49 protein-coding genes and 1 pseudogene (1 of these 50 running past the window's edge) are annotated in these 57671 nt (G+C 60.5%); 12 read left to right on the top strand and 38 right to left on the bottom strand.

Annotated elements, in window-relative coordinates; translation table 11 throughout:
• Together AC0L30_RS28240 and AC0L30_RS28235 are read left to right on the top strand one after the other, a co-directional pair.
• On the top strand, window positions 1–173 hold the final stretch of the coding sequence (locus AC0L30_RS28240; protein WP_473254002.1) for a M24 family metallopeptidase. The gene continues 442 nt to the left of window position 1, outside the view; 173 of the gene's 615 nt are visible here — the last part of the coding sequence; its start codon lies beyond the left edge, outside the window; the stop codon is at window positions 171–173.
• A gap of 605 nt (window positions 174–778) precedes the next feature.
• Window positions 779–1504: a caspase family protein gene (locus AC0L30_RS28235; protein ID WP_473405712.1), complete on the top strand. Its 726-nt coding sequence runs from the start codon at window positions 779–781 to the stop codon at window positions 1502–1504.
• 827 nt (window positions 1505–2331) lie between these two features.
• On the opposite strand, the gene AC0L30_RS28230 is transcribed toward AC0L30_RS28235, so the two are convergent.
• The 3 genes from AC0L30_RS28230 to AC0L30_RS28220 all read right to left on the bottom strand — a co-directional run bounded on the left by AC0L30_RS28230 (window position 2332) and on the right by AC0L30_RS28220 (window position 4045).
• Entirely contained in the window at window positions 2332–2925 is a 594-nt protein-coding gene (locus tag AC0L30_RS28230; RefSeq protein ID WP_473405711.1) for a hypothetical protein, read from the bottom strand.
• Window positions 2926–3273: 348 nt separating this feature from the next.
• Window positions 3274–3672, bottom strand: a complete 399-nt coding sequence (locus tag AC0L30_RS28225) for an AMP-binding enzyme (RefSeq protein WP_473405717.1) — start codon at window positions 3670–3672, stop codon at window positions 3274–3276.
• Complete coding sequence (locus tag AC0L30_RS28220; protein WP_473405710.1) at window positions 3554–4045, bottom strand: AMP-binding protein; 492 nt, start codon at window positions 4043–4045, stop codon at window positions 3554–3556. The genes AC0L30_RS28225 and AC0L30_RS28220 overlap by 119 nt, the downstream gene beginning before the upstream one ends.
• A gap of 72 nt (window positions 4046–4117) precedes the next feature.
• Between AC0L30_RS28220 and AC0L30_RS28215 the strand changes: the two are divergent.
• Window positions 4118–4462, top strand: a pseudogene (locus AC0L30_RS28215) (alpha/beta-hydrolase family protein); the annotation flags it as partial.
• Window positions 4463–5238: 776 nt separating this feature from the next.
• A complete protein-coding gene (locus tag AC0L30_RS28210) occupies window positions 5239–11118 on the top strand; it encodes an AAA family ATPase (protein ID WP_473405709.1) in 5880 nt (1959 codons plus the stop codon).
• 738 nt (window positions 11119–11856) lie between these two features.
• On the opposite strand, the gene AC0L30_RS28205 is transcribed toward AC0L30_RS28210, so the two are convergent.
• Together AC0L30_RS28205 and AC0L30_RS28200 are read right to left on the bottom strand one after the other, a co-directional pair.
• Complete coding sequence (locus AC0L30_RS28205; RefSeq protein WP_007592612.1) at window positions 11857–12633, bottom strand: cyclase family protein; 777 nt, start codon at window positions 12631–12633, stop codon at window positions 11857–11859.
• Between the two features lie 46 nt (window positions 12634–12679).
• Window positions 12680–13669, bottom strand: coding sequence for a fumarylacetoacetate hydrolase family protein (locus AC0L30_RS28200; RefSeq protein ID WP_473405708.1), 990 nt, complete (start codon window positions 13667–13669; stop codon window positions 12680–12682).
• 88 nt (window positions 13670–13757) lie between these two features.
• Between AC0L30_RS28200 and AC0L30_RS28195 the strand changes: the two genes are divergently transcribed.
• The 5 genes from AC0L30_RS28195 to AC0L30_RS28175 are packed head-to-tail and all read left to right on the top strand — an operon-like array spanning window position 13758 to window position 17749.
• On the top strand, window positions 13758–14705 hold the full coding sequence (locus AC0L30_RS28195) for an ABC transporter substrate-binding protein (RefSeq protein ID WP_007592616.1): 948 nt from the start codon (window positions 13758–13760) through the stop codon (window positions 14703–14705).
• 11 nt (window positions 14706–14716) lie between these two features.
• Window positions 14717–15421, top strand: a complete 705-nt coding sequence (locus AC0L30_RS28190; RefSeq protein ID WP_473405707.1) for a GntR family transcriptional regulator — start codon at window positions 14717–14719, stop codon at window positions 15419–15421.
• Entirely contained in the window at window positions 15418–16224 is an 807-nt protein-coding gene (locus AC0L30_RS28185) for an ABC transporter ATP-binding protein (protein ID WP_007592620.1), read from the top strand. Before AC0L30_RS28190 ends, AC0L30_RS28185 begins: the two co-directional genes overlap by 4 nt.
• Window positions 16221–16985 carry an ABC transporter permease gene (locus AC0L30_RS28180; RefSeq protein WP_007592622.1) on the top strand — a complete coding sequence of 255 codons (765 nt, stop codon included), beginning with the start codon at window positions 16221–16223 and terminating at the stop codon, window positions 16983–16985. The genes AC0L30_RS28185 and AC0L30_RS28180 overlap by 4 nt, the downstream gene beginning before the upstream one ends.
• Window positions 16982–17749 carry an ABC transporter permease gene (locus tag AC0L30_RS28175; RefSeq protein WP_473405706.1) on the top strand — a complete coding sequence of 256 codons (768 nt, stop codon included), beginning with the start codon at window positions 16982–16984 and terminating at the stop codon, window positions 17747–17749. Before AC0L30_RS28180 ends, AC0L30_RS28175 begins: the two co-directional genes overlap by 4 nt.
• Window positions 17750–17932: 183 nt before the next feature.
• On the opposite strand, the gene dhaK is transcribed toward AC0L30_RS28175, so the two are convergent.
• From dhaK to AC0L30_RS28115, 12 genes are all read right to left on the bottom strand, one after another.
• Window positions 17933–18922: a dihydroxyacetone kinase subunit DhaK gene (gene dhaK, locus AC0L30_RS28170; RefSeq protein ID WP_007592624.1), complete on the bottom strand. Its 990-nt coding sequence runs from the start codon at window positions 18920–18922 to the stop codon at window positions 17933–17935.
• 39 nt (window positions 18923–18961) lie between these two features.
• Window positions 18962–19393 carry a hypothetical protein gene (locus tag AC0L30_RS28165; protein WP_007592625.1) on the bottom strand — a complete coding sequence of 144 codons (432 nt, stop codon included), beginning with the start codon at window positions 19391–19393 and terminating at the stop codon, window positions 18962–18964.
• A complete protein-coding gene (ptsP, locus tag AC0L30_RS28160) occupies window positions 19390–20988 on the bottom strand; it encodes a phosphoenolpyruvate--protein phosphotransferase (protein WP_473405705.1) in 1599 nt (532 codons plus the stop codon). The genes AC0L30_RS28165 and ptsP overlap by 4 nt, the downstream gene beginning before the upstream one ends.
• Before the next feature lie 5 nt (window positions 20989–20993).
• Entirely contained in the window at window positions 20994–21308 is a 315-nt protein-coding gene (locus AC0L30_RS28155) for an HPr family phosphocarrier protein (RefSeq protein ID WP_007592629.1), read from the bottom strand.
• Entirely contained in the window at window positions 21301–21702 is a 402-nt protein-coding gene (gene dhaM / locus AC0L30_RS28150) for a dihydroxyacetone kinase phosphoryl donor subunit DhaM (RefSeq protein ID WP_007592631.1), read from the bottom strand. The genes AC0L30_RS28155 and dhaM overlap by 8 nt, the downstream gene beginning before the upstream one ends.
• Entirely contained in the window at window positions 21699–22313 is a 615-nt protein-coding gene (gene dhaL / locus AC0L30_RS28145) for a dihydroxyacetone kinase subunit DhaL (RefSeq protein ID WP_007592634.1), read from the bottom strand. The genes dhaM and dhaL overlap by 4 nt, the downstream gene beginning before the upstream one ends.
• Window positions 22310–23317, bottom strand: coding sequence for an ABC transporter ATP-binding protein (locus AC0L30_RS28140; RefSeq protein ID WP_354127817.1), 1008 nt, complete (start codon window positions 23315–23317; stop codon window positions 22310–22312). The genes dhaL and AC0L30_RS28140 overlap by 4 nt, the downstream gene beginning before the upstream one ends.
• Window positions 23310–24407, bottom strand: coding sequence for an ABC transporter ATP-binding protein (locus AC0L30_RS28135; protein ID WP_354127816.1), 1098 nt, complete (start codon window positions 24405–24407; stop codon window positions 23310–23312). Before AC0L30_RS28135 ends, AC0L30_RS28140 begins: the two co-directional genes overlap by 8 nt.
• 6 nt (window positions 24408–24413) lie before the next feature.
• Window positions 24414–24626 carry a hypothetical protein gene (locus tag AC0L30_RS28130; protein WP_354127815.1) on the bottom strand — a complete coding sequence of 71 codons (213 nt, stop codon included), beginning with the start codon at window positions 24624–24626 and terminating at the stop codon, window positions 24414–24416.
• Complete coding sequence (locus AC0L30_RS28125) at window positions 24623–25576, bottom strand: carbohydrate ABC transporter permease (protein ID WP_473405704.1); 954 nt, start codon at window positions 25574–25576, stop codon at window positions 24623–24625. Before AC0L30_RS28125 ends, AC0L30_RS28130 begins: the two co-directional genes overlap by 4 nt.
• Window positions 25573–26532 (bottom strand): carbohydrate ABC transporter permease, encoded by a 960-nt coding sequence (locus AC0L30_RS28120; protein WP_354127813.1) that lies wholly within the window; start codon window positions 26530–26532, stop codon window positions 25573–25575. The genes AC0L30_RS28125 and AC0L30_RS28120 overlap by 4 nt, the downstream gene beginning before the upstream one ends.
• Window positions 26533–26634: 102 nt before the next feature.
• Window positions 26635–27981: an ABC transporter substrate-binding protein gene (locus AC0L30_RS28115; RefSeq protein ID WP_354127812.1), complete on the bottom strand. Its 1347-nt coding sequence runs from the start codon at window positions 27979–27981 to the stop codon at window positions 26635–26637.
• 472 nt (window positions 27982–28453) lie between these two features.
• Here AC0L30_RS28115 and AC0L30_RS28110 point away from each other — a divergent pair, with 472 nt between their 5' ends.
• Complete coding sequence (locus AC0L30_RS28110) at window positions 28454–28660, top strand: hypothetical protein (RefSeq protein ID WP_473405703.1); 207 nt, start codon at window positions 28454–28456, stop codon at window positions 28658–28660.
• Between the two features lie 432 nt (window positions 28661–29092).
• Here AC0L30_RS28110 and acmB read toward each other — a convergent pair whose 3' ends face one another.
• Window positions 29093–30286 (bottom strand): methyl acetate hydrolase AcmB, encoded by a 1194-nt coding sequence (acmB, locus tag AC0L30_RS28105; RefSeq protein WP_473405702.1) that lies wholly within the window; start codon window positions 30284–30286, stop codon window positions 29093–29095.
• Window positions 30287–30341: 55 nt separating this feature from the next.
• Window positions 30342–31982, bottom strand: a complete 1641-nt coding sequence (locus AC0L30_RS28100) for a flavin-containing monooxygenase (protein WP_354161017.1) — start codon at window positions 31980–31982, stop codon at window positions 30342–30344.
• 358 nt (window positions 31983–32340) lie between these two features.
• On the opposite strand from AC0L30_RS28100, the gene AC0L30_RS28095 reads away from it, so the two are divergent.
• Complete coding sequence (locus AC0L30_RS28095; protein ID WP_473405701.1) at window positions 32341–33225, top strand: helix-turn-helix domain-containing protein; 885 nt, start codon at window positions 32341–32343, stop codon at window positions 33223–33225.
• Between the two features lie 873 nt (window positions 33226–34098).
• On the top strand, window positions 34099–34869 hold the full coding sequence (locus tag AC0L30_RS28090) for a hypothetical protein (protein WP_473405700.1): 771 nt from the start codon (window positions 34099–34101) through the stop codon (window positions 34867–34869).
• Between the two features lie 37 nt (window positions 34870–34906).
• On the opposite strand, the gene AC0L30_RS28085 is transcribed toward AC0L30_RS28090, so the two are convergent.
• The 19 genes from AC0L30_RS28085 to AC0L30_RS27995 all read right to left on the bottom strand — a co-directional run bounded on the left by AC0L30_RS28085 (window position 34907) and on the right by AC0L30_RS27995 (window position 57600).
• Window positions 34907–35443, bottom strand: coding sequence for a tetratricopeptide repeat protein (locus AC0L30_RS28085; protein ID WP_473405699.1), 537 nt, complete (start codon window positions 35441–35443; stop codon window positions 34907–34909).
• 78 nt (window positions 35444–35521) lie between these two features.
• Window positions 35522–35920 (bottom strand): hypothetical protein, encoded by a 399-nt coding sequence (locus AC0L30_RS28080; RefSeq protein WP_473405698.1) that lies wholly within the window; start codon window positions 35918–35920, stop codon window positions 35522–35524.
• A 9-nt stretch (window positions 35921–35929) separates the two neighbouring features.
• Window positions 35930–37567, bottom strand: coding sequence for a type II and III secretion system protein family protein (locus tag AC0L30_RS28075; RefSeq protein ID WP_473405697.1), 1638 nt, complete (start codon window positions 37565–37567; stop codon window positions 35930–35932).
• Between the two features lie 404 nt (window positions 37568–37971).
• Entirely contained in the window at window positions 37972–38385 is a 414-nt protein-coding gene (locus tag AC0L30_RS28070; protein ID WP_473405696.1) for a TadE family protein, read from the bottom strand.
• The gene (locus AC0L30_RS28065; RefSeq protein WP_473405695.1) at window positions 38385–39764 is read right to left on the bottom strand and encodes a pilus assembly protein TadG-related protein; all 1380 of its coding nucleotides are present in this window, start codon (window positions 39762–39764) and stop codon (window positions 38385–38387) included. The genes AC0L30_RS28070 and AC0L30_RS28065 overlap by 1 nt, the downstream gene beginning before the upstream one ends.
• A gap of 9 nt (window positions 39765–39773) precedes the next feature.
• Window positions 39774–40163 carry a hypothetical protein gene (locus tag AC0L30_RS28060; protein WP_473405694.1) on the bottom strand — a complete coding sequence of 130 codons (390 nt, stop codon included), beginning with the start codon at window positions 40161–40163 and terminating at the stop codon, window positions 39774–39776.
• Between the two features lie 150 nt (window positions 40164–40313).
• Window positions 40314–40958, bottom strand: coding sequence for a methyltransferase family protein (locus tag AC0L30_RS28055; RefSeq protein WP_473405693.1), 645 nt, complete (start codon window positions 40956–40958; stop codon window positions 40314–40316).
• Window positions 40959–40960: 2 nt separating this feature from the next.
• Window positions 40961–41872 carry a type II secretion system F family protein gene (locus AC0L30_RS28050; RefSeq protein ID WP_473405692.1) on the bottom strand — a complete coding sequence of 304 codons (912 nt, stop codon included), beginning with the start codon at window positions 41870–41872 and terminating at the stop codon, window positions 40961–40963.
• Window positions 41869–42798: a type II secretion system F family protein gene (locus tag AC0L30_RS28045; protein WP_473405691.1), complete on the bottom strand. Its 930-nt coding sequence runs from the start codon at window positions 42796–42798 to the stop codon at window positions 41869–41871. Before AC0L30_RS28045 ends, AC0L30_RS28050 begins: the two co-directional genes overlap by 4 nt.
• Window positions 42798–44045 carry a CpaF family protein gene (locus tag AC0L30_RS28040; protein ID WP_473405716.1) on the bottom strand — a complete coding sequence of 416 codons (1248 nt, stop codon included), beginning with the start codon at window positions 44043–44045 and terminating at the stop codon, window positions 42798–42800. The genes AC0L30_RS28045 and AC0L30_RS28040 overlap by 1 nt, the downstream gene beginning before the upstream one ends.
• Window positions 44046–44194: 149 nt before the next feature.
• A complete protein-coding gene (locus AC0L30_RS28035) occupies window positions 44195–45394 on the bottom strand; it encodes a CpaE/TadZ family protein (protein ID WP_473405690.1) in 1200 nt (399 codons plus the stop codon).
• Between the two features lie 12 nt (window positions 45395–45406).
• Window positions 45407–46312, bottom strand: a complete 906-nt coding sequence (gene cpaB / locus AC0L30_RS28030; protein WP_473405689.1) for a Flp pilus assembly protein CpaB — start codon at window positions 46310–46312, stop codon at window positions 45407–45409.
• 1 nt (window position 46313) lies between these two features.
• A complete protein-coding gene (locus AC0L30_RS28025) occupies window positions 46314–46820 on the bottom strand; it encodes an A24 family peptidase (RefSeq protein ID WP_473405688.1) in 507 nt (168 codons plus the stop codon).
• Window positions 46821–46884: 64 nt separating this feature from the next.
• Window positions 46885–47085 (bottom strand): hypothetical protein, encoded by a 201-nt coding sequence (locus tag AC0L30_RS28020; RefSeq protein ID WP_473405687.1) that lies wholly within the window; start codon window positions 47083–47085, stop codon window positions 46885–46887.
• Window positions 47086–47195: 110 nt separating this feature from the next.
• The gene (locus AC0L30_RS28015) at window positions 47196–47405 is read right to left on the bottom strand and encodes a hypothetical protein (protein WP_473405686.1); all 210 of its coding nucleotides are present in this window, start codon (window positions 47403–47405) and stop codon (window positions 47196–47198) included.
• 324 nt (window positions 47406–47729) lie between these two features.
• Window positions 47730–48122: a hypothetical protein gene (locus AC0L30_RS28010; RefSeq protein WP_473405685.1), complete on the bottom strand. Its 393-nt coding sequence runs from the start codon at window positions 48120–48122 to the stop codon at window positions 47730–47732.
• Between the two features lie 411 nt (window positions 48123–48533).
• Window positions 48534–49904 carry an HlyD family type I secretion periplasmic adaptor subunit gene (locus AC0L30_RS28005; protein WP_473405684.1) on the bottom strand — a complete coding sequence of 457 codons (1371 nt, stop codon included), beginning with the start codon at window positions 49902–49904 and terminating at the stop codon, window positions 48534–48536.
• 9 nt (window positions 49905–49913) lie between these two features.
• Window positions 49914–51626, bottom strand: coding sequence for a type I secretion system permease/ATPase (locus tag AC0L30_RS28000; RefSeq protein ID WP_473405683.1), 1713 nt, complete (start codon window positions 51624–51626; stop codon window positions 49914–49916).
• Between the two features lie 94 nt (window positions 51627–51720).
• On the bottom strand, window positions 51721–57600 hold the full coding sequence (locus tag AC0L30_RS27995) for a VCBS domain-containing protein (RefSeq protein ID WP_473405682.1): 5880 nt from the start codon (window positions 57598–57600) through the stop codon (window positions 51721–51723).
• Window positions 57601–57671: the final 71 nt, after the last annotated feature.

Below are 57671 nucleotides of genomic sequence, written 5' to 3'. Positions count from 1 at the left end.
CGAGCGACTTCTCACGCGTCTTCCTGCCTACCGCGGACTGGACGCTGGAGGAAGGCATGGTGTTCCACATGTACGTATCCGCCGACGGCCTCGCGCTGAGCGAAACCGTACTGGTGACGGCGACCGGACATGAATGCCTGACGCGCGCACCGCGGCAGATTTTTCGGGTTTAAGTTGCGGGCCTGCAGCGTCGCAACAGCCGCTAACTCAGCTGTCGGAATGACGAATTGTCACTCGCCTGTAAGTCCTTGACTTAACAATGGTGGGCGCACCAGGGCTCGAACCTGGGACCCGCTGATTAAGAGTCAGTTGCTCCGATCCCAGGACGCCGCGTCGTTGATCAAGTAGGCAGCGGGCGTCCCGCCCGCTTCAGAAAGCTTGGCTCCCGTGGGCTGTCGCTAGATTTTTCTTGACCTTCCGGTGCACACGTCGTGCACACGCGGTCCACCAACTACTTGAAAAACCTGAGCTCTCGGTCCAATCCATCATGGGCGCCACAGAAAAGCGATAGTGTTGCGATTTCAATGATTTACCTTGTGCTTTCAATAGGATGAAGCATGAACGTGTGCACTCCAAACTAGCCGAATTTGCACACGTTTGTACCTGTTTTGACCTCTCAGTGCACACGTAGCGCACACGAATTGGGGAGTGCACACGGCCGTGGCCAGCTTCACGCAATTGTCTTCCGGGAACTGGCGCGTCCAGGTCCGCCGCAAGAACCGCTACGTGTCAGAGACTTTCCGCCGGCGCAAGGACGGCGAGGACTTGGGCGCTCGATATGGAGCGCAACATCGACCGCAGTGGATCACCAAAACCGAAGGCTGCTGTGCAGGCTCGAACGTTCGGCGACATCGTCGACCTTCACGTCGAGGATACCCTTGCAGCCATCCGCGACCTGCTCACTTCAACACTTGATGCAGCAGGACCTGAAGACACGGTCATTCTGAGTTTCGTAGGCCATGGTACCCATGACCATCGCCTAGTCACTCATGACACGCAATTTTCTGACCTACCCGCCACGACTCTCCCAATGGATGAGCTAGCCCGTCGATTCAAGGTCTCACGCGCAAAGGCCGTCATTTGTTTCCTCGATTGTTGCTTTAGTGGTGGCGCCCCGGCGCGCGTTTTCGAAGGTAGCCCAATTCCTCGCGACGCTGGGTCAGCCTTTGTGGAGATTACCGGTAATGGGCGCGTTCTATTCGCTGCGTGCGGTGTGACCGAAGAGGCGCTTGAGGATCCGATTTCTCAACATGGGCTTTTTACCCAAGCAATCATCCCGCTCCTTCAGGAGGGCGATATCGCAAACAGTGTTGTAAAGCTGGTTCATGACACTACCGTACGAGTGCGCGCGGATGCTGCGCGATTTGGATACGTGCAAACCCCAGTTATGTTTGGTCACGTTGAAGGGGAAATAGCGGTTCCGGTATTGCGGCCTGGCACCGAATACAATGCATTATTCCCGGACGCTTCGTCTGTTCAGGTAGGGATACTGTTGAAGAAGTAGCCGTTGAGGAAGCTCACATGCCTCGCGCGAATGATGGCAGCACGGCTCACCTACAACCCAAAACTGCGACTAATCCGCCGCACAAGCCTGCGCGCAGCGTCAGTATTTCGACCATAGGAAGAGCGCCTGATCGAGCTGCGAAAGAATGGTCAGCCCAAATAGCGCGATAGCAAAACCTCTAAACATGGTGGTGGACCGGGTTGCCCCGGCTCCGAGGGATTGGGGGAGCTGGGGCACGACTGCATTGCCCACTTTGGGGCCGTGTGCCGGGAACATTCGGTAATCGGCGAAGCGTTCCAACGCCGCACCGTCGCTAGCGGCCTCTGCCAGAGCCTCGGACGAAGTCAAGGGGAGGCTAAAGTTCGCGTGCCACAACTTCAAAGAGATGAACGGACTGGGGAAACTGGAAAACGCGTATGCCGCGATGGCGCTCGCGAACGGGACGGAGCGGTTTCGACAGTGATCAGTACGCTCCGCTCCGCTTCGAGCACGCGGGCCCGAAGACACTCCAGTTCGGACAATTGAGACGTAAGCTGTTCTAGACGCTCATGCAGCCGCACAATGGCGTCAGCCGCTGGACCGGGATATTCACGCATGTCGTGTAACCCCCAACCAAGCCTTCTAACAAGCTTGGATCATGGCCCGCCGGTGGACCAATCGGGAAAATGATGCAACGGAGACTGAAATCCGCCGACGTTGTTCCAGCATCCACATATGTGAATCGTATGTTGCTGTTGGAAGTTAATTCGGCGGAGTGCATCAGGTGCCGCGCGAAGGCGCAGCCGAACCGTCCGGTGGTGAGCGCCATTCCGCGGCGATGCAGGGCTTTACGTGGTCGACCTGTCCCGGCTCAGCGACCCGGCTCTTCTCGCTAGTGGTCCGAACAAGAGACGCGGCGCTGGCTGGGATTTCGTCCATTCCCGCGTCGCCTTCTCCGCGCCCGAACGAACTCGAAGACGAAGAGCCGCTAGTGTATGAAGAGCTCCTAGGCGAAGTGCGTCTCGAGGAAGACCGTCCTGTGCGAGTTGATCCCCATAAACGACCGGCTTCTTCGCTGGTGGTGAATCGCTCAGCTCGTAAAGGGGAACGACCTTGCCGCAGGATTCGCAATGTCCTGTGGCGTACTCGGCCTCGTCCGACTCTGCTTCATCGGCATCGCCTAGCTGTTCTTCCAAATCTTCGAATGTTTGAAAAGCTGGGTCTGGTTCGTACTCGATAAATCTCGCGCCGCCCCTCTTAGGCGTGTGGTAGCCGTATCCTCTGGCGCGAGGCACCTCTTCGAGCATGTCAGCGTAGGGTTTGTTCCACCAGAACATCATCGGCTCCTCCTTTGAGGAACGTCCGACTTTGAACACCGCAGCTTCGCTCAGGTAGACGCCCTTGTCTTGATTAGCTCCGCTAAGCTTTTCCGCCTCACGCATTGCTTCATCGAATCATCGAAGGTGCCAGCGTCCGTGTATTCCGCGTCTCCCGATAAGGGTGCGAGCGTTAAAATGAAGTAGCCCCGATTGGATGACCCGGCAGACATCAGTTCCTCAATTTCATTTTCTTGAGCGAATTACGTCCTTATGCCAAGATTCTGAGGTGACTGCAAAGACTGCCCGCGCCGGTGGCGGAACGCTTCAAGGCGCTGTATCCAGAACCGGACAGATAAGAAAGACTTTCCGACAGTGGCACAGGAAAAAGTTGCGGAAGCGCTTAAATCAATCTTCCACGGCATTACATAGCTGAAGCAGAATTTCTCAAACAGGCAATTTACGATAGATGGCCTAAACTATGCGCGCTTCCTCGAAATTGGCGTGGCGGGCCAACCCGACGACTACATTCTTTGGACAGGCGCGGACCTTCCCAACGCCTTTGCAGATCCCGCTTCGCAGCAGTTGGACGAACGCAACGACTTCCTCGTTGCCATCGACAGATCGTCCCACCACGGCCGATTGCACGACCTGATCGTGCGCATTCAGAACCGCCTCGACCTCGGCGGGGTAGACGTTGAACCCGGAGCGAATGATGAGTTCTTTGGTGCGGCCGGCGATGTAGAGATGGCCCTCACCGTTCACCCGGGCGAGATCCCCTGTGTTGAACCGGCCCTGGCTGTCGATCGCCGCCGCCGTCAGCTCCGGAGCACGATAGTAGCCTAGCATCACGTTGGGGCCGCGAACGTGCAGCTCGCCCACTTCGCCGATCGCAACCGTCCTGCCTTGCCGTCCACGATCCGGTGCTCGATACCGGGAAGAAAGGGGCCAACCGACTCGTCTGGAACAGGTCTGAGCGGACACCGGAGAGACCCGGTGAACATTCGGTAATGCCATAATTGTTCAGGAGCGGAATACCAAGCTCGTCCTCGATCTGGATGCCCTTGACCGCCTTGTATTCGAGCAAGCGCTGATACGTGGCCGGCAAGCCGAACAGGCTGGTAATCCCTTCCTCGGCGATGGCATGAGCGAGCGCAGCCGGATCGGCCTTGGCGATGACGTGCAAGGTGCTGCCGTGCATCAGCGTCGAAATCAGCAGAATGGAACAGCCGACGATGTGGGACATCGGCAGCACGCCGTAGATGCGGTCGGATGGACGATTTTGGCGAAGCAGTCCGGAAACTCGCCCGGCCACCAGCAGGTTGCAAGTGACCCGATCGTATTCTTCGATTATCGGTACGCCTACCGGCGCCCGGCCTAGATGAATGCACCGCGCGGTCCGGACGTTTCGCCTGAACTTCGATGGTATCCGGTCGTGACCATGCTGCAGATCGCCGTTGACATGGCGGTCGCAACCGGCACGCCCTTCGGTTATGGCCATGTCTACGCGCCAGAACACTATCCCGATGCATGGGTTGCGGTGGCCAATCTCCGAAATTGGCCGGCCGAGGCACTTGGGAGACTTAAGAGTCATCTCGGAAGGGCTGCGAACGTCTCTGCCGGCGCCTGCGGCGACAATCCCTACTTCGACAGGGAAAGATAATGGCCGCTCGCGTTGCGCTCAATGCCTCGGCACCGAGAATTAATCACTCGGCCATCTGCACCGCTTTTCACTTCGACAAGATCAAGTTGACCTCAGCTTTGTCAACGATATCGGCGAGTGCGAGGAATTCTTCGCTGATCGTTCAAGCTGTGGTGCAGGCGGGTTGGGTTTGCTGCTCCATCACACCTTCGATCTGCATCGCCCGCCAGCCATTCTGCAGTGGCGCACACATCCGCTTCTCTTTCGCCTGCCTCCGCCGCCTTTAGAGAGATTTTGTTTGATGTCCCGGTGCACACGACGCCAACTAACAAATGCTCTGAATTCTGAATGATGGTGGACATTAACAACGGATTGCTACCATAGAGTGGGATGAAGGCGACCGGAATCAAAGGCGGTGCGCGTCCGCTTTATGAGCCAATCAGCTCGTGGGCCGCACCGCATAGCAATCCGGTGCCCAGACCACACCTGAGCCGCAGAAGCCGTTCGCATTCGAGCCGGTCCGGACGGCCAGCAGAAGTTGTGGCGACGCATCGGGCAGCATATTTCGAGTTCGATACGCAGCTGAATTCGCCCGCCGGCTCGCGCGCGAACACGGTTGGTGTCCGGCTAGCGGCGCTTCGGCTTTCTCGCCGTCATCTGCCTGGCGCCGCAGCTTACGCTGGGCAGAAGCCCGCTTTTATGGCAGTGTCGATGTAGCCACAGAGCGCAACACAGTACCTCCTCGCCCGATATTGGTCACGCGGAGGCTTCGGGGTTGAACCCAGCGTTTTGGGTTGATGCGCATGGATAGCCGGTTCCAAGTGCTATGGGAGGACGATGACCGCATCTTTTGCCGGCCATTGCGTCCGGCTTCCGATGGCGCCTGCAGAACTGTATTGGCTGTACTTCCCAAGGCGAAACACGCTTCGTCCGGCCTCCTCGATCGTCTTGATCACGAGTTTGCGCTGAAAGACCAATTAGATGAGACTTGGGCAATGCGGCCGCTCGGGCTGGAGTGCGATGGTGACCGTCCAGTGCTGCTGCTCGAGGATCCTGGTGGCCAGCCGCTCGAACAGTTGCTTGGTGCGCCCATGGACATCGGACGCTTTCTGCAGCTCGCGATCGGCATCGCCGCAGCCCTGAACAAGGTGCACCAACGCGGCCTCGTCCACAAGGACGTGAAGCCGGCGCATATTATGGTGAACTGCGAGGACGGACGGGTCCGGTTCACCGGGTTCGGTATCGCCTCGCGCCTCGCCCGCGAGCGACGCGCCCCTGGGCCGCCGGAATTCATCGTGGGCACGCTGCCCTATATGGCTCCCGAACAGACCGGATGGATGAACCGGTCGATCGATTTCCGGAGTGACCTCTATTCACTTGGCGTTACGCTCTATCAGATGCTGACCGGCTCGTTGCCGTTCTCAGCGGCACATTCCATGGAGTGGGTGCATTGCCACATTGCGCGAAAGCCAGTGGCGCCCGGCGAGCGGGTAAGCACTGTACCGGCTGCAATCTCGACCATAGTCCTCAAGCTGCTCGCCAAATCCGCCGAGCAACGCTACCAGAGCGCTTCAGGCCTCGAACATGATCTACGCCGCTGCCTGATTGAATGGGAAACCGGAGGCCGCGTCGAAGAGTTCGCGCTCGCACAATACGACACGCCCGACCGACTGCGGATCCCTGAGAAGCTCTACGGACGGGACCGCGAGATTGAAGCCATGCTGGCCGCCTTTGACCGGATGATCAAGAGCGGCGCGCCGGAATTGATGCTGGTTACCGGCTATTCCGGCGTTGGTAAATCCTCGGTAGTCAATGAGCTCCATCGTCGCCTTGTTCCGTCCCACGGGCTGTTCGCATCAGGCAAGTTCGACCAGTACAAACGCGATATTCCCTATTCAACGGTAGTGGAGGCTTTTCAGAGTCTCGTGCGGTTCCTTCTGAGCAACAACGAAGCCGAGCTGACGCACTGGCGCCAAGCGCTTCGTGGTGCGCTGGGCGCCAATGGACGACTTGTTACCGATCTGATCCCTGAATTGCGGTTGATCATCGGAGAGCAGCCACCCGTCCCTGAGCTCCCTCCGCAGCAAGCACAGAACCGCTTCCGTCTCGTGCTCCGGCGCTTCATAGGGGTATTCGCACAGTCCGAGCATCCATTGGCGTTGTTCCTCGACGATCTCCAGTGGGTCGATGCCGCCACGCTCGATCTGATCGAGGACCTTTTAACCCGCTCCGAACTGCAATACCTGATGCTGATCGGCGCCTTTCGCGACAACGAGGTCACCGTCGCTCATCCATTGTGGTACAGGCTTGAGGCCATAAAGAGTGCTGGCGCTAACGTGCAGCAGATCATTCTAGCGCCGCTTGCCAGCTCACACATTTCGCGTTTGATTTCCGATGCTCTTCGCTGCGATTCGACGCGTGCCGCGCCACTCGCGAAGTTGATTCACGATAAGACGGCTGGCAACCCATTCTTTGTGATTCAATTCCTTCAGGCGCTTGCCGAAGAGGGATTGGTCCGCTTCGATCACGACGCACGGTGCTGGTGCTGGGATCTCGCTCGCATTCACGTCAAGGGCCACACCGACAATGTCGTGGATCTGATGATCGCAAAGCTGACCCGCCTGCCTGCCGAGACGCAGATCACGCTGCAGCGGCTGGCCTGTCTCGGCAACATCGCCGACACGAGGACAATTTCGATCGTCCTCGGTCGCTCCGAGCAGCGGGTACACGCGGATCTGTGGGAGGCCATTCGCCAGGAATTGGTCGAGCACCAGCCAGGAGTGTATCGGTTTGTCCACGATCGAGTGCACGAAGCCGCCTACTCGCTGATTGCGGATGATCAACGCGCGGCGCTGCATTTGCGAATCGGTCGGGAGCTGCTGGCGCAGACCCCCCGGGAGAAGTGGGAGAGGGCTATTTTCGAGATCGTCAACCAGCTCAACCGTGGCGAGCCCTTGATCACCTCGCGAGACGAACGCGAGCAACTCGCAGAGCTTAATCTGACAGCCAGCCTGCGCGCGTGGGGGGCGGCGGCCTACGCGGCATCGCTCAACTATGCCGCTGCCGGTGCCGCGTTGTTACCAGACGACTGCTGGGAGCAACGCCAGCAGCTTGCCTTTGCGTTCGAGTTGCATCGCGCCGAATGCGAGTTCGTGACTGGCTCGGTCCTGGAGGCAGAACAGCGCTTGCAGGAGCTGACGACGCGAACCGCGACCGCCGCCGACCTTGCTGTCGTCGCGCGGCGCCGGGTGGATCTGTACACGGCGCTCAGTGAGCCGGACCGCGCGGTTAGCGCCGGTCTCAGCTATCTGGAACAACTCGGGATTCGATGGGTAGTCCACCCAAGCGATGATGACGTCCGACGCGAATACGAGCACGTCCGATCTCGGCTCGGGAATCGGTCGGTCGAGGAGCTATTGGATCTGCCGTTGATGAGTGATGCACTCGCACTAGCGACCATAGATCTTTTGACGGCGCTCATGCCGCCGGCGTTTTTCACTGATGCGAACCTTCGCTCGCTGGTGGCCCTAAAAGCGGTGGAGATCAGCCTCGAGTGGGGGAACAACGATGCTTCATGCGTTCCTTACGTCATGTTCGGCGCCATTGCCGGCGCGCGCTTCGGCGACTATCAGGCGGGCCTTCGATTCAGCCGTATCGGCACTGAGCTGGTCGAGCGGCGCGGATTTTCGCGCGTGCACGCCAGGACCTACCTGAACTATGGCAACCTTGTCCTTTCATGGACCAAGCACCTCCAGCATGCCCGAGACGCCTTTCAGCGCGCATTTGAGGCCGCGAGCAGCAGTGGCGACGTCACGTTCGCGGCCTTCAGTTGCGCCAGCTTGAATACGAATTTCCTTGCGGCGGGCGATGCGCTTGCAGAAGCGCAGCGCGAAGCCGAGCACGGGTTGCAGTTGAGCAAGAAGGCGAAGTTTGCGTTGGTGGCCGACATCATAATGCCGCAGCTTGGGCTAATCCGTATGCTGCGCGGCCTGACGCGGCGTTTCGGCGCTCTGCACGACGACCCGTCCGACGAGCTTCGGTTCGAACGGAGTTTGGCCGCCGATCCGGCATTCGCGCTGCCCGAGAGCTGGTATTGGATCCGCAAGCTGCAAGCGTGCTTCTTTTCCGGCGACTATTCGCCGGCCGTCGACGCCGCATCGAAGGCGCGGAGACTGCCGTGGTCACCACCGCAGCTACTCGAGACGGTGGAATACGAGTTCTATGCAGCGCTATCGCACGCTGCATGCTGGAATTCGGCACACCCCGAACAACGTCAAGGGCACCTTGAGGCCTTGACTGGGCACCACACGCAGCTCGATTTGTGGGCACAGAATTGCCCGGAGAATTTCGCGGACCGCGCTATTCTAACGGGCGCCGAGATCGCCCGTCTCCAAGGCAGAGAACTGGACGCGGAGCGTCTCTATGAACAAGCCATCCGCTCCGCTCGCGACAACGGCTTCGTCCACCACGAGGCGATCGCTTATGAATTGGCCGCGCGGTTTTACGGCGCGCGTGGTTTCGAAGAATTTGCTGGCATCTATTTGCGGAGAGCGCGCGACTGCTATGTTCGTTGGGGGGCAGACGGTAAAGTGCGGCAACTTGAGGATATGCACCCGCACCTCAGGGAGGCGAGATCAGAGCCAGGCCCGATGAGCACGATTGGAGCGCCGATCGAGCATCTCGACCTCGCCACTGTCATCAAGGTGTCGGAAGCGGTGTCAGGTGAGATGGTGCTGGAGACGCTTATCGAGACGCTCATGCGCACTGCCATCGAACAAGCAGGGGCTGAACGCGGTCTGCTGATCCTGTCGCACGACACCGAGCCGCGCATTGAAGCGGAAGCCACGACAACCGGCGATAAAGTTACTGTTGAACTGCGCAATACAGCGGTGACCGCGGATCTCCTTCCCGTATCCGTTCTCCATTACGTACTGCGAACCAGAGAGTGCGCGGTTCTCGGGGATGCCACGGTCCAGCCTCCCTTTGCCACGGACCCCTACGTTAATCAGCGCAACGCTCGTTCCATTCTCTGCATGCCCCTGATCAACCGTGCGAAAGTTATCGGCGTGCTTTACCTCGAGAATACACTGACGCCCTACGTTGTTGCACCGGCGCGAATTGCGGTGCTGAAGCTGCTCGCCTCACAGGCAGCAATCGCGCTGGAAAATGCGGCTTTGTACCGCGATCTCGGAGAACGGGAAGCGAAAATCCGACGCCTTGTCGATGCCAACATCATCGGAATCATCATCTGGGAGCTTGAAGGTTCGATTCTGGAGGCCAACGATGCGTTTCTCAGCATCGTGGGATACGACCGTGAGGATCTCGTCTCGGGCCGCCTGCGCTGGACTGACCTGACGCCGCCTGAATGGCTCGACCGCCACGAGCGATGGTGGATCCCGGAACTAAAAAAGATGGGTAGCGTGCAGCCGTTCGAGAAAGAGTATTTCCGCAAGGACGGAAGCCGCGTGTCGGTGTTGATCGGCATGGCTGCGTTCGACGAACAACGAGACCAGGGCGTCTCCTTTGTCGTTGACCTGACGGAGCGCAAACGATCGGAAGTGGCTCTGCAGGAGAGCGAGGAGCGTTTCCGGACTCTCGTACAGTTCTCTTTCGACGTGTACTGGGAATCCGATGCGCGGCATCGTTTCATTCGCCAGGAATTCGCCGAAGGCATGGTCGACGCACCCGCGTCGGGCTCTGAACTTGGTAAGACGCGCTGGGAAGTGCCCTACTTGGAGCCCGACGAGGAGGCTTGGCGCAAGCATCGGGAGACGCTCGATGCCCACCTTCCGTTCCGCGATTTCGAGCTCGCGCGCCCTACGCCCGATGGCGGCAAGCGCTACGTGTCCGTCTCCGGGCTGCCGGTGCTCGACAAGTCCGGGCACTTCATCGGTTATCACGGCGTTGGACGGCACATCACCGAACAGAAGCGGGCCGCAGAGGCGCTGCGCGAGATACAGAAGGAGCTTGCGCACGCTAACCGCCTCGCCACCATGGGCGAACTCACGGCCTCGATCGCGCATGAAGTGAGCCAGCCGATTGCCGCGGCATCCATGAATGCCGGTGCGGCCGCGCGATTCCTGGAGAGAAATCCGCCGGATCTTGAGAGGGTCAGGGAATCACTGGACTGGCTTATGAACGATACCGCTCGGGCCAGCGACATCATCCAACGAATTCGCGATCTCGTCAAAAAAGCACCGCCCCGGAAGGATCGCTTGGACATCAATGAGGCGATCAGGGACGTTATTGAGCTTACCCGCGGCGAAGCGATGAAGAACGGCATCTCGGTGCAGACGGAATTTGCAGACAGCTTGCCGCTTGTCGAGGGCGACCGCGTCCAATTGCAACAAGTGGTTCTCAACCTGATTGTCAACGCTGTCCAGGCAATCGGCACGGTCGCGAATGGAGCCAACAAAGTGCTGATCACCACCGCGCAGGCTGCACCGAACGGTGTTCTCGTCGAGGTAAAGGACTCGGGACCGGGGATGAGCTCTGAAACCTTCGAGCACGCCTTCGCGCCCTTCTACACGACGAAGCCCAGCGGTTTGGGGGTGGGACTGTCGATCTGTCGTTCGATTATCGAAGCGCATGCCGGACGCTTGTGGGTGACGCGCAACCAGCCCCACGGCGCAATTTTTCACTTCACCGTACCGGCCCACCCTGCCGACGCTTCTTGATTGTGGCCGGATTGCCGGTTCCAACTTCGAGCACGCACCTCGCGCTTTGCGATCGAGAAGATCAAGTCGATCACAGCCCTGCCGATCCCGGCTGCCGCGGCGGGGATTAAATCACCAAGCTGTCGCAGAACGGTCGAGGGATCACGAGGCGACTGGGCAAAACAGGTTGTCCGTTTTGCCCGCCCTAGTATCCTATTCTACGACGAGCGCGTAGTCGGCCTGTACCGTTGAATCTGCACACCGTATCGCATTGCGCGAAGATGCAGAAATAAAGAAAAAGCATAAGTCGCACTGCTATCCGGGGCACGATCGCAAAAAACGTCGCACGAGATCCGCCTTTTTCTCGTCGACCCCATCCGTCTTGGCGCACCAGGGCTCGAACCTGGGACCCGCCGATTAAGAGGCGTATGATTTGCTTGGAAGATCAATGCCCATTCCGACAACTTCACCGCCAGACCTACATTGGACCTACCGTGGGTTTTCTCTTCGTCGGAATGACGGGTCTCAGTTTAACCAGAGCGCGGCGGAACACGGATCTTGACTCGTCGGGGGCTCAAGTCGGGAAACCGCTATCGCTTTTCCCCAACATGACTCAAATCTGCGATATTTCCTGCGATCGTCCGCCCAAACTTAGAAGCATGTCGAACGGTAAGTTCAATGGTGCAAGCGCAACCGGAGACCGACTATTGCTGATGATGGCCATTTGAACCGCGATTGGCGCGCACGGGGCCTGAGAGGCTAGCTCTCCAAAATTGCGACCGCTCGCGTCCATCCTGCAGAGGCTCGCTCAATTTTCACGGGGAAGCATGACACCTTGAAGCCGGTCGACGGCAGCAATTCGAGATTGTGCAGCTTCTCGAGATGGCAATAGCCGATATGGCGGCCGGCCTTGTGACCTTCCCAGATCAGCCTGGCGTCCCTGGTTTCGGCGTATTTCTTCGCGGTATGAACGAACGGCGCGTCCCAGCTCCAGCCGTCGATACCGGTCAGGCGCACACCGCGCTCGAGCAGGTACATGGTTGCTTCATAGCCCATCCCGCAGCCCGACGTGACGTAGTCCTGCCGGCCATATTTGGCACCGGCGCTGGTGTTGACCACGACGATCTCCAACGGCTTCAGCTCATGGCCGATGCGCTTGAGCTCGGCCTCGACGTCTTTGGCCGTTGCGACATAGCCGTCGGGCAGGTGCCGGAAGTCGAGCTTCACGCCGGGCTGGAAGCACCATTCCAGCGGCACTTCGTCGATGGTCCAGGAACGCTCGCCGCGATTCATGGTCGGGTGAAAATGCCAGGGTGCGTCGAGATGCGTGCCGTTGTGGGTCGAGAGACTGACCTGTTCCACCGCCCAACCCTGCCCGTCGGGCAGATCCTCGGCCTTCAACCCGTCGAAGAACTGCAGCATGCGCGGCAGGCCCTGCTGGTGGTCGATATACTGGATCGTCGGATGATTGCCGGGCGGGTCGGCCGGCACGTCGTTCTGGAGGGGGACGGAAATGTCGATCAGCTTGGTCGTCATGGCGCTTCCTCGTTGATTGTTCTCGTTGGGGCCGTCAGGCGTCCCTTCAGACTTCTTGCCGCTCGACGCGGTTCTTCAAAATACCGATCTTCTCGACCGCGAGCTCGATCGTATCGCCATGCCCGAGAAACCAGCCGAGCTCGAGGCCGCAGCCATTGCCGACCGTGCCGGAGCCGATGAATTCGCCGGGCATCAGCGTCTCGTCCTGCGTGACATGGGCGATGATCTCCTCGAAGGAAAACAACATGCCCTCGCTCACGCCTTTCGAGCGGGTTTCGCCGTTGACGCGCGCTTCCATCTTCAAATGATAGGGATCACCGATCTCGTCCGGTGTCACGATCCAAGGACCCATCACGTTGCCGCCGTCGAAGCTCTTGCCCTTGGCCGGGCCGAGCCGTCCCTCCATCTCGATGCGCTGTGCGTCACGCGCGGAGAAATCGTTGAAGATCGTGTAGCCGAAGATGTGATCCTTCGCGTTCGCGGCGGAGACGTTCGCACCCTTGTTCTTGGTGATGATTCCGAATTCGAGCTCGTAGTCCATGACCTTGCTGTAGCGCGGCCATTTCACGGTGGTGTTGGTGCCGCGGACGCTGAAGCGGTTGGTGATGTAGAAGATCGGCTGCTTGCGATAGACCTCGGGCAGCTCGCCGAGCGGCTCGGCGTCGATGCGGGCCAGTTCGGCCATGTCGCCCCTGGCGCGGGCGGCGAGCTTCCGCTGCCCGCGTGGCGCTTGCAGGATGTGCAGGGGAAACGACATGCCGTCGCGCATCTGCCGCGGCTCCGGCAGCGGCGCGAGGATGTCGACGGCACTGACTGCCGCCGACAGCGTCGCGTCCGGGCCGTGCTTGTCGAGCAGGGCCCTGGCCCGATCGAGCGCGCGGGGCCCGGCGTCGATCAGCGCCAGCATCGAGCCGAAGGCCGGATCGGCCTGGCCGTCCCGCGCGGCGGCGGCGGCGAAGTCGAACAGCTGGCTGTCATTGTCGTGGACGGCTCCGATCTTCTCCTGACCGGCAGATCTGAATGTTGCGAGCTTCATCTTGGGTACCCCTTGCTATCGTTTGAAATATATGATCAGATAAAATATCGATAAACAAGCCTGAAAAATACAAATTGGGGAGAGCGCGGTGAGGCGAACGCAGATCAAGGCGATGTTGGGTCTCGCGCTTGGAGTTGCAGGGTCCGTTGCCTGGACGGCACCCGCGCTGGCGCAGGCCAAGATCCAGATCGGCTGCACTGCGACCTCCGACTGCGCCTCGGCCATGGTGGCTGTCGACGAAGGCATTTTCAAAAAGCACGGGCTGGATGTCGAGATGACGCCGATTGCGATCAACTCCAACATCCCGGCGGCAATCCTGTCGAACTCGATTCAGGTCGGCGGCCCCACCTCCACCGTCTTCCTCCAGGCCGTCGACGGCGGCCTCGACCTTGTCGCGATCGCCGGCGCCTCGGTCATGAACCCGACCTCGAACACCGCGATCGCCGCCTTCGTCCGCAACGGCATCACCATCAAGGAGCCGAAGGATTTCATCGGCAAGAAGGTCGGCGCGCCCGGCCTCAACGCCTTTCTCCACGTGCTGTTCGTGAAATGGCTCGTGGAGAAAGGCGTCCCGCCCAGAAGCGTCAATTTCGTCGAAGTCACCTTCCCGACCATGGCTGACATCATCAAGTCAGGCGGCGTCGATGCGGTGCTCACTGCCGAGCCGTTCGTCACGCGCATGACCAATGCGGGGATCGGCTCGGTCGGCGCGCGGTACGGCGCCGAGCTCGGCCGCACCGACCCGATCATTTTCTATGCCGCGGGGCGCGACTGGGCCGAGAAGAATGTGGCGACGGTGAAGAAGTTCCGCGAAGCCATCGCGGAGGCCGCCGCAATCGTCAATAGCGATCGCGAGAAGGCCTCCGCCTCGATCGCCAAGTTCACCAAGCAGCCACTCGAGCTCGTCAAGGCGACACCGCCGAACCAGTCCGAGCCGAATCTCAAGCCGGAAAACCTCGCCTGGTGGATCGATGTGATGTCGTCGCAGAAGATGCTGCAGTCGAAACTCGACACCGCCAAACTGGTGCTAAACTGAGGACATTGGCAATGCCTGCCCCCGAGCGCACTCTCGAACGTCCTCCGGCTGAGGCCGGCACTTTGAGCGAGCGCGCCGCAAACCTCATCGAGCAGGACATTCTTTCCGGGGATCTCGCACCGGGATCGCGGCTCGGCATCGTCGATCTCGTGCAGCGCTACGAGATCGGCGCCACCCCCCTGCGCGAAGGCCTGTCCCGGCTGATGTCGCGCGGCCTGATCGTCGGCATCGGCCAGCGTGGTTTTCGTGTCGCCGAGGTCAGCCATGACGATCTCGCCGACATCACCTGCATGCGGACGGCGGTCGAAATTGAGGCGGTCAGGCTCGCCATCCTCCGCGGCGACGTCGCCTGGGAGGCCGGCATCGTCAGCGCGCTGCATCAGATGCGCCGGCATATCGAGCGCACCGGCAATGAATTCCGCGAGGGTGCGGCCGATTTCGATCGGCTGCACAAGGGCTTTCACACCGCGCTGCTCGCGGCCTGCGGCTCGCGGCGCATGCTGACCGCCCATTCCGACCTCTACGATCAGGCCTATCGCTACCGCCGCATGATGATGCGCGCCATCGACAGCGGCGAGGAATTCATACGGAGCCACCAGATGCTCGCCGACCGCGTGCTCGCCCGCGATCTTGCCGCCGCGCAAGCGATGCTGGCCGCGCATCTGCACTCGACCATCAATTTCGTGTATCCGGCGACAAGCGGGGAGCAATTATGAGTGTCGTTGCCAGACTCGACGAGGCGCGCGCGGCGCGACGGCAAAAGGCGCTGATCGCGTTCAGCACCGCGACACTGCAGCTCGGCGGCAAGACCATCATCGAGAATCTTGATCTGGAGGTGCGGCCGGGCGAATTCCTCTGCATTGTCGGCGCCTCCGGCTGCGGCAAGACCACAGCGCTGCGGCTCGCCGCGGGCCTCTACAGCCCTACGAGCGGCGTCGTGACCTTCGACGGCGAGCCGATCACCGGGCCGCGCCGCGAGGTCGCGATCGTATTCCAGGATTACGGCAAGGCGCTGCTGCCGTGGCGGACCGCGGCCGGCAACATCTCGTTGGCGCTCGAAGCCTCCGGTGTTCCGGCACGCGAGCGCAGCTCGCGCATCGCGGCGCTGCTGCGCAAGATCGGCTTGTCCGATCACGCTGACAAATATCCGACCGAAATGTCGGGCGGCATGCAGCAGCGCCTGCAGATCGCGCGCTGCCTTGCGCAGGAGCCGACGACGCTGCTGATGGACGAACCGTTCGGCGCGCTGGATGCGATGACGCGCCAGGGGCTGCAGGACGAGGTCCTGTCGCTGACGCAAATGAGCCAAACGACCGTGATCTTCGTAACCCACGATCTCGAGGAGGCGATCTACCTCGGCGACCGCGTCGTCGGCCTCCTGCCGCATCCGGGCCGGATCGGCATCGAGCTCGACGTCGACCTGCCGCGCCCTCGCGACCAGTTGGCCACTCGCGAGCATCCGGAATTCCTGCGGCTGCGCCGGCAATTGTTCGACTTCATCAAGGCGACCGAACATTGAGTCTCGACCGCGCCAGGCCCTTGCTGTTGCCGCTGACGCTGATGCTTGCGTTCGAGCTCTGGGCGCGCCTCACCCACCTGCAGAGCGACAGCCTCGCCCCGCCCAGCGCGATCCTCGCGGCGCTGGCCGCGGCGCTTACCGATCTCTCGATTCCGACCGCGACCCGCGACACACTGTTCGCCGCCTTTTCCGGACTGGCGATCGGCAGTGCCATCGGGCTTTCACTCGGCATTGCCTTCGGAATGTCGCGGCCGCTTGACCGGTTGATGGAGGTAACGGTCGAGGCGATCCGCCCAATTCCCTCGATCGCGCTGCTGCCGATCACGCTGATTGCGCTCGGCTTCGGCTACCGGATGGAGATCGTGATCGTGGCGTTCGCCTGCATCTGGCCGATGCTGATCATGACGCGCAGCGCCGTGCGTGGCATCGAGCCGCGATTGATGGAAGTGTCACGGGCTTTGCGGCTGAGCGCGGCGCAACGGATCGCGAAGATCGTGATCCCGGCCGCGCTGCCGCGGATCTTCATCGCCTTTCGTCTGTCGGCCGGTATCGCCCTGATCGTCGCTGTCACGGTCGAGATCGCCATCAATCCGATCGGCCTGGGCGCCGGCATCATGCTGGCGCAGCAGGCGCTACGCGCCGACCTGATGCTCGCCTATCTGCTCTGGATCGGCGTGATCGGCTACGCGCTGAACCTCCTTTTGATTGCGGCCCAGCGCCGGCTGTTCGGCCGTGCCGCGCTCACCGGAGACAATCCATGAGCCGCGCTGCGATCCTCTGGCGTTTCGCAAGCATCCTCGTCGCGGCCGGTTTCATCGCGGCGTGGCAGCTCGTCGCCGATCTGCGGCTGGTCTCACCGGTGTTCCTGCCCGGTCCGGACCGAGCCTGGGCTGCCCTGGCGCGCGGCTTTTCGAGCGGCGATCTCGCAAGCAAGCTCATCGGCACGCTCGAACACATGGCCTATGGCTGGCTCGCCGCTTCGATCGCCGGCATTGCGCTCGGCGCGCTGATCGGATCGTCAAGGATGATGCGCGCCTATGTGGCGCCGTCCCTGGAATTTTTGCGGCCCCTGCCGGTCTCCGCGATCATCCCGGTCGCGATCGCGATGCTCGGGCTGACGCAAGGCATGGCGCTGTTCGTCATCGCCTTCGGCGCGATCTGGCCGATCATGCTCGCAACCATCCACGGCTTTGCCGTGGTCGAGCCGCGGCTCTACGAGGTCGCCCGCTCGCTGCAGATGTCGCGCGGCGCCGTCATCGGCAAGATCGCCCTGCCCTCGGCATTGCCCGACATCCTTGCGGGCATGCGGCTCAGCCTGACGGTCGCGCTGATCCTTTCGGTGGTCTGCGAGATCCTGGCCGGACTCGACGGCCTTGGCCAGTGGGTCTTGCTCTCGGCACGTGCGTTCCGATCCGCCGACCTGTTCGCCGGCGTCATTCTGCTCGGTGCGACCGGATATTTGACCTCAATTGCGGTGTCGCTCGTCGAGCAGCGAATGCTCGCTTGGCAGAGTACAGCCCGATAGCGTGGCGATCCATCGCCAGACAAGAATGGCCCGCGCGATGCGGGCCATTCCAACAATTGAGCCGCGAGGGCTGCATTGAACTTTCGATGGATTTTCTCTTGGGTGGGAACGACGAGGCTTAGTTTCGCGGGAGCGGAGTCGATAAGTCATTGTTTGTGATCAAAACCAAGCCGCGAGCTGAGATCAGACGCCCCACCGCAGAGCTGCCGTCTGCACCGGGGCATCCCATAATTTCGTCGACTTGCTATCGAGCACAGATACGGTGATCGAGACACCAGCCATGTCGAGGGATGTGACGTAGGAACCGGTCAGGTAGCGCGCCACTGCCACCCCCGCGCTGTCCAGAATCCGCTTTGCGGCATTGACCATCAGATAGAGTTCGATCAGAGGCGTCGCGCCAAACCCGTTGACGAGAAGCAGCACTTCACTCCCCTTGCCGGGCGCAAGATCGTTCAGGATCGCATCGAGCAGCTCGGCGGCAATCGCATCGGCGGACGCCAGCGTCACCCTGCGCCGGCCGGGCTCACCATGAATGCCGACGCCCATTTCCATTTCATTGTCGGCCAATGCGAAGTTTGGCCGCCCTACGGCCGGCACGGTGCATGGCAACAGCGCCACCCCCATCGAGCGCGTGCGCCGGTTGACCTCTTCGCCGAGCGCCGTGAGAGCGGCAAGCGGCATTCCGGTCTCGGCCGCAGCGCCGACCATTTTTTCCACGATCAATGTCCCCGCGACGCCGCGACGACCGGTCGTATAGGTCGATTTCTCCACAGCCACGTCGTCGTTAGTCACCACGCTCGCAACTTCCCGCGCGGCCATCTCGGCTGCCATGGTGAAATTCATCACGTCACCTTCGTAGTTCTTGACGATGAAGAGCACGCCTGCGCCCGTGTCGACGGCCTCCGCGGCCTCGATCATCTGGTCTGGCGTCGGCGAGGTGAAGACTTGACCGGGGCAAGCGGCATCGAGCATGCCGAGGCCGACAAAGCCCGCATGCAGCGGCTCATGTCCCGCGCCGCCACCCGAAATCAGCGCGACCTTGCCTGGCTTCAACGTGCGGCGCCGGACGAATTTGCGCTCGGCACCAAGAAGCAGGATACCCGCATGAGCTGCCGCGAAACCGTCCAGACTTTCTTCGAGTATCGTATCGGTGCTGTTGATCAGCTTTTTCATGAACGTCCTCCCATCTCGTCTAAAGTTCAAATCAATGGCTCAACCCACACTTTCGGCATAGCGCGCGAGTTGCGCGGCGAAATCCACAATCAGCTGTTCGAGCGCACGGTTCTTCTTGTCGTCGCCGAGGTCGGGTACGGTCACCGAGACAATGCGGGTGCGCGCCTCGCGATGGGGTGCGCGCAGCCGGCCGGGATGCGCGCGTCCATAGGCTTTGAGGAACGCCGCACGCTCAGTGCCGGACAGATGGCAGACTTCGAAGATGATCGCGACATGCTTCGCCGGAATAGGAACCAGATAGGCCGGATTGGTGATCTGGGTCACGAAGGAGCGATTCTTGCCCAACGCCGCCGCCAGCTTCAGCCGCGTCCCCGAGGGCCTATTGTCGAGCACCCGTCGCAGGATGGCCTTGTAATCCGCCACATTGCTGTCACCAGGCGCGCGGGTATCCTCGCCTGCTTCATCCGTCATGAACGCACCTTTGCGATTGCGGCCTTGAGCCGCGCGACGGCAATCGGCGACACCGAGAGAATTGTCAACCCGGTGGCAATCAGCGCCGCGGTCAGGCGCGTATCGGCCGCGGCGTCACCACAGAGTGAGACCTCCACGCCACGCTTTCGTCCGGCCTCGACAGTCCGAGAGATCAGCGCCAGCACCGCCGGATTGCCGGTATCGTTGAGGTCCGCGACGGCACCGACGTCGCGCGCCGCCGCCATCGTGTACTGGGTCAGGTCGTTCGAGCCGATGGAATAGAACGCCGCGCCGAAATCCTCGGCGCGGAGCGCCGCCGCCGGGACCTCGACCATGATGCCGAGCGGCGGGCGGGCGCAGGCGATCCCTTCGGCCCTGAGCGCCGTGAACTCTGCATCCAGCAGGGCATTCGCACGGTCGAGCTCCGAAGGAACCGCGATCATCGGCAGCATCACCTTCAGCGCCCCGTGCACAGCCGCGCGGCACAGTGCCCGCAGTTGCACCCGAAACACTTCCGGCCGCGCGAGCGAGAGACGGATGCCGCGCAGACCGAGGAACGGATTGCGCTCGTTATCGATCGTCAAGCCGGCGATTGGCTTGTCGCCGCCCGCATCGAGGGTGCGGATTGTCACCGGCCTTCCCTCGGCCCACTCGAGAATGCGCCGATAGACTGCATATTGCGCATCCTCATCCGGCAGGCCTTGGGCCGCCTCGAACAGAAATTCCGTACGCACGAGGCCGATGCCGTCGCAGATTGCAGGATCGAGGCCGGCGAGGTCCTCGGGCGCGGCGATATTGAGAAGGACCGCGATCCGCCGGCCGTCGGCCGTGCGTGCGGACTCAAGGCAGGCGGCATCGGCGGCGGCTTGGGCGGCATTCGCAACCGCCATGCGCTGTTCGAACAGGCGGCGCGTTTCCGGCTCGGGATCAAAGATCACGGTGCCGGCATCGCCGTCGACGAGCGCCAGCGCAGGTGGCTGTCCGTTCCACGACAGTGGGCCGAGCCCAACGACCATGGGCGCCCCGCGCGCCCGCGCCAACATGGCAACATGCGAGGAAGGTGAGCCCGCAGCCAGCGCGATGGCGCCGCCGTGCGACCAGTCGGCAGCAAGAAAAGCGGAAGGGGTGATGTCGTCAGCCGCCACGATCGAGCCGCTGGTAATCCTGGCGACCGTGTCCACGCCGCTCAGATGCGCAAGCACGCGGTCGCGGATGTCGACGATATCGGCCGCACGGGCACGGAAATATTCATCTTCAGCAGCGCGATAGCCAGCTATCTCCACGTCGAGTGCCAAGCGCCAGGCGTGGTCGGCAGTGATCCCGTCCGAGATGACCCCATATGCCGGCTCCGCCAGCGCATCATCCTCAAGCATGGCGACCTGGAATTCCAGAATGTCGGCTACATCGCCCCGGATCGTCTTGATCTGGTTGGCGATCTCCGCCCTCGCGCCCTCAATCGCCGCCCGCAGTGCCGCCGCCTCTTGCGCGGGATCGTCGCTCGCTGTCCGCCTGGCCACAGCCGCAGTCAGCATGGTGACCGGTCCGATCGCGAGACCCGGCGAGGCAGCACGGCCGGTGAGATGGATCTCTGCCACTGCGATCAGGCCTCACCGAAACCGTCATGCACAAGCGCCAGTACAGCAGCAAGTGCTGCCTTGCCATCGGAACCGGTAACGCGGAAATGCAGTGTTGCGCCCTGCGGCGCCTTCACACGCATGACCTTTACCGGGCTCTTGGCGTCCGTCCAGGGCCCGTCCGCCGAGAGGGCGAGCTCTATCTTCGCGGTAAAACCCTTTGCGCACTGCGTGAGCTTGACCGACGGTCGCGCATGAAGTCCGACTTTGTTGACGAGAACCGCCGAGGCTGTCAGCGGCACCGCCGTTTCGCCCGGCCGGCTGGCGTGAGCATCATGCATAGAATTCCTCCGCGCTACGCTTGACAGCGGCAAGCGGCGAGCCACCCGAAGACTCGGTTGCCGCAATCACAGCTCCCTCGACCACCGGAGCATTGCAGACGACGACGCGCGCGCGTCGATCTTCAGGCAGCATTTCCACCGCCATCTCGGAATTTGTCTCCGCCCCGCCGAGATCAACCAGCACCGCCACGCCTGCGGGCGACCACGCCGCTTCAATCGCGTCGAGGATCCCGGCAACATTGGTGCCGAGCCCTCCATCGATGTCGCCGCCTGTCCAGGCGAGCGGCACGGCGCTGCCTACCATCTGGCGCACCATATCCGCCGCGCCTTCCGCGATCTTGCGCGAATGTGAAACGATAACGATCCCGACATTGCAGGAATTTGAACTGTTCATGAACTTGCCTCGAATTCCAGTACCTTGACTGCCGCGCCAATCAAAAGGGACGCCGAACGCGAACCGGGATCCATATGACCGATGGAACGTTCGCCGAGAAAGGACGCACGGCCGCGGATCGCAAGCATGGGCGTGGTGCGATCGGCCGCTCGCGCCGCTTCCGCTGCAATCGCCTCGGCATCGCCACCGCCCGCCAACACGACCTGCACCGGCACCAGGACATCCAGCAACGTTTTCTGCCCCGCCTCAGAACGCCCGCGCGCCTTGACGGCGTCGATCGCCTTCTCGGTCGCTGCGACGAGATCAGCGCGGCTCGGCTGCTCCGGAAGTGCCTTGCCCAGCTCCATGAAGAAAGTTCCGACCAGCGGCCCCGAAGCACCGCCGACCTTCATGACTAAAGTCGTTCCGATCGCCTTCAGCATGTCCGGGAGCGCCTTGTCGGCAAGGCCCGGCAACGCCGCCAGCACTGCCTCGAAACCACGCTTCATATTCAGTCCGTGATCCCCATCGCCAATCGCCTGGTCGAGGCTCGTCAATTCGTCGGCGTGCTCGATCATCGACCCCGCCAGCGCTCGCACCAGTCTTTCCCTGGCTACCCGATCAAGGCTCATGCCGCTACCCTCCAGCCCATCGCATCGAAGAACAGAGGTTTGTTCAGACAGAGCGACACCACATCACCGGCGCCGAAGCCCGCCTCGGGATCCGCCAGCGTCACCACCGGCCGGCCGGCGAGGTCGAGATGGAGATGGCTCTGATCGCCGAGATGTTCAACCCGTTTGACGGTCGCCGACACATCGCCACCGCCGCGCGCAATCGTCAGGTGCTCGGTCCGCGCACCGATCGTCTCGGCGCCATCAGGCGCGCCGCCGAACAGGGCCGCCGGCAGCAGATTGATCGTCGGCTGGCCCAACCTTGCCGCGACATGCGCGTTGATCGGGTTCTCGTAGATTTCGCGCGGCGAGCCGACCTGCATCAGCCGCCCGCCTTCGATTACACCGATGCGCGACGCCATGGTCATCGCCTCGGTCTGATCATGGGTGACATAGAGGATCGTGGCGCCGAGATCGACCTGGATCCGCTTGAGCTCGAGCCGCAGTTCGCCGCGCAGCTTCGCGTCCAGCGAGGAGAGCGGCTCGTCCATCAGGTAGATCGAGGGCGAACGGACCAGAGCCCGCCCGATCGCGACGCGCTGCATCTGCCCGCCCGACAGCTGCGTCGCCTTGTTGTCCAGCTTGGTCTCGATATGAAGAAGACGTGCGACCTCCTGCACCTTCGCGCGAATATCGGCTTCCGGCACGCGCCGGGTCGGCGCGCGCAACGCGAAGGCCATGTTCTCGAACACCGTCAGGTGCGGATACAGCGAATATTGCTGGAAGACAAAGGCGACGTCACGGTCCGCCGGTGCATCGCAGGTCACGTCGCGCCCGTCGATGCGGATCGAACCGCTGTCCGGCTGCTCCAATCCCGCGATCAAGCGCAAAGCCGTGCTCTTGCCGGCACCAGTCGGCCCAAGCAACGCGACGAACTCGCCATCGCCAATTGTCAGCGACAGATCGTTCACAGCTTGCGTCTTGCCGAAGGCCTTGGAAATGGCGTTGATCTCGACCTCAGCCATGCGCGCCTCCCTCATGCAACGCGGTACGAATGGCCCGGCCCGACACCTTGTCGAAGACTGACAGCGTATCGGGCCGGAAATCGAGCCCGACAGTCTCGCCCGTCCGGAAGGATCTGCTGCTGGGTGAGCGGGCCTTCAGTGCGCCGTAGTGCGTCGTCACGGTCACGATCTGCGTCGTGCCGAGATATTCCGTGCCATAGACCACCCCGCGGACCATGCCGCGATCGGTGAAGCGCACATGCTCGGGCCGCACCCCCAGCACGAACTCGCTTTCCGCCATCGCCTCGCGCAAGGGAGGAATTGCAACGTCGCGCTCACCGAGCCGGATCGCCTCCGCGCCCGTCTGCAGGTGACCACGGAACGGCAGAAGGTTCATCGGCGGCGAGCCGATGAAATCCGCGACGAAGAGCGAAGCAGGCCGGTCGTAGATGTCGCGCGGGCTCGCAACCTGCTCGACGACGCCATTGTTCATTACCGCGATCCTGTCGGCCATCGCCATGGCCTCGAGCTGGTCATGCGTGACATAGACGGTGGTTGCTCCCAGGCGGTCATGCAGGGCGCGTAGTTCATGAATCATGGCCTCGCGCATCTCGGTATCGAGCGCGCCGAGCGGTTCGTCCATCAGAAAACACTTCGGCTTGCGCACGATCGCTCGCCCCAGCGCGACGCGCTGACGGTCGCCGCCGGAAAGGCCCGACACCGATCGGTCGAGCAGATGGGAGATCCGCAGGATGCGCGCGGCCTCTACGACCCGCCGATCGCGCTCGGCCGCACTGATCCCTTCGCATTTCAGGGGAAAGCCGATGTTGCGCCGGACATCCATGTGCGGATAGAGCGCGAAGAGTTGGAACACGAAGGCGATGTCGCGCGCCGATGCGCGGTTCATCGTCACGTCCTCGCCATCGAGCCGGATGGTGCCGGATGTCGGCAGCTCCAGGCCCGCAATCATGCGGAGCGTCGTGGTCTTGCCGCAGCCGGACGGCCCAAGCAGGCAGAGGAACTGGCCGTCCTCGACCGTGAAGCTGGCGGACTTGACCGCATGGAACGTCCCGAAGGACTTGTCGAGTGCCTCGACCCTGATCTGTGCCATCGCGCCCTACTCCCGAACCTTCGACACGATGGTGAGCATCACCGTGCCGAACAGGGTCGTCGCAAACGACCAGGAATACAGCGTCAGGGAGAATGGCTGCATCAGCATCACGACGCCGGCGGCGATGATCGCGGTCGCGGCGGCTTCGAGCGGACCACGGCGCAGAACGCGATCGGCAACACCGCGACGCGCGACGGATCGGGTGGCATCGATACTCATTTGCGGACGGCTCCAAAGGTGATGCCCCGCAGCAGATGCTTGCGCAGCAGCACCGTGAACACCACGATCGGCACCAGGAACAGCGTCGTGCCCGCCGCCACCGCGGGCCAGTCCTGTCCGCCCTCGCCGATAATGATCGGAATGAAGGGCGGCGCGGTCTGCGCATTGCCCGAGGTGAGAAGCACCGCGAAGGCGTATTCGTTCCAGGCGAAGATCAGGCAGAAGATCGCCGTCGCCGCAATTCCCGTCGTGGCCTGCGGCAGCACCACCTTCACGAAGGCCTGAAAGCGGGTGTATCCGTCGATCATGGCCGCCTCCTCGTACTCGCGCGGGATTTCGTCGATGAAGCCCTTGAGCAGCCAGACCGCAAGCGAGACGTTGACCGAGGTGTACAGCAGGATCATGCCGAGCCTGGTGTCGGACAATCCGATGCTGCGGTACATCAGATAGATCGGGATCGCGACCGCGATCGGCGGCATCATCCTGGTCGATAGGATGAAGAACATCAGGTCGTCCTTCAGGGGCACGCGGAACCGCGAAAAGCCGTAGGCCGACAAGGTGCCGAGCGCGACGGCGAGCACGGTCGAGCCGAACGCGATGATCAGCGAATTGACGAAGCGCGGCACATAGTTCGAGGGACCGGCGACCACCATGTTACGGCTGCGCGCGAGGCTGTCGCAAAGCCCCTGCGGCGCCCCCAGCGAACGGATGAACTCCGGGGTCTGGCGCGAGCGGGTCGTGAAGACGTTACAGAAGCCTTCGAGCGATGGCTTGAACATCATCTTGGGCGGATAGGAGATTGCATCGTCCGGCGACTTGAACGCGGTGAGGATGATCCACACCAGCGGGATCATGGTGATGATGGCATAGAGCACGACGAGCGAGCCGGCAAAACGCCGCGTCGTGGTCGACGGCTCGACGACGGAATGGGCTGTGGTGGCTGAGATCATCGGCTTTTCACCCTGTTCAGCGCCTTCACATAGATGTTGGCGAGGCCGAAGACCGTCACGAACAGGATGATCGCGAAGGCCGAGGAATAGCCGGTGCGCCAGCTCTCGAACGCCGCACGCTTGAGCGTGATCGACGCAACTTCCGTGGTCGACCCCGGCCCACCGCCGGTCAGCAGGTTGACCATGTCGAACATCTTGAAGTTCTCGATACCGCGGAAGAGCACCGCCAGCATGATGAACGGCAGCGCCATTGGCAGCGTGATCGACCAGAACTGCCGCCATTTCGACGCGCGGTCGACCTCCGCCGCTTCATAGATGTAACCAGGGATCGAGCGCAGGCCCGCGAGACAAATCAGCATCACATAGGGCGTCCACATCCAGGCATCGACGATGACGATGGCCCAGGGGCTCAGCGTGACGTCGCCCAGCATCTGGAACGACGAGGCTGCGCGTCCGGTGAAGAAGGCGACGACGTAGTTGAACAATCCGATCTGCGGCTGATAGAGGAACGTCCAGAAATTGCCGACGACGGCAGGTGACAGCATCATCGGCAGCAGGATGATCGTGGTCCACATCCCGTGGCCGCGGAACTTCTTATCGATGAGGTAGGCAAGGCCAAATCCGAGCACAGTCTCGATCACCACCGTCCAGATCACGAAATGCGCCGTCACCTGCATCGCCGCCCAGATATCCGGATCGGTCAGTATCGACTGGTACCAGTCGGTGCCCAGCCATATCGTCGGCGCGTTCGCCCGATTGGCGCGGTAGTTGGTGAACGAGAGATAGATCGTCCACACCAGCGGGAAGATGTTGATCGCCAGCAGCAGCACGATCGTCGGCGTGATAAAGAGCCAGGCGAGCGCCTGGTCCGACAAACCCCGGATACGACGCGCCACGGCTGGCCGGGCCGGGACGGCCCGATAGGTGATCTGGGACGAAGCACTCAAATCGTTCATGGCTTTGGTCGATCCTGGCGCCGGGACCATCAGCTATGCGACAGCTGCCGAGATTGCCGAAGAGTGCCTGGAGCGCGCTCGCGTGCGCCCCAGGCGGTTGCCTTAGAACTTCTTGCCTTCTTCCTTGAAGATGGCCTTCCAGTCCTTCACCAGACCGTCGAGCGCTTCCTGCGCGGTGCCCTTGTCCGCCACCACGTAGTCATGCACGCGCTTCTGTTCGGCCTGCAGGAGTTGCGCATAGGAGGGCTCGGCCCAGAAGTCGACGACCATTCCCATCGACTTCAGAAACTCCCCGGCGAACGGCGCGCTGTTCGGGAAGCTCGGATCGTTCAACACGGATTTGGCGCAGGAATAACCGCCCAGCGCCCACCACTTCTTCTGCACATCCCCGCCGGAGAACCATCTGATGTATTGCAGCGCTTCGCCCTGGTTCTTCGAATAGGAAACAACCGAGATACCCTGTCCGCCGAGCTGCGTCGCCTGTGTCGCGGGGCCCGCGGGATTGCTGAAGAAGCCGATCTTGTCGCCGCCAACGTTCGGATCCTTGTAGAGGCCTGGGAAGAAGGCGAAGAAGTTCATCTGCAGCGCGACCTGGCCTGACTTGAACGCATCAAGTCCTTCGGACATGTAGGAGTTGGAGGCGCCGGGTGGCGTACAGCACTTGTAGAGCTCCTTGTAGGCCTCAAGCCCCTTGACGGCGCCGGGCGCGTTGACGAAGCCGTCCATCGCATAGGGCTTCTTGGGATCCTGATATTGGAAGCCGTAATCGTAGAGATAGTTCGACACGCCCATGGTGATGCCTTCCGAGCCGCGCTCGGTATAGATCGAAGCGCCATAGACCTTCTTGCCGTCGATCTCACGGCCCTGGAAGAATTTCGAGATGTCTCGCAGTTCGTCGAGCGTCTTCGGCGCAGCGAGATCGCGGCCGTACTTGGCCCTGAAGTCGTTCTGGATCTCTGGCCGCGCAAACCAGTCCTTGCGATAGGTCCAGCCAACCGCGTCACCCATGGCGGGCAGCGCCCAATAGTTTGGCGTATTCTTCGGCCACTCCGAATAGCCGACCACGGTGGCCGGCATGTAGTCGTCCATGCTGATTCCTTCCTTCTTGAAGAAATCATTGAGCTTGACGTACTGGCCGTTCTCCGCGGCGCCGCCGATCCACTGAGAATCTCCGATGATGAGATCGCACAACGAGCCGTGCGAGTTAAGCTCGTTCAGGAAGCGATCGGCATAGTTGGTCCACGGCACGAACTCGAACTTCATACCGATGCCGGTCTTAGCGGTGAAGTCCTTCGACAGTTCGACGAGCGCGTTGGCAGGGTCCCAGGCGGCCCAGCACAGCGTGATGGTCTTCGCCTGCGCGTGCGCAGGGGTAGTCCCCACTCCGGCACTGAGCGCGGATGCGAGAACTCCGAAACTAGTAAGAAGCGCCTTTACTGTCTGTTTCATAACGCTTTCCCTCCCAGTGGGGCCGGCCATCGACATGGCGCGACTCTCCAACCCGCTCGAATGCTTCGAGCAGAGCGATACAGTCCTTCACGGGCTGAACGACTAACGGACGTTTCCTCGTGCCTGCCTGGATTCTTAGGGATTCAGCCAAGCTCGATTTGTTTAGTGAACCACGATATACTAAACATTGCAAGCAGACTGTTCGGGCATGGAGTTCAAACACTCATATCGGCGGCCCCACGAGCCCGCGCTCTCTTGTCGGTCAGCGGCAATGACATTTTTGGGACGAGCAGAGAAGATTTCCGCCGCGATAGCGCGACGCCCGTTCAAGACCTTGGACTCTCCCTCCAAGCCATCATGGGCAAGTATGAGCTAGCTCCGGCAACAGATGTCCAATTGAGTGCAATCGGGGACAGTGTACTCTCACAGACGACAAAACAAGGACCGCTCTTTCCTCCTTGCTTCTCGACCCATGATCCTGCCGCAGCTCAAAACCGTGGAGACGCAGCCACCGATACTGGCATTCAGTTCGGCTTGCGATCTAACCGACGGTGCTCCCCTTTCGAGGGCGATCGGCGCCGTCGTCGGTGCGTTCATGCTGCCCTGGATGAAGCCGACCTTCGGACCCGACAGCGCTGAAGCGCTTGTCAACATTCTTCCGATTACGTTGCCAACTTGAGCTCTACGTTGCGTCGACGCCATTGGCCTCGTGCAACGCGCAAAGATTCGTAAGCGACTTAGGTGGTCAGCACCGGCCAAACGATGATCCATCCTTAGAGCCACGAACCGGGCAGCCGCACCAGTTTCGCCTCAGAAACGGCGTGAACGAACCGCAACGAACGCGATCGAGCTCGAACGAAACTGCAGCGAAATCAGCGAACCCGATCGATAGTCTGCCGCTCATAACGGTCTGGTTGCAGGTTCGAGGCCTGCCGGGCCCGCCAGCCTTCGCTCGCTTCGCGAGCTGCGGCTCGGCAAAGCCGGTGCCGCAAAAGGCATGGGATTATAGTGACAGTGCACTCAATGGCTCCGGTCCCTTTTGCGAGTTCGAATGCTCACAGCTAAGTGCACCGTCACGCAATTCCTACAGTTTCGTGTCGTTCCATCAAACCTAGCTCGCCATTCGCTGCCTCAGGTTCTGGTAGAATGCCGTCTCGAAATTCATGAAGCCGATGAACGATGCCGGGTCCCCGAAGGGAAGAATCTGGGTGGCCCAGAACCCACCGACCCCGTTCTGCCGATCAATCCAATAGAACAGATTGGCAAGGCCGGCCCAGCCTAAAGCACCGGCGGGACGCCCGGTAGGGGCTTGCTCATCATTGATCATGAAGCTCAGCGCCCAGGATTTTGACTGGCCGGGGAAGAACTCCGCGTCGTTGCACAGCGACGGGATGACGCCGGTAATCGGCGTCACCTTCTTGTCGCCCAGATGGTTCTTTTCAGCCATGCGCACGGTCTCCGCCTTCAGCACGCGGCCGTGCTCGCCCGCACCGTCGTTTAACCACATCCGGATAAAGCACATGTAGTCGCCGACCGTGCCGTAAAGGCCATGGCCGCCCATATGCACTTCGGGCTTGGCCGGCAGCTCGAAATCCATCGGGGTGAGCGAGCCATCGGCACCTCTCGCAGGGATCCCGGCCAGCCGTCCGCGCATCGCATCGGTCAGCTCGAACGTCATGTCCTTGATGCCGAGTGGTTCAAAGATGCGCGTCTTGAAGACGTCACCAAGCCTTCGGCCGGTGATGGCCTCGACGATCTGGCCGCACCAATCGAGATTGGTGCCATAATCCCACCGCTCGCCCGGATCGAACAGCAGCGGGGTCATCAGGCAGGCCTTGGTCGCCGTGATCACGCTCGGCTGATCCTTTTCCTGCGCCAGCCGATTGTAGGTGTGATTGATGAAATCATAGCTCAGGCCGGCGGTGTGCGTCATCAGCATGCGCGTGGTGATGTCGCGCTTCGGAGCGCGCAGGATCGGCTCGCCCTTGCCATCGAATCCTTCGATCACCTGGAGCTTGCCGATATCGGGCGCGTATCGCTTGGCCGGCTCATCGAGATCGAGCTTGCCTTCCTCGACAAGCTGCAGGACGGCCGTGGCGGTGATCGCCTTGGTCGTGGAGAAGATCGCGAAGATGCTGTCGGTCGTCATATCGGCCGCCTGGTCGAGACGACGCCTGCCGGCTGCACCTACGTAGACGTTACGATGGCGGTTCGTCACCATCGCGACGACGCCGGTTACGCGTGGCGTCGATGTAACGACACCGTCGAGAACGGTATCTGCCACCGCATCAAAGTTCATGGTCATGATTGTTCTCCAGCCTGAATTGGATTGATTGGGTCGACACGTCCCTTGGCAGCCCTCAATGCATGTCGAAACCCGGATAGCCGCTCGCCGCGACTTCATCGCATTTCTGGCGATAGGCGCCGACGCCGCCGCAATAGGACAGCACCCGGCGCGGCTTGCCTTCGACGTTCGAGCCCAGGTACCAGGAATTAGTCTTCGCGATCAGCGTCGCGTTGGCGATCTCATCGTGATGCGCCACCCATCCGTCTTCCGCATCCTTCGTCGGCTCGACGACCTTCAGATTCTTGCCGCGCATATGCCTGATGCAATCATCGATCCATTCGACCTGCTGTTGCAGGCACGTGGTCATGTTGCAGAGCGCCGCTGAAGGGGCGAGCGGCACGGCCGTCGTGAAGAGATTCGGATAGCCGTGAACCTGAAGGCCCATTGTGGTGCGGATGTCCCGGCTCCAATCCTCCTTCAGCGAGCGGCCGCCGCGACCTCTGACATCGATGCGCGTCAAGGCTCCGGTTCCGGCGTCGAATCCGGTGGCCAGAATGATGATGTCGAGCTCGTGGATGGCGCCGTCGGCGGTCTGGATACCCGTGGGTGTCACCCGTTCGATTGGATTTTCCTTGACGCTGACGATCTCGACATTCGGGCGATGGAAGGCCTCGAGAAATTTCTGCTCGAGCGGCACCCGGTGTGTCCCGAAGCCATAATCGGCTGGGATCAACGCGTCACACAGCTTTGGATCTTTGAGCCGTTCGCGCATCTTCTCGCGCACGAATTCGGATATCTCGGCGTTGACCTCCGCGTCGAAGAACAGCTCGCCGAACGAGGATATCCACAGCTTCAGCGAGCCGTCATTCCAACAATCCTCGATCACCTCACGGCGCCGCCCTGGCGACAGTTCGGCCCAGGCGTGCTCGAAGTCATACTCGAATCCGGTGAAGGTGTGCGGGAGGCGCTCCGTGAACGACTTGAATTTCGACTTGTAGGCATCGACATCCGCCGCGCCGTATTTGGGATTCTTCATCGGGATAATGTATTGCGGCGTGCGAATGAAGACCTTGAGGTGACCGACCTCGCTGGCGATCGTCTGGATGACCTGGATTCCGGTCGCGCCGTTACCAATGACGCCGACGCGCTTGCCGGCCAGATCGACCGGCTGCTTCGGCCAGCGCGCGGTGTGGAACAACTGCCCCTTGAAGGTCTCCTGCCCCGGAAAGGACACGTGCGGGGCCGAAAGCATGCCGCAGCAGGTGATCAGGAACTGGGTATCGATCACGTCGCCCTTGTCGGTCGTGACCAGCCAGCGCTGGGCGGCTTCGTTGAAATGAGCGCTCTTGACCGTCGTACCGAACTGGATGTCCTTGCGCAGATCGAGGCGATCGGCGATGTAGTTCAGCCAGCGTTCGATTTCGGGTTGGCCAGGGAATTTCTCGCTCCAGCTCCATCCCTTGTAGAGCTCTTCGGAGAACAGGTACTGGTAAATATAGGCTTCGGAGTCGAAGCGCGCGCCAGGATAGCGATTCCAGTACCAGGTGCCGCCGACGCCGGATCCAGCATCGATCACCCTGACATTCAATCCCTGTTCACGCAGGCGATAGAGCTGATAGAGTCCGGCGACGCCGGCTCCAACCACCACGGCGTCGAATTTCGCCGTCACATGCGCGCCGTTGCTTCCGTTGAACTCGGTCACGGGTTCTGCCATTTTCCCCTCCTAGGGTGTAAGAGCGCGTGGCCTCCCCATCCGTGCTGTGACCGAATGATGGTGCATCGCGTCATTGTTGATCCCGACGGCGATCGGATGGGCTTGTTCTGCTTGCGATGCTCGTGCCGTTCTTTCCACTCGGCAAGGGACTGCGGCACGCTACGAGATTGCCTGCGCCTGGGGCTTGAACAAAACCGACAATCCTTTGAACGAGGCCACTGGTGCCGCGGTCTCAAGGAGCTGATCCGGACGCAGTTCGCTTGGCAAAAGCCAAAAGCGGCTTATGCTGCTGCGCAGCTGTTCGGCTCAAGAGAAGAAGAAGCGGTCAACCGCGCCTTAGAGGGAGGGAGTTCGCGCGATGGGCCGGTTGATTACGGTCGACGAGCTGCCACGGTACGCGCCTGGCAAGTTGATGTTGGACAGTTCGGCGGTAGGAAAGGCCGACTTTCGGCTGCGGGTGTTCCGCTATGCGCCATCCGACATCTGGGTCCCCCCGTCCGAGAACTATCTGATCGTCATCTATCGCGAAGGCTCGACTGCGATGAACCGCCGCGTCACCGGCGCGTGGAAGCAAGATCACGTCGGCCGAGGTGTTACGACGCTGCTCACGCGCGCGGAAGCTTCGAATTGGCGATGGAGCCATGATCTCGAAGTCAGCCATTTCTACATTTCACCGACCTTGATGGCAAAGACTGCGGGCGAGGCCTTCGATCGCGACGCGGAGGCGGTCGAACTGCACGACCTCCTCAAGATCGAAGATCCGGTCCTGACCTGGATCGGCGACCAGATGGTGCAAGAGGTTTCCGCCGGAGGACCGGGTGGCCGCCTCTGCTACGATGCGCTGGCTCTTCAGGCCAGCGTGCACATCCTGCGAAGATATGCCTCCGTGCGGTTCAAGATGCCCTGCTCGCAGGGACGCTTCAGACCTGCCCATGCGCGGCTGATCGAAGACTATATCGAACAGAGCATCTCCAGGAACATCACGCTGGAGCAATTGGCCAACATCTGCAACTGCACGCCCGTGCAGTTCGCGCGCAAATTCCATGTGCATTACGGAATGCGTCCCCACGCCTATGTGCTGAGCCGCAAGGTGGAACACGCCTGCCAGCATCTCCGCAAGGACCGCTTGCCGCTGAAGGAGATCGCCCTGCTCAGCGGGTTTTCGGATCAAAGCCACCTCAACCGAGTCTTTCGCCGACACATGAACCTCACGCCTGCGGAATATCGCAAGCAATCGGCATGAGGCAGACCTGAGCGAGAGGGAAATCGCAGCGAAGCAAATACCTGGGCGGCTTTCGCCGATTTCTAACGCCCTATTTCGCACAAAAGCGACCTCATCAAATCAAAATCAACGCGCTCGCTCGTGACGAAAACCCGGAAAAACTCGCGGCCTCCTCGATATTCAGCCGCATAACGGTCTGGTTGCACGTTAGCGCCCGCTGACGGAGCAGCGGAATCTACGGTTGCTGACGATCTGCTACATCACTGGGCATTCATACCGAAGCGCGCAGACCATCGTGAAGCACTACCGCGCCCGCAATGCGGCTCGCGCCGATTCTGGTATCGACAGGCTTGAACTGTAGGTGCGGAAGGAAGTCATGACGAGCTGAACGCAGACCGGCGGGTCTCGTGCTACAGTGGTGGATGGGCTCGGTCCTAATTATCCGACTCCTCGCACGGCGTGCGACCATTAAAAGCGTTGCACGAGACCGGTTTGTTCTGCCTAGGAATTTAAACAAGCCCTTGCGGACCAATATCTTAGGGTGATGGGCGCACCAGGGCTCGAACCTTGGACCCGCTGATTAAGAGACAGCCACAGGGGTAGAACAACCAATAACTTACCGGTCGCACCCTGGGCTTAACCAGCTGAAATTGGGCATTCGTCGCACGATCATGGTGCCTCATTGCACTGTCTACGGTCCGCGTGGTCGGAACGTGCATTCGCGGGGCGAACCTTGGCATCTGTTGGTGCCCTATCTCCTGAAGCTATCCTCAGAACGGCTCACAGCGCGGCTTGGCGTCTTTTCCATTTCGATTGATCGAATCCTCGGGTACCCTATTCTATCCGCGTCGGCAGAACTGCTGAAGTTGATAGATGGCTCCGCGGAGAATGGAGATGGGCCGGCTCGATAAGCAGATGGATCCCTTCCACCCTGCCGCTCATCTGACTACGGAGGATCGCGTCCCCGAGGATCTAGAGCTTGAGCAAGTCGACACGGCGTCGTTAGTTGATCCGGCCCGAGAGGAAGCCGCCTCGTCGCCCGCGCATTTTGGGTCAGGCCGGCCGGCGGCAAGCGTAACGGGCAATACAGACTGGATGGACCGAGCACGCCGCATCTGGCGGAGCCATCTCCAGCGCGAACAACTCCCCCGGACGGCCGGAGGGTCGATGGGAAACTTTGAGCGGTGGTTGATCGCATTGCTGAGCGTCGGCTTTGTCGTGAGCTGCGTTTGCGCGATCATTGTCTTCATGCAGGTCAACTCGCGCAAATTGGAGATCGCAACACTGCAACGTGACATCATCGCGCTCAAGCTACGCGTAGCCAGGCTCGATCAGATCGCAAGCACCAATGAGATACGTGAAAAAGCAAGCAGTGAAACATCCAAGCCGCCGTCGGAGACCCGTCCTGACCAGGCTCCGCTCATCCTATCACGTGAAGAGATTCAGCTTGTCCGAGACTATATCAAGCCTGCACCAGTTGCAGGCTCCGCGACTGAGACGATCAAGGTCGGCGATCCCGTCGCAGGAGAAGGCGTGCCCTTTCCTCTTCAGATCACGGAGAAGGTGCGGAAACTGCTCGGCGCCCGATTTACCGTTCGCAATGGCATCATTGTCATCATCCGCAGCGGCAGCGGTCACGCTGATGCTGTGATTGGGCCAAATTGACGAGAACTGGCCGTGATCGCAGTATCCGGTCGACTACTTATGGCTGGTTGTTTGGTGGTCTTTCAATGAACCGCCGGCTGCCATTGAGAAGCTCGAGGTTATTGGCGATGACCGGATTACCCGGGTCGATCGAATAGGCTTTCTCGAATTTCCGTCGCGCCCCACTCAGATTGCCGCGCAGCATGTACGAGTATCCCTGGTCATTCAGAATCTGAACGGTTTCGCCTCCCAGCCGGATCGCTTGGGCATAGGCCTGATCGGCCAGGTCAAAGCGACGCAACCGATCATAGCTCGCGGCGAGCCCAATCCAGGCCGTTATATCCTTCGGCGATTTCTCGACGGCGTCCTTGAAATAGCGCTGGGAGATCCCGTAACTGCCGCGGTTGAAATGCTCAAGCCCCAGCCGGACCGGTTCGTCCGACGGGTAATATTTGACGTCGGTCGGCTCCTGCACGGGGTCTCCGCCCGGCGGCTCCACAGGGGCCACGATTGCGGCCTCTCTTAGTGTCTGCTCGCACCCAGCAAGGGCTGTTCCCAAGCAACAATAGATCAGCATTAAGATGATGCGCTGCATAACCCTCGTCGCCGCCCGGCTCATCGGACTCATTGAAATATCATTGTTGAATTATCCAAAGCCAAGGCCCCTGGCTCCTTACCTGCTCGGTGCTCCGCCGACCGGCACCGATACTCCACCGTTGGTTCCAGGCGGCAATCCTTCTATGTTGACATTCTGGGTGACGGGGGGCCGCTGGCCCATCGCCTCCGTCGGCTGTCCGATATCGGGAAGCTGATCCACAGGCCGTGTCGTGTTGCCATAACGCGTCACGGCGGCACCAACGCGCCGAGCGTCGTACGCGATCCTGCGGTCGCCGGCGTATCGCGGCCATGGATGGATCGTATGGGTGACGGCGTTGACCTGTTTGGCATCGCCAGCGCTCAACGTGATGGTATCGGAACGCTGGAAATAGCGGTCCATCTCGTCATGACCGGCCAGACCGTAACATCCCCCGAGCAGCAAGGGCGCGAACAGAACCAGATACCTTAAGGTCATCTCTCGCTCCTAGTTGAGGGTCTTTACGACCGGCTGGTTGGCAGCGGCGGCCGGTGGCGGAACGGGGGTCCTGAGCTCAGGAGCGATGATATGGCCGTAAGGGCCCTTCACGTCGCCACCGGAGTTGACGTAATCATTGTAACGCTTGCGGACTTCCATCTGGCCATTGAGGAAGAAGTCGACATCGTTGGCCGGCAGGCGCGAGTCGAGCGGCGACGCCAGTTGCTGGCCTGGTGCCGCCGGCGCGACCAGGCGCGGCGTCACGATGATGACCAGATCCGTTTCCTGCTGCTGATACGATTTGCTGCTGAACAAGGTTCCGATCACCGGCACCGAGCCGATCCAGGGCAATTGGGAAACGTCCTGTCGATTGCGAGTCTGGAGCAGGCCGGCGATCGCAAAGCTCTGGCCATCGCGCAGCTCGACCGTGGTCCGCGCGTCGCGGCGGGTCAACGCCGGAATGACCGTCCCCGCAATCGCCACCGCATTGGAGAAATCGAGCTCGCTGACCGAAGGTTCGACCCGAAGGTTGATTACGCCGCGCGAGAGAACGGTGGGCACGAAAGCCAGCTCAACGCCGAACTTCTTGAATTCGATCGTCACGGTTGGCACGAGACCAGCGGTACCGGCCGTGGACGCTACAGGCACTGGAAATTCACCGCCGGCCAGGAAGCGAGCGGCATCCCCGGAAAGCGTGGTCAAGTTCGGCTCCGCCAACCGGCGGGCCAATCCCTTGGTTTCAAGTGCCGAGATCAACAAGTCCACCGAGCCGCCACTGCTGGTTCGGATGATGCTGGTCAACAAGCTTCCGAACGGGGCCGGAGCCACACCGCCCGCAGTGCCAACAAGCGTACCCAATGTTCCCAGTACCGGGAGGCTTCCCGTCGGGGGAGAACCGACAGATCCATTGACCCCTCCGACCGGCGTTCGGCCCGCCGCGGTGTTCGAACTGCCAAGCCCGGTATTACCGACGTTGGTGCCATTGGCATTCGCCGCATAAAGGTTGACGCCGAGATCACGCCCGGCGTCCCGGTTGACCTCGAGAAAGCGCACTTCCAGCATCACCTGCTGCGGCGCCGCGACGCTCATCGCGTTGACGACAGTTCCGCCTTTCGCGACAGTACTGGTGGCAATTGCCATGGCCCGCTCGGCCGCAACCGCGTCGACGGCGGTTCCGCTCAGCACCACCTGCCCCTCGGAGGCCGAGACGCGAACACCCTGCATGCCGGTGCCGGTCCGGATGTTCTGCTGCAGATTGCTGGTATCGATCACGACCTCGACGTCGAGGATCCCGATCTGCTTCATCGAGCTGTCGAACAAAATGACGTTGGTGGTGCCGGTCTGCTTGCCCTGGACATAGATCATGTGGTCGCTCAGCGACTTCACGTCGATGATGTCAGGCGAGCCCGCGACAATGGTCGCAAAAGCCGCATCGACCTTGAAGGTGCGTGACTTGTTGACGACCACCTTGACCCGCTGGACGTCGTTCATTTCGCTGACGAAGACGCCGCCGCCGGAGGAGCCCCTCCGATCTGCAGCCGCGGCGCGATCAGCGGTCCCAAACAAGGCCGCGGCTGCGCCAAGACCCATCGCACCGAATGCGAAAAGCCTCCCTACCGTCCTACCTGAAACGCGACCGCCGTCCATTCGAGTCCCCCCACCGCGATCCACGGCTGTCCCCGCAAATCTACGTGCTCGATATCCCCTGAAAGTTCCCCTCAGCGCACCACGTCGGAGAGCTTACAACCCATCCCATTACAAATCGTTATTTCGTATTTCCGACATCACATCCCTCATTCGGCCTCCTTGCAAGAAGAGACGCTTACCGCACTGCGGCAAGGCCGGAGAAAACTAGCCAATGTTGCCAGCGAGCATCACTTTCTCTGCTGCTTGGAACTATCGTGCCGCCGAACCGCGGGCGAGTTCCCGCTGCTGCCGCTCCGCATGGCAAGCCCCTATCGATTTTTGGAAGATTCGTTCGGGACGACTGGAACTCGCTCTCTCACGCTTACCGAAATCCAGTCGCATTCCGGGATAGTTGCCTACTACCACTAAAACGGAATTGTGGTGGACGCGCTCGGCGCGTTCAATGTGGTGCCCCATATCGGCATCAGCATCTTGAAGCTCGGTTCAGATGCCGTGACAGTGAGTGCAGCGGCTCCCGCAGTCGTGTTCAGCGTAGGCGAGAGACCGCCGGCAAACAGCATTGGGGCAACGGCTTTCTTGGCCGCGGCGGCTGGCAGGGGGTCACCGGCACAGGTTGGTGAAGTATTGCTCATCGCGCTATTGACGAAGCAGTCGTTGATCATCCATGTCCGGGCACCAGCATTCGCGAGCGCCCGCAATGACTGCATGGTGATTGCGTAACGCCCCAGATCGAAAATGGTGAACATCAATATGAAAAGCGGCAGAGCGACGAGACAAAATTCCATCGCCCCGATGCCGCGCTGATCGAGCTTTCTCATCACTGCACCAACTGGACATACTGGCTTTTAGGCAGCTTCGTTTGCGATGGGCACCCCGTGGTGTCAAAGGTGGCATTACCGTTGAACGCGATCGAGGCTGCGATCAACTGGCCACAACTGCCGCCTGTGCCGCCTACGGCAATCGTCGGATTGCCCTGAAACGTCACTGCTGCGTTCGGCGCGTAGATGTTTCCCGTGAGGGTGATGTTACTGGTTCCACCGAAGGTCACAGCCGTCGCTGAGGCATCGTACATCGACATGTACTGGAATAATGCAGCGCTAGACTGAAGGGCCGCGGGAAGCGACGAGCTGCTCGGGGCAGTTGCCGGCCCCTTGAGGGTGAGCGTGCCGCCCCCCCTCGTGTCAATGCTCGCCCCTGGCAGCAGGATGAAGGTCACGCCTGTGCATGGGCTGTTACAGGTAATCGCGGAGCCGCCTTTGAGGGTCAGAGTACCCGAAATGAAGTACACCGAGACTCCTGCAGCCAAGTTATAAGCGGTATTGCCCTTCGTCGAGGTATTGTTATTCGTGCATGCGGTGCTAGCCGAGCCGGCCACGTAAGCGACGAGATCCGATCCTGGACATGCTGGAAGACCACATTTGGCGGGGAGCGTAGGGTTCGCGCCGCACAACGTGGTGAGGGCACCATCGAGACCAGAGAAGGGATTGTTGGTCGGGGCCGGCAAATACTTCAACGCCTTGTCACAGAACGATGCGGCCCCTGTGCAGCCGCCGACGGACGACAGCGAGCCGAGATTCATGGTCATCCCGCCGCCCGTGAAGTTGATTGCATTCGCTGCTTTGGAGTTCGAGGCCATGCCGCAGTTCGGCGCATTGATGTTCGGGCTGCCCTGGAAACCGATGGAGCCTGTCAATGACAGGACGCAGGGCGGGTACACCACGCTTTTTACTGTGGCCACGGCTGTCGCGGGAATATTGACAGTGGACAGACCAAGCACTCTCGCCAGGTATGCCGGCTGTTGCTGGCTGACAGTGGCCTGAACGTAGGTTCCGGCCGTACCCTTCCATGACGTGAGCGAAGCGACCTGGACGGTTTGAGAGATTCCCGCCGGATTGCTACCGACACACTGAGAGCCGGGATAGGAGGTGGCGCCCGTGTTACAGAACGCGTTCTGTGCCGCGGCCTGCTTGGCGCGATAGTCCACTGTTTGTGTAACCGCGCAGGGTGGGTTCTGTAAGCACAATTGCTGCGCGGCCCCCGAATAGGCTGCCGCATCGGCGGCATTCTGCGCGTGTTGCCTGGTGACGTACCACGATCCCGCCTCGCCCCCGACTGCGACCACGCCTATCAGCGGCACCAGGGCGATAACGGTTGCGAAGGCGGCGGCACCACGACGAGAATGAAGCAAGCCACGCATGGAACACTCCTACTGAAACCGTTCAGCGTAAGCCAGTGTGAACGAACAAGGATTGGCGTTACCACTCCGACAGATCACCGATCTCAGCACGATTGGCGCCACGGTGACGGTCGTGGTGTAGGTATAGTGCTTGGGCGAACCAGAGTTGCCTGCGGAGCAGGCAGCCATGCTATCGCTGCAAACGACCTGCAGATTGTTGATGGGATAACCCGACACCGAAGTGGGGAGCGCCGACTTCCAGCCTGCCCAAGCGGTAACGTCGGGTGGCGGGCTGTACTGGATCTTTTGCCCGAAGGCGCGCAATGCCTCCCACGCGGCTACAAACCGAAAACCGGCGGCGGCAACGTCGGCAAGCGGCATCAGCAGGCTCGACACCAGGATAATGTAAACGAACATCATCTCAAGCGCTGCGGCGCCGCGTTGATCCGCGATGAAGGACTTTTTACGACACGCGCCTCTGCCTCGACGGACACTTACCACGTCCGGATGCCGACTCCGCGCACGAGCAATTTGAACGATGTCCACGACAATTCGGCCACGCATAGCTACTCACCAAACATAAGGGACCAATCTCCAACGCGATGCTTCGTAACTGGAATACTCCGGGCAAGTGCGCCGAAGCAGATCTTCTTCGTAGAGAATTCGGCATACTTGAACGCCGATATGCAGGACCAGCACGAGCACCGTTATCGGTGTCAGATATTGCAGCACCACGCCCACAATCACGATCTCTTCCGCGAAATAGAGCGGATGCTTGATCCATCGATACGGGCCGGTTTGCACCACTGAACGCGCCTGTGGCACCAGACTGAACGACCGCCCCAAATGTCGGATGGTGACAAGCATCATGATCATGCCGACAAGCACGCAAGCGGTGGACAGCAGGTTTGGCAACGCCTGGTCGGTTTTGCCGAACAACGAGATCGTCCACGGTAAATAGGAGCCGACGAACGCGGCTACCCTGGGCAACACCCCATCCGCATGCGCCTTTGCCGGCGACCTGGTCATGATCAAGACCGCCAGGAGCATGTAGAAGATGGCAAGGCAAAAACTTGACAGAAGCGATGGCCAGGGATCGATAAATGATCCAATTCTGATGGCGACGCAAAGTGCCAGCAAGATGAACCACATGCTGCCGAGCAGCTGCATCACCCACTCGTAAGACGGATTCTTCGACAGAGTAACGGTGCTCATGGCTACTTCACGCCGATGCTGGAGAATGTACGGACGAGGTGCAGAAACGGACTTCCACCCAGAATGACGAACATGGCTGGAAGCAGGAACAACACCATCGGAATAGTCAGCTTGGCGCCCAACTTGTGCGCCCTTTCCTCGAGGTCGGTAATACGTTCGCGCCGGAGGTCCATAGCAATACTGCGCAGAGCCTGACTCAGTGGCGTTCCGTATTGCAGGCTTTGGCTGACCATGGTGCCGAACCGGCGAAGTCCGTCTGACGTAGATGCCAATTTCTCGAATGCCTCGCTGCGATTTGGCAATATCCGGAGATCATCAAGAAGGCCGTACAAAACCCGGCCCATGGGGGGATTGGTCTGTTTCATTTCTTCCGCTACTCGTTCCAGCGCGCTTTCCAGACCCATTCCCGCTTCGCTGCACACCACCAACAAGTCGATCATATCCGGCGTGCCCAGCCGAATGCCGGCATTAAACCGGCGTCTTAGAACCAACAGGATCAACCGCGGTCCCATGATTCCGATCACCACGCCAATGAGACTGAAGACCAGCACGTCGGTGAGTGGCTTCCCAAGAATCTGCGCAACAAACAAGGCAATGACCGGGAACAAGAACATGCTGATGGTTTTGACACCGATCCAGATCGACAAGGCTCGATGAGGATTCAAACCTGACGATTGAACGATGGTTCGGAGCTGGTCCAGATTTTCCGCAGAATAGAAGCGTCGATACCGCATGCCGAGCGACGAAAGCCAACCGGTCATGTCCTGGAGAGGCGCTGACCGGCCAGGAACACCCAGCACCGCATTTGATACCCGCTGGTTCAACGCACGAATGTGTAGTTCGTGGATCATCAGCACGACGGTCGCAGTCGCAAGTGCTATGGCCAGGGCCACCAAACTGAGACCAAAAGTCATAGTTCTGTTTCCCTTCTGACCATCCAACGTATCACAAGGGACCCGACAACCACCGAGGCTGCCGCGTAGGCCAGCAGCCTGTTTCCCGTCGGATCATAGATCAGCAGGTCGACTGTTACCGGATTGATCGCGTACAGCAGCCCACCGACGATTATGGGCGACAATGAAAGCGCTCGTGAGGAAAAGATCACCTCTCCGGCCAGAGCCTTCGCGCGAGCAGCGAGCGCAACCCGCTGCCTCACAGTATCTCCCAGCGTTTGTAAGGTTTCGGTCAAACTGCCACCTGCCTTCAGCTGGACTGCAAGTGTGACCGCAAAGATCCCGTACTCCGCTACTTGCGTTCGCCGATAGACAGCTTCAACAGCCTCCTCTGGAGGTCTCCCCATACTCACTTCGCTGCATACGATAGCAAACTGCCCAGCTGTCGGTTGCGGCATCTCGCGAGCGATGGTGCGAAATGCTTCCGTCACGGGCAGTCCAGATCGAACAGTACTCGTCACCAGCTGGATCGTGTCGGGCAGTTGTCGAAAAAGCTGACTGGCGAGACGATCTCGCTGCCATCCAAATAGACCTCGCACCAGCATGATCGCTACAATTGTAGCCGCCGGATACGCGTAGAGGTCAGAAAATTTGAGCACGCTATTGGCATAAAGGATTGCAGCCCCTGCGACCACACCGGCAAATAGCACATACGCGGGGTGCCAAGCGTAAGCGATCCCGGCGTCGTAACTGACGATGCGGAAGACAAGCTCCCAGCGGGACCCGGTCTCTAACCGACGAATGGAGGGCAGGTCCGCCAAGTCTGAAACTGGCAGAGCTATCGTTAGCTGACGATCGAAGCGTCGCTGTCGTGCGTCGAGCCACAACGTCACGGCTGCTGCGCCTATCAGCAGCACCAGGTCAATCGTGGTCAAAAACTCCGGCATTATAGCTGCCTCATAGCCTCAGCCCAGGATCGATCAAGCCCATAATAGGTAAGACGGCTCTTGAATTTTGGGACTGCGTTGGTGGACCTGTAGGTGCCCGATATCCGTCCGTGAATATCCTCGTGTTCGTACTCGAATGCCGCGATGTCGTTGGTGGTGATCACCTCGCCTTCCAGCCCGATCACCTCGCTGATCTGGATAACGCGACGCTGTCCATCCCGCATGCGTTCTACTTGCACGACAATATCCAGCGCAGCCACGATCTGAGATCTGATCGCCCGCAGCGGCAGATTTGGCTGCCCCATCTGCACCATGTTTTCGATGCGGGTCAGTGCGTCGCGGGCGCTGTTGGCATGCACCGTGGAGATCGAACCATCATGGCCGGTGTTCATCGCTTGCAGCATGTCAAACGCTTCGGCGCCGCGCACCTCGCCGACGACGATTCGGTCGGGACGCATGCGCAGGGCGTTCCACACCAGATCGCGTTGTGTCACCTGCCCTGTGCCTTCGAGGCTAGGAGGCCGGGTCTCCAGGCTGATCACGTGCGGCTGTTGAAGCTGCAACTCCGCCGCATCCTCAATGGTGACGATGCGTTCGCTGTGATCAATGAATTGGCTCATGGCGTTCAACAGCGTCGTCTTGCCGGAACCGGTACCGCCAGAGACCAGAATATTGAGCCGGGACCGACCGGCAATCTCCAGCAATTGTCCCATGGCCGCGGTCATTGAGCCGTTCTGGATCATCCCGGCCATGTCTAAACGGCGGCTTGGGAATTTTCGGATGGAGATGCAGGGGCTGTGGATCGCTAGCGGCGGGAAGATGATGTTGACCCGGCTGCCGTCCGGCAGGCGGCAATCCACCATCGGACTGGATTCGTCGACGCGCCGGCCGACTTGCGCTGCAATCTTCTGTGCTACGGATGCGATGTGATCATTGTCTCGGAATCGTACCGCGATCCGTTCCAGTTTGCCGTGTCGCTCGACGTAAACGTTACTCGGTCCGTTGACCATGATATCATTGATTGATTGATCCAGCAGAAGCGGACGGAGCGGCCCGTAGCCGGTCATGTCGTCCGCAATCTCGTCCGCTAGCTGAAATTGCTCGCGACCTGACAGTTCGAGCCGCTCCTCGTTGGCGATTCCATGGATGATTTCCTCAATCTGCCGCCGAAGAACATCACGCGAAACCGTTGCGGCCACCGATGGCTCAATCTGCTCTATGACCCGTTCACGCAGCAAAGCCGGCATCGCCGGCCGCTGGGTAGAAGGTTCGTCGTGCCTTGGCGCAGCTGCAGGCGAGCTCGGCGCAGGCATGCTCGGCGCCAATGCAGGCAAGCTTAGTGGCAATGCAGGCAAACGAGCTGGTGTGTCGTCTTCGCGCCTACCAAATTTTTTCGTCACCCGAGCAGCCTCCTCAACCATCCCTTCCGTTCGGCACCGACGCCTGCGATCTCCCGGACAATTGGGGCGAGGTGACGTCGCAATCCTCGTACGTGCTTGAGAGCCGGAATTCCGAGATTGACCGCCTGGGTCATCCCCTTCCCGAGATCGGGAATCACCATGTCGGGTTCTGCGCCCAGGGCCTTGACAATCGTCGCCCTGGGAAGGCCGCCGGGACGATCGGCACGATTGAGCAAAGTAAACACGCGATCCTTACCGGCGATGTTGGTGACGGCAGTGCGGAGTGCATGGGCATTGCGAAGTCCGGTCACCTCCGCTTCCAACAGCACCAGCACGTGCCGGGAAAGAGTGATCACCGGATGGATGGATGGCGGAAACGGGACTGGTATATCGACAACGATGTAGTTGAACCGTTGACGGAGCAGACCCAACACGTGTCTCACTCCCGCTTCAGTGATGTCGAGCTGCGCGTCCAACTCCTCATCGGCGGAAATCAGGCAAACTCGTTCGTTGATATCGATCGCCGCGCGTTCGAGGAACAACGTATCCGCCCGCATCGGGTTTTCCAGAGCAATGCGCAGCCCTGGCCCAGGCCGAACACCCAGCATCACGGCTGTTTCGCCGTTTTGTAGATGAAGGTCGAGCAGCGCGACCTTGGCCTTGGTGGTCTCGGCCAGCTGCAGCGCGAGATTGATCGCGATGCTCGTTGCGCCGGCGCCCCCCTGAGCGCCGCAGATCGAGATCACATGCCCGCCACGATCGGCCGCACCGGGCGCCACGTCGCCAAGCAGTTTCGGACGTAGCTGGTGCAGCACCAGATCGCGCGTGAGCGGCCTCGGAAGGTACTCGCTCAAACCGATTTCCATGAGCTCGCGGTAGAAGGTTATCTCCCTGCTCTCGCCGATCAGAGCCACCCGGACATCGGGTGGGCAGACGGCGGCCAACCTTTCCAGTTCGGAAAATGGATCATCGATTCCACTGATGTCCGCCACCAACGCGGATAGCTCGGTGTCGGTTTCGAGCATCCGTATGGCATGACGGATCGTGCCGCGCCTGATCGATAAATTGCTACCCTCGAGGCCTTTGCGCAGAGCCGCTGCGCTAAGCTCGTCATTGACGAAACAGATGATCTGGTTGCGCGTTACAACCGATGCAGATTCTTGAGGCGGACTGACTGCTGCAATGTTAACGTTCACCACTGCCTCCCCTTACCGACGTGACGAAACGGCCGAAGCGACCGGCGTTGACGGGCCAATTGCCGGCAACACGTCGCCGCTCAACAGCGTGCGCGTGTTCCCTGTATCGTCCCTTCTGACTGAGTATTTCGTGCCGCTGTTGCGTGCATAAACCACCACCGTCGCGGCCGTGTCCCCTATGTCCTGTCGATCGACCGCTGACCGTACGGCCAGGGAGAGCTTTCCGAGCTGTGCTGCGACTGTAACTTTCTTGACCTGCTCCGGCGCGAGCTGCAACGATACCGTGTGCGCGACCTTACCGGCCGCGGCGTTGCTGGCCGAGCCACCTTGCACAATCTCCTGGTCAACCGCGACAATTCGAACATTGTAAACAACGGTTTCGCTCAGCGTGCCATGCTGGTAGTCCGGATTTGGCTTCTCAGCCAACGTCGTCGACTCCTGGGTCAACACGACATCCACATAGTCACCCGGCCAGATCAGGCCCGAGACACCAGACGCGGCGTCGACGTTGATGCTGATGGCACGGGTATCCGGTTCCAAGACGCTGGCGAGAAAACCCCGTTCGCGCGGGCGCAATATGTCTTTGGATGTGACGGGATTGCCGGTGTCGAGGAAGTTGCGAACGAGAGATCCGCGAAGTCCGATCTTGGCATCGGGCGTATCAAGGATCGCCCCTGCTGGAACACGTTCCGGCGGCACCGAGCGCACCTCGAAATCATCATCGCGGGCCAGTGTCGCCCTCGGTAGCGGGTGTGCCGCGACGAAGTACCCGACAGTGGGAGGCGCCGGAATGCTCTCCGCGACCTGTGCGACCGGGACCTGCGCTTTCGGCACGTTCATGCTGTAGGCGATGAGCCCGAGCGCGACGGTCGCGAACAAGAACACCATGATGATCGAGAGACGCAAAGCGGATGACATGTCAAAGTCCTTTGCTGAAAACGGTCCAGATACCACCGCACGCTATGGCAACCCCGTAAGGTAGCGGTGCGTGTCGCAAATGGCGCCAACGCTCGACCGCGTAGACTCGGCGCACGAGCGACGATCCTGCGGGTGCCAGCCTGGGATATGGAAGGAGGCGCATCATCAGATGCACCAAAGCAAGAGCGCCGCCGGCCAGAGCGGTGACGGTCAACAACTGAATCACGCCTGTCAGCGGGAGACCAATCGCCAAAACAACCAGCAACTTGACGTCGCCGCCGCCGATTTTGCCGAGTTGGTAGATGCCGAACAGGAGCAGGAACACGATCGCAGCCACGATCACCGACTGGATAAGGTCCATTGGGTTCGCCAATTGACCCGCGATCCCGAGGATCGCCAGAGCTAGACAAATCTCATTTCGGATCAAACGCGTCGCGATGTCGGTCGTCGCGACATAGAGCAACAACAGGAGTTCGAGAAACGAGATTATGGGAACGATCCAACTCATCAAATGCACGCCTTAAACGATGTAGTGACTGATCTCCCGTGCCTTCATGGCCCAGACGGCTGTGCTAGCTTCCGACGGCAGCGCTGATAGCGGCGCTAATCATGTTGACCCCGCTCGTCAGCACCGTCGCGACAGCTCCACCGGCGCCTGTACCGAAAGCAGCACTCACTGAACCGACGATACATGCCGCCACCATCACGTATTCGAACGACACCACGCCGTCCTTGTCCGTGCGCAGACGCTTCAACGCGTCCGCGGACTTCACGCGATACCTCAACATAGAAAGGAACCTTCTTTTTGCCTGACGGTGACTGCATGGCTCAAGAAAGTGGGGGGCAAATTCCGATGCCCCCCTCTGGGGCGAACAGCCCGTAACTACACGGCCGCGGTGAAAGCGGCAGTTATTGCGGTGATCCCGCCAGTCAGCGCCGTCGCGATCGCACCGCCGGCGCCAGTACCGAACGCCGCGGTCACGGCACCGATGATGCAAGCCGCGACGATGATGTATTCGAATGACACCACGCCATCCTGGTCCGTTCGCAGACGCTTCAACGCTTCCTTGGTCTCGACGTAATATTGCAACATTGGAAGAATCCCTTCTTTCAAGATGAATTTGTAGACACCTCGGCAACTTCCAGCGGCTGCGGATCTAACTCCGGGCCCGCCAGCGATAAACTATCCGTTAAATGTTTATTATCGTCAACATTTAATATATAATATCATTTTGGATTAACCAAACGCGAAACAGGTAAAATGAAAATTACAATACAGCCAAAAACACTGCAATACGAAGACGATAGCAGACCAAAAAAATCTAATTCGGGCCGAGCGCCGGCTGAGAGCCGGTAAAATTCACCGGAATAGTACGGATGACCAGCGGTTTAATTTTATTATTCGGTAATTCGAGAATTATGATGACAATGAGCTATGGCGCTCCATCAACCTGTCGATCCACTCACACATAATTGAGCCCACGCCGCGACCGGGCCGGCGCGCATGGAGCAGATTTCGCGACGTGCGTACGCGCGACGCAACACGTCTGTCCACGACGGGCGAGGTGATCCCTCCGAAGATTCCGATCGCACTGATCGCTGCCTTGCAGCCGCATGATTCCGTCAGTTGCACTGGCCTGACGCAATCATCAATTCGGATTCGCGCCTCGACGTCTGGGCCGTTTTCAAACAGAGGCTCGACTGCGTCGCCGTCATCAAGACTTACAGAGTAATGCGGCGGCTTCCAGTCGTTCAATCCGCGTTGCTGCACGTCGGCACCTAGCGCGAGCAACAGGCGCAGAAGGTCCATTCGGTCCGCACGCAAGGTGGAAATCCGGCGATCAGGGAGGGAAAGCCGGACCACCACGATATTTATTGCAGCCGCGATCCAGCAACGTCCCGATGAAATGGAGCGAACTCCAATAGATCACATCACTCGAGCGGGAATTCGGTCAAGCCGACGTCACGGGATGCGGGCTCTTTCGGAAACTCGACGGGATGCGCCGGCCCCATCAACAAACGTTGAGGTTGCCCACGCGGTAAGCGCTGTCGATGGCTCTAAAAACATTATACCTTTCATAGCGCGCCTCTCGTTCGCCCTTTGGTTTTCGCCGCCCTTTGTGTGGATGAGCGAGCTTGGCTTTCGGGATGAGGCATGTGTACCTCCCTACGCCGATCGGCGCCGCTGCTAATGCCTCTTCTATCGCTTGCCTTCTCTCCTTCATTTCTGCCGAAACGACTGATTGAATGACATTGCGAGCGGCCCGACGATGTAATCAAACGCAGTTCGCTGAACGGTCGGGATCATAACGGTCGCCGGCATCCCAGGATACAGGCGAATGTTCGGCATGTCCGCCAACTCACCTTGATCAATCCGGACAAAGGCCGTGTAGTAGGGCGCATTTGTCTTGGGATCAGTGAGGCGGTCAGCCGAAACCTGAATGACGTCGCCGCGAATGATCGGGACGATCCGCTGCTTGTAGGCGGTGAGATGGACTTCGGCGCGCATATTGGGATGTACGTCGCTGATGTCCTCCACCGCAACCTGGGCTTCGATGGTGAGTGCGTCCTCGGCCGGTACGATGTCGAGGATCTTGTCGCCGCGCTGGATGACGCCGCCGACGGCGAACACGGTCAATCCCACCACCCGGCCGGTATAGGGCGCCCGAATTTCCATGCGACCCAGGACCGACTTTGCACTCAGCGCCTTCGGAATGACCTCGAGCAATCTGGCCTGCGTGTCACGCAAGTCCTTGGTGACATCTGTCATCCGATCATTATCGAGTTGGGCGATCTGCTGCTCCTGCTCGGCGATGGCCTGGCGGGCCTTCGCGATACTAGCTTTTGTATCGGCGATCTGGCCTTCCAAACCGTACGCCGTCCGCTCCAGCTGGAGAATTCGCGGACGCGCAATCAGGCCCCGTTCGACCAACGGCGCAAGATCCTTTGCCTCGTTGCGGACCGAATTGATCTGATCGGTGAAGGCCTTGACCTGTGCCTCGGCGCCCACAATCTGTGACCCAAGCTGGTTGATCTTCTCGCGAATGACGCTTCGTTGCCCGTCAAGCGATGCTCGCCGACTGTCGAACTGATTAAGCTGACCGGTCCAAACGCTCTTAAAGTAGCGGTCATCAGAGCGCGCCCTCAAATCGGCCGGCATGGTCAGCTCGGATCCATGATCGAGCTCCGTCAGGAGCCGTACTTCCGTCGCACGAAGCACGGCATATTGTTGTGTGAGCACCTCATACTCGGCACGGACCTGCGTATCGTCCAGAACGATCAGGAGATCGCCTGTCAGCACCCGCTCCCCTTCCCGGACATGCAATTCCCTGACAATCCCGCCATCGAGGTGTTGGACGCTCTTGCGGTTGCCGTCGACCTTGATGATAGCATTTGCAACCACGGCGCCGTTGAGTGGTGCCGTCAGCGCCCAGGTGCCGAATCCGCCGAAAAAGATGGCGATGATCAGCCATCCCGCGAGTGCTACGCGACGAATCGAGTCGCTCGGTGCACCGCTCCTGAGTTGATCAATCGTCAAGCTCGGCGCCAATGCGCGTGGTTTCGACCGGCTTGTAAACTCCATCAGCGCCATGACCATGTCCTAACCCGTCGTCTCGCGGACCGTGTGGATCGGTACGGGCCTCGTCAGACGGGCCAGGATCTCGGCGCGCGGTCCGAACATCTCGACGACGCCTTCACGCAGCACCAGGATCTTGTCAGCCACGCCGATGGTGGCCGGCCGATGGGAGATAATCACCACCGTCGTGCCGCGCTTCTTGAGTTGAAGAATGCAATCGGCGAGCGCGGCGTCTCCTTCGGCGTCGAGATTGGAGCTCGGCTCGTCGAGCACGAGAAGGCTCGGATTGGCGAAGATGGCGCGGGCAAGACCAATACGCTGACGATAACCGCCCGAGAGTATGGCGCCGCCTTCTCCCACCTGCGTATCATAGCCATCCGGCAGGCGCAGGATCATCTCGTGCACGTCCGCCATCCGCGCCGCCAGAATCACCTCCCTGTCTTCGCCCTCCTGGAATCGGCTGATGTTGACGGCAACAGTGTCAGCAAACAGCTCAATATCCTGGGGGAGATAACCGATATGCTGGCCGAGTGACGTCTTGATCCAGCTCGAGACGTCCGCCCCGTCCAGTCGCACCGCGCCAGCAGATGGCGCAAGCACACCGACCAGATGACGCGAAAGCGTGGATTTCCCGGCGCCCGAAGGACCAATGATGCCCAGTACTTCGCCCGGCTCGATTGCGAACGATACCCCGCGCAGGATGGGCTTCGAACCAAACGGCGGCACATAGGAGAGCCCCTCGACCGAGAGTCGGCCCTGCGGGCGCGGCAGCGTCAAACCGATCTCCCGTTGGGGATCGGCTTTCAAGAGCTCGCGGATGCGCAGGAATGCTCCACGAGCAGATACAAGATTGCGCCAGGATCCAACGATCTGCTCTACCGGCTGCAGGGCTCTTCCGAGCAGAATGCTCGCGGCGAACATGGCGCCGACGGTTGCAAGTCGCTCGATCACGAGATAGGCGCCCAGGCCAAGTATCATCGACTGCATGGCAAGCCGCAGAAAACGGATGATGCTCTGCATGGTGGCGGCGCGATCGCTCGCAGAGACCTGCCGTTCAAGCATGCGGGTGCGATCACGGGCCCAACGCCTCAGCAGCCCTTCGGTCATGCCCATTGCCCGCACCACTTCGGTATTGCGCAGGCTCATCTCGGTAAAGCTGTAGCTCCGGGAAGCCGCCTCGCCGGCCTCCGTCAACGGCAGCTTGACCCGCCACTCGTTAAACAGGGCCATAAGAATCAGCAGGATGGAGCAGCCCAATGCGAACGCCCCCAGGAACGGGTGCAGCACAAAAATCACGGCAATGTAGATCGGCGCCCAGGGCAGATCGAAGATCGCATGGATCCCCATGCCGGTGACGAACTGGCGGAAGGTGTCGAAATCGCGCAGCAGCTGGCTGCGCGCGCCGCCGGCGCCAGCGGAGCGATGAATGATCGCCGTCATCACGCGCGCCGCGATCGTCTGGTCGAGGCGAATGCTGGCGCGGGTCAGCACGCGGGCGCGTACGGCATCCAGCCCTGCCAGCGCCAGAAACGCCATCAACAGCGCGATCGTGAGCATCAGCAGCGTGATCTCGCTGGCGCTTGAGATCACCCGGTCATAGACCTGCAGCATGTAGAGCGGCCCGGCCAGGTAAAGCAGATTGATCGCCAAGCTGAAGATCGCGGCAGTGACGAAATAGCCCCGGCAGCTTTGCAGCAAACGCCGGAGTTCGTCGGGTCTTTTGAACGGAGTACTCACACAGATCAGCGGAAAATCCGCCCCTCTTCAAAATCACACCGTAATCCAAAGTCGGGGCCGCAACATTGGCCCCGACCCATTTCCCCGCAGCGCATCAGGCCAGATGGTCGTGGTAGCTGATGAGCGTTCCCGTGTTCTTGTCTGCCTCGGTTTGGAAGCCCGCGGGGTCGTACTGGCCCAACAGGGTAATATTGGCGGTATGGACTCCGTCGGTCACCGACAGGGTTCCTCCAGCACCAGCCTGATTTGCGACATAGCTCGCGGTCGTGCCGGCCCCGAATGCCACATCGAGGAGATCCAGGTGGTCATCCCCGTTAAATCCGGACACGACCCCGCTAAAGTCGAAGGAGTCATGGAGCACGATTGTCCCGGTCGCTTGGGCATCAAGCGTGACATGCGCAGATGAGGCCGCTCCGAATTCGAGTGTGGCCGAACCGCTAATCTGAGCCGTTCCGTTACCGCTGACATTGCCATCGATTGTGACGTTGCCGCCATTGGCCCACAACACGCCGGTGTTGACGAGGTCGCTGTGGACCTCCAATCCACCGGTTCCGGTTGCCTCGAGCGTGCCGGGGTTGGTGACGGCGTTAGATCCGGTATCGATGTCGAGTGCATTGGTGCCGGTGGCGATGATCGTGCCTTCATTGACCAGCACCATCACCCCATCCCCGAGGTGGCCGGCACCGGAGATCGTGTTGTCCACGTTCGTCAGCGTGACGTCGGAAACCGTCCCGGTGATCACGTTCTCACTGCTGTCGGACAGGATGACCTGCCCGTGGCCCTGGAGCGTGATGCCGTGCTCGATGAGTTCGAGATCGGTCTTGCTTCCGGTCGAGTTCAACTCGATCGTGCCGATGTTGTCGATGATGCCGGAGAGCGGCAGGATTGCGCCGTCGCTGATCACCATGTGGCCGGCATTCTCCGTGACCGGCGCTTGATCGAACACAAAGTCGCTTGCCGTGAGCGACGAGGCATCGACGCCATTCAGCGTGATCGACTGACCATCGGCGAGCGTGATCACCGCATTGCCGGCAGCGTCGTTGGCCATGTGCGACTGGATGTCGCCAAAGCCTGTGAACTCGGCATAGCCGATCAGATCGATCTGATCCGAGGCGGCGTCGAAGCTATAGATCACGTCATGACCGATCGGCTGCGAGAACACGAACATGTCGTGGCCGCTCGAGCCGGTCAGGTTGTCGTCGCCTGAGAGCGCGAAGATCGGCGATCCCGGCGCATAGGCTTCGACGTTGTTGGTAACCATGGCGAGCCCGGTACCGCCGCTACCGTCGCTCCAGGTCTGAGACATATGTAACGAAACCGCACCTGCATAACCGACGGAGGCAGTGATCGAGAGTGTCGAGACGTCATTGGTCTGGACGGTCCAGGTGCCATCCCCGTTGTCCGTGCCTTCGCTCAGAGTCCACCCCGAAGGAACACCAGTAATACTCACGCTCACTGCGCCGACGTGATCCGCCGGATTTGTCAGGCCAAGGTTGATGGCTTCGCCGGCTATGCCAGCGGGAGCGAGATGGGCCTGGGTGATGTTAGTCAAGGTGACCCCTACAAGGTCGACCAAGATGTCGTTAGCGGCGTTCTGAGCTGTTCCGACCTGCTCAAAAACGTAGCTATGAGCGGTTCCTCCGATATTCGCTACGAACGCAACCGCTGCGCCAGTGCCAGTCGCTATGTCGTTGTTGTGGAGATACTGCACAACCGCTGCGACGTTAGCTGTAGACGTCAAGGTCAGGGCCGTCGCGAAGGCATTAGCGTCGTCGAATGTGATTATCCCATTCGTGATTGAGTGCGATTTCACCGTCGCGCCACCGATCGTCAGCGTGGAGTCGTTGGTAGTGGCCGAGCTACCTGTCGTTGTGACTGGCAGATCGAGGATATCGTTAGTTCCGGTCGTGGCGAAGTCCGCAATCACGTCATAGCCGGAGATCGTGCCAGCATCTCCGGAACCACCAACGGTACCGAGAGATTGCCCACTATTGATGGCGAATGTGTCGGCACCGCCTCCACCAGTCATCGTATCAGCGCCGACGCCTCCAGTAATGCTGTCGGCACCCGAGCCACCGACCAGCGTGTCATTTCCGGCGCCGCCAATCAGCGTGTCATTCTGTGCTGAACCGGTGATGGCCGCCGCTGCGCCGGTGTTGGTGACCGAGAAGCCGTTGGCACCGGTCGCTGCGCTCAAGTCAACAGCAAAGCCGTTGCTGCTCAGGTTGGCCGTACCAGCGTTGCTGGTCGAAGACGTTGCGGTAAATGCTGCTGATACCGTGGCGTTGGTCGTTGCGCCTGCGCTTACAACGAGTACATCACTACCCGAAAGATCCGTGACGGTGTCCGTGCCGGAATTGACGTTGAACGTGTCGTTGCCGCCGCCGCCAGTAAGGGTGTCGTTGCCCGGACCTCCGGTGATTGTGTCGTCGCCGGAGCCAGTGTTGATAATGTCGTCGTTGTCTCCGCCGATGACAACAAAAGCTCCTGAAGTGACAGTGCTTGCTTGCAGATTGAGCTTCCCATTACCGCCGATTCCGGAACCGTCGACAGTCAATGTCCCATTGTTTTGGAAACCCGTAAGGAATGTGATGTTGTTGGTATGGTTTCCACTGTTGCTGTCGACAATTTTGAAGACTTCAAAGTTTGTGAGAACAATGTTTCCAGCACCAAATGTGGCGAGAGGGGAGCCACCGGTGAGGATAAGCGTGTCCGTGCCGGTCCCACCGGTTATGCTATCTGTACCGTTCAAGGTCGCGTTTGTTCCATTTAGGGTGTTCGTGCCGCTGGCGTAGAAGATGACGTCGGTCGGACTAGTCGTCAGTGTACCTGGGTTGTTGCTCTCGACGTTGATGGTCACGGCGTCGGTGTCAGTCAGATTCCCACCTGTCCCTGTATTGCCGTGATCGTTGGTGAGCACCGTCAACGTGTCGCTGCCGACGAAATTGGCCACACCTTTGTAGACGACATTGTTGGCCGCTGCCAATGTCGTGTTGATCTGTGCCACCGTTCCGGTCAGCGTCACCGATCCGGTGCCGCTGCCCGATACCAGCGCCCCTCCGGCTGACGCTATCGTCAGCGTGCCGTGTAGAACCGACAGGTTCGTCGTGATATTTACCGCGCCGCCGGCATCCACATCGCTGATCGACATTCCGGTGATGGAAAGGTTGGCGTCGTGCAGCACTTCTTGCGTACCGGGAACTGTGTTCACCGGCGCGTCGTTAACCGCCGTGATGTTGATGTTGATGCTGTCGGTGTCGGTCAGCGTGCCGCCAGTGCCGATGAAGCCCTGATCACTGGTGGTCATGGTGAGGGACACCGCGCCGTTGGCATTGGCCACCGGTACGTAGGTCGGCTGGTTGGCGACGGTTGCCAGGTAGGTGTTGATGTTGGCCACGGTCCCGGTCAGCACAATACTGCCAGTCCCCGACCCCGTCACGGTAACGCTTCCCGCATCGGCAGCCGTGATGGTGCCGCTGGCGACCGCCAGCGTAACGGTGATGTTGTTTGCACCTGAATCGATATCCGTGACAGACAGGCCGCTCAGCTTGACCGAGGTATCCTCGTTCGTGGTGTAGCTGGCCGGCAGGGTGTTCGTGGGTCCATCGTTCACCGCCGTGATGTTGATGTTGATGCTGTCGGTATCGGTCAGCGTGCCGCCCGTGCCGGTGAAGCCCTGATCACTGGTCGTCATGGTGAGGGATACCGCACCATTGGCATTGGCCACCGGCACGTAGGTCGGCTGGTTGGCGACGGTTGCTAGGTAGGTATTGATGTTGGCCACGGTCCCAGTCAGTACAATGCTGCCAGTCCCGGAGCCGGTCACGGTGACGCTTCCCGCAGTGGCGGCCGTGATCGTGCCGCTGGCGACCGCCAGCGTGACCGTGATGTTGTTTGCACCTGAATCGATATCCGTGACAGACAGGCCACTCAGCTTGACCGAGGTATCCTCGTTCGAGGTGTAGCTGGCCGGCATGGTGTTCGTAGGTCCGTCATTCACCGCCGTCACCGACACCGTCGAGGTAACGAGGTTGCTGGCGTGGTTTGCCGCCTGCCCGTCATCAACCTGATAGCTGATGGTACGGATAGCGCCCGACGGGTTGTCGCTCGAGTTGAAGTACATCACCGAATCCAGCGCGGTCTGGTAGTTCGCGACGCTGGAAGAACCGGTCAGGGTCAGCGTGCCGGTCGCCGCATTGAACGATCCGGCGATGCCGTTCTGGTTGGTAAAGCCCAGCACATCCTGGCCGTTGACGTAGTTGCCGGTGATCTGCACCGTCGCCGAGGCCAGATTGGCATTGTCGACGTCGGACACGGTAATGGCGCTGTCGATCGCGGTGGCGGCCTGGTTTTCCGTGTAGTTCAGCGTATGACCCGCGACGACAACCGGCGTGTCGTTGACCGGCGTCACCGCCACCGTCGAGGTCACGATGTTGCTGGCATGGTTTGCAGCCTGGCCGTCGTCAACCTGATAGCTGATGGTGCGGGTCGCACCCGACGGGTTGTCGCTGGAGTTGAAGTACGTCACCGACTCCAGCGCCGCCTGGTACTGGGCCACGGTCGCAGAACCGGTCAGCGTCAGCACGCCGGTCGATGCATTGTAGCTGCCCGTGATGCCGTTCTGGCTGGTGAAGCCGAGCACATCCTGGCCCGAGACGAAGTTGGCGGTGATCGATACCGTCGCCCCGGTCAGATTCGTGCTGTCGACATCCGATGCCGTCAATGCGGTGTCCGTCGCCGTCGCCGCCTGGTTCTCGGTGTACGACAGCGACCCGCCATTGGCATTTAGCACCGGCGCGTCGTTGACCGGCGTCACCGCCACCGTCGCGGTCACGATGTTGCTTGCGTGGTTTGCCGCCTGACCGTCGTCAACCTGGTAGCTGATGGTGCGGGTCGCATCCGACGGGTTGTCGCTCGAGTTGAAGTACGTCACCGACTCAAGTGCCGCCTGGTACTGGGCCACGGTCGCCGTGCCCGTCAGCGTCAGAATGCCGGTCGCCGCAACGTAGCTGCCCGTGATACCGTTCTGCGTGGTGAAGCCCAATACATCCTGGCCGGATACAAAGTTGCCGGTGATCGATACCGTCGCCCCGGTGAGATTCGCGCTGTCGGCGTCCGATGCCGTCAGCACGGTATCAATCGCAGTTGCCGCCTGGTTCTCCGTATAGGACAGCGAGCCACCATGGGCATTCAAAACCGGGGCGTCGTTGGTCCCGGTGACCGTGATCGTTACCGTCTGGGTATCAGACGCCGGTTGAGTGTCAGTGCTCTGGACCGTGTAGGTCAGCGTCAGCGACTGGCCGGCTGCCAGATAATCGAACGCCTGCGTTCCGGAGTTGAACGTCCAGGTCAGGTTGTGGGTGTCAGTCGGATCCGCCGCCAGGCCAGATGCCGGCGCCACGCCGAGCATCGCCAGCAGCTGGGCGTTGGTCAGCCCAAGCCCCGTCGTGGTGCCCGAAGCCACCACGGTCGTTACCGACGAACTCACCGTGTCCGACAGGTCCGCATCGGTCGCCGTCAGCGTCCCGCTGGTGGTGAGGCCCGCGTTGGTCTCGGTCAGGGTCGCGGTCGCGGTGTCGGGCGTTCCCGTCGCTACAAGATGGATCACGGGCGCATCATTGGTGCCGGTGATGGTGACGTCGATCTGCTTGGTGATCAGGCCGCCATTGCCGTCGTCGAGGGTGATGGTGAAGCTCTCGACCTTGGTCTGGTCCTTGGCCAGATACTCGACGGCGGAATCCGCCACCGTGTAGGTCCAGGTGAGCTGGCCGCCGGTGCCTGTGCCGGTGGTGTCGCTGTCCTTGACCGCGGTGAGCGAGCCGAGCACGGAGCCGATCGGGGTGCCGGTGGCCGAAACCAGATGCACGTCGGTGAGGTCGACGTCGCTGAAGGAGATGGTGCCGCTGTCGGACAGGTTGCCGGCTGGCGTGACCTGCTCGGTGACCGCGCCGGTCAGATCCTGGGCGGTGATCACGGGCGCATCATTGGTGCCGGTGATGGTGACGTCGATCTGCTTGGTGATCAGGCCGCCATTGCCGTCGTCGA

The organism is Bradyrhizobium sp. MI1.11 (assembly GCF_055811255.1).
This window is presented reverse-complemented; position numbering and strand designations above follow the sequence as displayed.

Coding starts and splice junctions, on each gene's coding strand:
- AC0L30_RS28235 (WP_473405712.1), top strand. CDS start 779: ATGGAGCGCAACATCGACCGCAGTGGATCACCAAAACCGAAGGCTGCT.
- AC0L30_RS28230 (WP_473405711.1), bottom strand. CDS start 2,925: ATGCGTGAGGCGGAAAAGCTTAGCGGAGCTAATCAAGACAAGGGCGTC.
- AC0L30_RS28220 (WP_473405710.1), bottom strand. CDS start 4,045: ATGTCCCACATCGTCGGCTGTTCCATTCTGCTGATTTCGACGCTGATG.
- AC0L30_RS28210 (WP_473405709.1), top strand. CDS start 5,239: ATGCGCATGGATAGCCGGTTCCAAGTGCTATGGGAGGACGATGACCGC.
- AC0L30_RS28205 (WP_007592612.1), bottom strand. CDS start 12,633: ATGACGACCAAGCTGATCGACATTTCCGTCCCCCTCCAGAACGACGTG.
- AC0L30_RS28200 (WP_473405708.1), bottom strand. CDS start 13,669: ATGAAGCTCGCAACATTCAGATCTGCCGGTCAGGAGAAGATCGGAGCC.
- AC0L30_RS28190 (WP_473405707.1), top strand. CDS start 14,717: ATGCCTGCCCCCGAGCGCACTCTCGAACGTCCTCCGGCTGAGGCCGGC.
- AC0L30_RS28185 (WP_007592620.1), top strand. CDS start 15,418: ATGAGTGTCGTTGCCAGACTCGACGAGGCGCGCGCGGCGCGACGGCAA.
- AC0L30_RS28175 (WP_473405706.1), top strand. CDS start 16,982: ATGAGCCGCGCTGCGATCCTCTGGCGTTTCGCAAGCATCCTCGTCGCG.
- dhaK (WP_007592624.1), bottom strand. CDS start 18,922: ATGAAAAAGCTGATCAACAGCACCGATACGATACTCGAAGAAAGTCTG.
- AC0L30_RS28165 (WP_007592625.1), bottom strand. CDS start 19,393: ATGACGGATGAAGCAGGCGAGGATACCCGCGCGCCTGGTGACAGCAAT.
- AC0L30_RS28155 (WP_007592629.1), bottom strand. CDS start 21,308: ATGCATGATGCTCACGCCAGCCGGCCGGGCGAAACGGCGGTGCCGCTG.
- dhaM (WP_007592631.1), bottom strand. CDS start 21,702: ATGAACAGTTCAAATTCCTGCAATGTCGGGATCGTTATCGTTTCACAT.
- dhaL (WP_007592634.1), bottom strand. CDS start 22,313: ATGAGCCTTGATCGGGTAGCCAGGGAAAGACTGGTGCGAGCGCTGGCG.
- AC0L30_RS28140 (WP_354127817.1), bottom strand. CDS start 23,317: ATGGCTGAGGTCGAGATCAACGCCATTTCCAAGGCCTTCGGCAAGACG.
- AC0L30_RS28135 (WP_354127816.1), bottom strand. CDS start 24,407: ATGGCACAGATCAGGGTCGAGGCACTCGACAAGTCCTTCGGGACGTTC.
- AC0L30_RS28130 (WP_354127815.1), bottom strand. CDS start 24,626: ATGAGTATCGATGCCACCCGATCCGTCGCGCGTCGCGGTGTTGCCGAT.
- AC0L30_RS28125 (WP_473405704.1), bottom strand. CDS start 25,576: ATGATCTCAGCCACCACAGCCCATTCCGTCGTCGAGCCGTCGACCACG.
- AC0L30_RS28120 (WP_354127813.1), bottom strand. CDS start 26,532: ATGAACGATTTGAGTGCTTCGTCCCAGATCACCTATCGGGCCGTCCCG.
- AC0L30_RS28115 (WP_354127812.1), bottom strand. CDS start 27,981: ATGAAACAGACAGTAAAGGCGCTTCTTACTAGTTTCGGAGTTCTCGCA.
- AC0L30_RS28110 (WP_473405703.1), top strand. CDS start 28,454: ATGATCCTGCCGCAGCTCAAAACCGTGGAGACGCAGCCACCGATACTG.
- acmB (WP_473405702.1), bottom strand. CDS start 30,286: ATGACCATGAACTTTGATGCGGTGGCAGATACCGTTCTCGACGGTGTC.
- AC0L30_RS28100 (WP_354161017.1), bottom strand. CDS start 31,982: ATGGCAGAACCCGTGACCGAGTTCAACGGAAGCAACGGCGCGCATGTG.
- AC0L30_RS28095 (WP_473405701.1), top strand. CDS start 32,341: ATGGGCCGGTTGATTACGGTCGACGAGCTGCCACGGTACGCGCCTGGC.
- AC0L30_RS28090 (WP_473405700.1), top strand. CDS start 34,099: ATGGGCCGGCTCGATAAGCAGATGGATCCCTTCCACCCTGCCGCTCAT.
- AC0L30_RS28085 (WP_473405699.1), bottom strand. CDS start 35,443: ATGCAGCGCATCATCTTAATGCTGATCTATTGTTGCTTGGGAACAGCC.
- AC0L30_RS28080 (WP_473405698.1), bottom strand. CDS start 35,920: ATGACCTTAAGGTATCTGGTTCTGTTCGCGCCCTTGCTGCTCGGGGGA.
- AC0L30_RS28075 (WP_473405697.1), bottom strand. CDS start 37,567: ATGGACGGCGGTCGCGTTTCAGGTAGGACGGTAGGGAGGCTTTTCGCA.
- AC0L30_RS28070 (WP_473405696.1), bottom strand. CDS start 38,385: ATGAGAAAGCTCGATCAGCGCGGCATCGGGGCGATGGAATTTTGTCTC.
- AC0L30_RS28065 (WP_473405695.1), bottom strand. CDS start 39,764: ATGCGTGGCTTGCTTCATTCTCGTCGTGGTGCCGCCGCCTTCGCAACC.
- AC0L30_RS28060 (WP_473405694.1), bottom strand. CDS start 40,163: ATGATGTTCGTTTACATTATCCTGGTGTCGAGCCTGCTGATGCCGCTT.
- AC0L30_RS28055 (WP_473405693.1), bottom strand. CDS start 40,958: ATGAGCACCGTTACTCTGTCGAAGAATCCGTCTTACGAGTGGGTGATG.
- AC0L30_RS28050 (WP_473405692.1), bottom strand. CDS start 41,872: ATGACTTTTGGTCTCAGTTTGGTGGCCCTGGCCATAGCACTTGCGACT.
- AC0L30_RS28045 (WP_473405691.1), bottom strand. CDS start 42,798: ATGCCGGAGTTTTTGACCACGATTGACCTGGTGCTGCTGATAGGCGCA.
- AC0L30_RS28040 (WP_473405716.1), bottom strand. CDS start 44,045: ATGCCGGCTTTGCTGCGTGAACGGGTCATAGAGCAGATTGAGCCATCG.
- cpaB (WP_473405689.1), bottom strand. CDS start 46,312: ATGTCATCCGCTTTGCGTCTCTCGATCATCATGGTGTTCTTGTTCGCG.
- AC0L30_RS28025 (WP_473405688.1), bottom strand. CDS start 46,820: ATGAGTTGGATCGTTCCCATAATCTCGTTTCTCGAACTCCTGTTGTTG.
- AC0L30_RS28015 (WP_473405686.1), bottom strand. CDS start 47,405: ATGTTGCAATATTACGTCGAGACCAAGGAAGCGTTGAAGCGTCTGCGA.
- AC0L30_RS28010 (WP_473405685.1), bottom strand. CDS start 48,122: ATGGACCTTCTGCGCCTGTTGCTCGCGCTAGGTGCCGACGTGCAGCAA.
- AC0L30_RS28005 (WP_473405684.1), bottom strand. CDS start 49,904: ATGGCGCTGATGGAGTTTACAAGCCGGTCGAAACCACGCGCATTGGCG.